40 protein-coding genes and 2 pseudogenes are annotated in these 55,872 nt (G+C 59.5%); 12 read left to right on the top strand and 30 right to left on the bottom strand.

The annotated features are described in order from the left end of the window. The first annotated feature begins 79 nt into the window (after positions 1–79). The gene (locus QCM77_RS34685) at positions 80–697 is read left to right on the top strand and encodes an MFS transporter (RefSeq protein ID WP_280095977.1); all 618 of its coding nucleotides are present in this window, start codon (positions 80–82) and stop codon (positions 695–697) included. Between the two features lie 729 nt (positions 698–1,426). On the opposite strand, the gene QCM77_RS34680 is transcribed toward QCM77_RS34685, so the two are convergent. Next, positions 1,427–2,065, bottom strand: coding sequence for a TetR/AcrR family transcriptional regulator (locus tag QCM77_RS34680; protein ID WP_280095976.1), 639 nt, complete (start codon positions 2,063–2,065; stop codon positions 1,427–1,429). Positions 2,066–2,267: 202 nt separating this feature from the next. On the opposite strand from QCM77_RS34680, the gene QCM77_RS34675 reads away from it, so the two are divergent. The 4 genes from QCM77_RS34675 to QCM77_RS34660 all read left to right on the top strand — a co-directional run bounded on the left by QCM77_RS34675 (position 2,268) and on the right by QCM77_RS34660 (position 8,566). Next, positions 2,268–3,827 carry an efflux transporter outer membrane subunit gene (locus QCM77_RS34675; protein WP_280095975.1) on the top strand — a complete coding sequence of 520 codons (1,560 nt, stop codon included), beginning with the start codon at positions 2,268–2,270 and terminating at the stop codon, positions 3,825–3,827. Positions 3,828–3,843: 16 nt separating this feature from the next. After that, positions 3,844–4,968, top strand: coding sequence for an efflux RND transporter periplasmic adaptor subunit (locus QCM77_RS34670; RefSeq protein ID WP_280095974.1), 1,125 nt, complete (start codon positions 3,844–3,846; stop codon positions 4,966–4,968). 10 nt (positions 4,969–4,978) lie between these two features. Beyond that, the gene (locus QCM77_RS34665; RefSeq protein WP_280095973.1) at positions 4,979–8,119 is read left to right on the top strand and encodes an efflux RND transporter permease subunit; all 3,141 of its coding nucleotides are present in this window, start codon (positions 4,979–4,981) and stop codon (positions 8,117–8,119) included. A 255-nt stretch (positions 8,120–8,374) separates the two neighbouring features. Beyond that, positions 8,375–8,566, top strand: a complete 192-nt coding sequence (locus tag QCM77_RS34660) for a hypothetical protein (protein WP_280095972.1) — start codon at positions 8,375–8,377, stop codon at positions 8,564–8,566. A 350-nt stretch (positions 8,567–8,916) separates the two neighbouring features. Here QCM77_RS34660 and QCM77_RS34655 read toward each other — a convergent pair whose 3' ends face one another. The 14 genes from QCM77_RS34655 to QCM77_RS34590 form a co-directional block, all read right to left on the bottom strand. Beyond that, on the bottom strand, positions 8,917–9,990 hold the full coding sequence (locus tag QCM77_RS34655; RefSeq protein WP_280095971.1) for a phosphotransferase: 1,074 nt from the start codon (positions 9,988–9,990) through the stop codon (positions 8,917–8,919). Positions 9,991–10,083: 93 nt separating this feature from the next. Further along, positions 10,084–11,607, bottom strand: a complete 1,524-nt coding sequence (locus tag QCM77_RS34650; RefSeq protein ID WP_280095970.1) for an ATP-binding protein — start codon at positions 11,605–11,607, stop codon at positions 10,084–10,086. Positions 11,608–11,730: 123 nt separating this feature from the next. Further along, positions 11,731–14,517, bottom strand: coding sequence for an ATP-binding protein (locus tag QCM77_RS34645; RefSeq protein WP_280095969.1), 2,787 nt, complete (start codon positions 14,515–14,517; stop codon positions 11,731–11,733). A gap of 319 nt (positions 14,518–14,836) precedes the next feature. Beyond that, complete coding sequence (locus QCM77_RS34640; protein ID WP_280095968.1) at positions 14,837–15,772, bottom strand: helix-turn-helix domain-containing protein; 936 nt, start codon at positions 15,770–15,772, stop codon at positions 14,837–14,839. 262 nt (positions 15,773–16,034) lie between these two features. Further along, entirely contained in the window at positions 16,035–17,045 is a 1,011-nt protein-coding gene (cydB, locus tag QCM77_RS34635; protein WP_280095967.1) for a cytochrome d ubiquinol oxidase subunit II, read from the bottom strand. Then, the gene (locus QCM77_RS34630; RefSeq protein ID WP_280095966.1) at positions 17,042–18,451 is read right to left on the bottom strand and encodes a cytochrome ubiquinol oxidase subunit I; all 1,410 of its coding nucleotides are present in this window, start codon (positions 18,449–18,451) and stop codon (positions 17,042–17,044) included. The genes cydB and QCM77_RS34630 overlap by 4 nt, the downstream gene beginning before the upstream one ends. 296 nt (positions 18,452–18,747) lie before the next feature. Continuing rightward, on the bottom strand, positions 18,748–19,194 hold the full coding sequence (locus QCM77_RS34625; protein WP_280095965.1) for a hypothetical protein: 447 nt from the start codon (positions 19,192–19,194) through the stop codon (positions 18,748–18,750). A 15-nt stretch (positions 19,195–19,209) separates the two neighbouring features. Then, the gene (locus tag QCM77_RS34620; RefSeq protein ID WP_280095964.1) at positions 19,210–20,547 is read right to left on the bottom strand and encodes an NAD(P)/FAD-dependent oxidoreductase; all 1,338 of its coding nucleotides are present in this window, start codon (positions 20,545–20,547) and stop codon (positions 19,210–19,212) included. Between the two features lie 69 nt (positions 20,548–20,616). Then, positions 20,617–21,591 (bottom strand): 3-hydroxyacyl-CoA dehydrogenase NAD-binding domain-containing protein, encoded by a 975-nt coding sequence (locus QCM77_RS34615; protein ID WP_280095963.1) that lies wholly within the window; start codon positions 21,589–21,591, stop codon positions 20,617–20,619. A 453-nt stretch (positions 21,592–22,044) separates the two neighbouring features. Next, positions 22,045–22,977 (bottom strand): NHL repeat-containing protein, encoded by a 933-nt coding sequence (locus QCM77_RS34610; RefSeq protein ID WP_280095962.1) that lies wholly within the window; start codon positions 22,975–22,977, stop codon positions 22,045–22,047. 167 nt (positions 22,978–23,144) lie between these two features. Next, positions 23,145–24,317 (bottom strand): ABC transporter permease, encoded by a 1,173-nt coding sequence (locus QCM77_RS34605; protein ID WP_280095961.1) that lies wholly within the window; start codon positions 24,315–24,317, stop codon positions 23,145–23,147. Then, entirely contained in the window at positions 24,314–25,537 is a 1,224-nt protein-coding gene (locus QCM77_RS34600; protein WP_280095960.1) for an ABC transporter permease, read from the bottom strand. The genes QCM77_RS34605 and QCM77_RS34600 overlap by 4 nt, the downstream gene beginning before the upstream one ends. 1 nt (position 25,538) lies before the next feature. Beyond that, positions 25,539–26,519, bottom strand: coding sequence for an HlyD family secretion protein (locus QCM77_RS34595; protein ID WP_280095959.1), 981 nt, complete (start codon positions 26,517–26,519; stop codon positions 25,539–25,541). Between the two features lie 93 nt (positions 26,520–26,612). After that, positions 26,613–28,406: an adenylate/guanylate cyclase domain-containing protein gene (locus QCM77_RS34590; RefSeq protein ID WP_280095958.1), complete on the bottom strand. Its 1,794-nt coding sequence runs from the start codon at positions 28,404–28,406 to the stop codon at positions 26,613–26,615. 340 nt (positions 28,407–28,746) lie between these two features. On the opposite strand from QCM77_RS34590, the gene QCM77_RS34585 reads away from it, so the two are divergent. Together QCM77_RS34585 and QCM77_RS34580 are read left to right on the top strand one after the other, a co-directional pair. After that, a complete protein-coding gene (locus QCM77_RS34585) occupies positions 28,747–30,207 on the top strand; it encodes a CoA transferase (protein WP_280095957.1) in 1,461 nt (486 codons plus the stop codon). A 242-nt stretch (positions 30,208–30,449) separates the two neighbouring features. Further along, a complete protein-coding gene (locus QCM77_RS34580; protein ID WP_511337222.1) occupies positions 30,450–31,085 on the top strand; it encodes a PepSY domain-containing protein in 636 nt (211 codons plus the stop codon). A gap of 563 nt (positions 31,086–31,648) precedes the next feature. On the opposite strand, the gene QCM77_RS34575 is transcribed toward QCM77_RS34580, so the two are convergent. The 14 genes from QCM77_RS34575 to QCM77_RS34510 form a co-directional block, all read right to left on the bottom strand. Next, positions 31,649–32,809 (bottom strand): LPD7 domain-containing protein, encoded by a 1,161-nt coding sequence (locus QCM77_RS34575; protein ID WP_280095955.1) that lies wholly within the window; start codon positions 32,807–32,809, stop codon positions 31,649–31,651. Next, positions 32,793–34,739 carry a type IV secretory system conjugative DNA transfer family protein gene (locus QCM77_RS34570; RefSeq protein ID WP_280095978.1) on the bottom strand — a complete coding sequence of 649 codons (1,947 nt, stop codon included), beginning with the start codon at positions 34,737–34,739 and terminating at the stop codon, positions 32,793–32,795. Before QCM77_RS34570 ends, QCM77_RS34575 begins: the two co-directional genes overlap by 17 nt. Next, positions 34,705–35,736 (bottom strand): P-type DNA transfer ATPase VirB11, encoded by a 1,032-nt coding sequence (gene virB11, locus QCM77_RS34565; protein ID WP_280095954.1) that lies wholly within the window; start codon positions 35,734–35,736, stop codon positions 34,705–34,707. Before virB11 ends, QCM77_RS34570 begins: the two co-directional genes overlap by 35 nt. Beyond that, complete coding sequence (virB10, locus tag QCM77_RS34560; RefSeq protein WP_280095953.1) at positions 35,733–36,878, bottom strand: type IV secretion system protein VirB10; 1,146 nt, start codon at positions 36,876–36,878, stop codon at positions 35,733–35,735. Before virB10 ends, virB11 begins: the two co-directional genes overlap by 4 nt. Before the next feature lie 11 nt (positions 36,879–36,889). Further along, positions 36,890–37,741 carry a P-type conjugative transfer protein VirB9 gene (gene virB9 / locus QCM77_RS34555; RefSeq protein ID WP_280095952.1) on the bottom strand — a complete coding sequence of 284 codons (852 nt, stop codon included), beginning with the start codon at positions 37,739–37,741 and terminating at the stop codon, positions 36,890–36,892. After that, positions 37,738–38,409, bottom strand: coding sequence for a VirB8 family type IV secretion system protein (locus QCM77_RS34550; protein WP_280095951.1), 672 nt, complete (start codon positions 38,407–38,409; stop codon positions 37,738–37,740). Before QCM77_RS34550 ends, virB9 begins: the two co-directional genes overlap by 4 nt. A gap of 350 nt (positions 38,410–38,759) precedes the next feature. Beyond that, on the bottom strand, positions 38,760–39,746 hold the full coding sequence (locus tag QCM77_RS34545; RefSeq protein ID WP_280095950.1) for a TrbL/VirB6 family protein: 987 nt from the start codon (positions 39,744–39,746) through the stop codon (positions 38,760–38,762). A gap of 11 nt (positions 39,747–39,757) precedes the next feature. Then, complete coding sequence (locus QCM77_RS34540; RefSeq protein WP_280095949.1) at positions 39,758–40,003, bottom strand: EexN family lipoprotein; 246 nt, start codon at positions 40,001–40,003, stop codon at positions 39,758–39,760. Beyond that, the gene (locus QCM77_RS34535; protein WP_511337221.1) at positions 40,000–40,722 is read right to left on the bottom strand and encodes a TrbJ/VirB5 family protein; all 723 of its coding nucleotides are present in this window, start codon (positions 40,720–40,722) and stop codon (positions 40,000–40,002) included. The genes QCM77_RS34540 and QCM77_RS34535 overlap by 4 nt, the downstream gene beginning before the upstream one ends. Continuing rightward, on the bottom strand, positions 40,719–43,085 hold the full coding sequence (locus QCM77_RS34530) for a VirB4 family type IV secretion/conjugal transfer ATPase (protein WP_280095947.1): 2,367 nt from the start codon (positions 43,083–43,085) through the stop codon (positions 40,719–40,721). Before QCM77_RS34530 ends, QCM77_RS34535 begins: the two co-directional genes overlap by 4 nt. Next, on the bottom strand, positions 43,078–43,416 hold the full coding sequence (locus QCM77_RS34525; protein ID WP_280095946.1) for a VirB3 family type IV secretion system protein: 339 nt from the start codon (positions 43,414–43,416) through the stop codon (positions 43,078–43,080). Before QCM77_RS34525 ends, QCM77_RS34530 begins: the two co-directional genes overlap by 8 nt. Beyond that, a complete protein-coding gene (locus tag QCM77_RS34520; protein WP_280095945.1) occupies positions 43,416–43,712 on the bottom strand; it encodes a TrbC/VirB2 family protein in 297 nt (98 codons plus the stop codon). The genes QCM77_RS34525 and QCM77_RS34520 overlap by 1 nt, the downstream gene beginning before the upstream one ends. A gap of 77 nt (positions 43,713–43,789) precedes the next feature. Next, entirely contained in the window at positions 43,790–44,308 is a 519-nt protein-coding gene (locus tag QCM77_RS34515; RefSeq protein ID WP_280095944.1) for a lysozyme family protein, read from the bottom strand. A 90-nt stretch (positions 44,309–44,398) separates the two neighbouring features. Then, on the bottom strand, positions 44,399–45,034 hold the full coding sequence (locus tag QCM77_RS34510; RefSeq protein WP_280095943.1) for an acyl-homoserine-lactone synthase: 636 nt from the start codon (positions 45,032–45,034) through the stop codon (positions 44,399–44,401). Between the two features lie 207 nt (positions 45,035–45,241). Here QCM77_RS34510 and QCM77_RS34505 point away from each other — a divergent pair, with 207 nt between their 5' ends. The 5 genes and pseudogenes from QCM77_RS34505 to QCM77_RS34485 all read left to right on the top strand — a co-directional run bounded on the left by QCM77_RS34505 (position 45,242) and on the right by QCM77_RS34485 (position 54,818). Continuing rightward, the gene (locus QCM77_RS34505; protein WP_280095942.1) at positions 45,242–45,970 is read left to right on the top strand and encodes an autoinducer binding domain-containing protein; all 729 of its coding nucleotides are present in this window, start codon (positions 45,242–45,244) and stop codon (positions 45,968–45,970) included. A gap of 1,034 nt (positions 45,971–47,004) precedes the next feature. Then, positions 47,005–48,010, top strand: a pseudogene (locus tag QCM77_RS34500) (IS630 family transposase). Positions 48,011–48,738: 728 nt separating this feature from the next. Then, positions 48,739–49,698: an AraC family transcriptional regulator gene (locus tag QCM77_RS34495; RefSeq protein ID WP_279668786.1), complete on the top strand. Its 960-nt coding sequence runs from the start codon at positions 48,739–48,741 to the stop codon at positions 49,696–49,698. Between the two features lie 156 nt (positions 49,699–49,854). Then, positions 49,855–50,841: an AraC family transcriptional regulator gene (locus QCM77_RS34490; RefSeq protein WP_279668787.1), complete on the top strand. Its 987-nt coding sequence runs from the start codon at positions 49,855–49,857 to the stop codon at positions 50,839–50,841. A 236-nt stretch (positions 50,842–51,077) separates the two neighbouring features. Next, positions 51,078–54,818, top strand: a complete 3,741-nt coding sequence (locus QCM77_RS34485) for an autotransporter domain-containing protein (protein ID WP_280095941.1) — start codon at positions 51,078–51,080, stop codon at positions 54,816–54,818. A gap of 65 nt (positions 54,819–54,883) precedes the next feature. Here the strand turns inward: QCM77_RS34485 and QCM77_RS34480 are convergent. After that, a pseudogene (locus tag QCM77_RS34480) lies at positions 54,884–55,760 on the bottom strand (IS3 family transposase); the annotation flags it as partial. Positions 55,761–55,872: the final 112 nt, after the last annotated feature.

The raw sequence follows: 55,872 nt of genomic DNA, 5'->3' as shown, positions 1-55,872 counted from the left end.
TCCACCACCAGCATCCCAACCTCGGCTTCCATGACTCGATGGAAGCCACTGTGGACCCTTATCCCGGGGTCCCGATTGGATGCCGATCACCCCGAAAACGGGGTCCTTATTCCATGCCGAAACACATTCGGCCTCGTTGGCATTGACCTCCTCTCCGGCGGTCGCCGCGATCGCTCTCACTTTGGGGGCAGGATGGGTTGTTGGCTGGTCCGGATTTAACATCAGTGTCCAATGGGCAAGCCCGCGGTGGATCGTCGGCCGAACGATTTCGATCTACTATGCCTTGACGTATGGGGGCATAGCGGCCGGGAGTTGGTTGTGGGGAGCGATTGCGCAGGGCTATTCATTGGCGGCCGCGTTGGTGCTCTCGGCCGGAGCCTTCTTGCTTGTTGCAGGGATCGGATTCTTTTTGCCGATCCAAGAATGCGCCGAAACCGACAACGCGCCTTCTGAAGCCGCCGAATCTCCCGAAGTCGCTCTCGATCTGCAACCACGGAGCGGTCCGATCATGATCAAGATCGAATACAAAATCTTGCCGGAAAACGTCGACGCGTTTTCTCGGTCTCATGCGCGATCGCCGCCGCGTTCAAACTCGTGTCGGCGCGCGTCAATGGACGCTATTGCGCGACCTCCAAGCCCCTTTTCGGTGGACCTAAACATTTCGTACCCCAACTTGGGGAGATTATCTGCGATTTAAACCATCGGCTAACGGCTACGGACAAGCAACTCGAGGATCGCGTCGCCCAACTGCACAGGGGAGCGAGTCCACCATCAGTGGATATAGATTCCGTGTCCTCTCGTCACGCCGCTCGCTCCTTGTGGCAATCAGTTCGGTGTTGGTGAGTGCGCGCAAATCCAAACCTAGAGAAAGGGTACGTGGAGGCGAGTGGCAGGGCGCCGTCGTTGGCCACGCGAGAACTCGAGTTGTTATCCAACGCAAGGCTCGTCGCGAGCCGCCAAGGACATGCAGAACCTTCGTTTTGTGCCAATTGCCGCGTGATTGGTCGTCGCTGGCGACTTCCCCTCTCAGCCGCCACGCTGGCGGGGGAGCTCAAACGCGTAGCGAGCAGGGACGGCCGAGAGGGTGCCGATAGATAAGCCGCCGCCCCCGGGGACGGATGCGCGTTTAGTCGAGGAAAGCGGGCCTGGTCGTGTCCGTTGCGAATTCGAACGCCGCCTCAACCTCAGGCTCAATGGTCCTGCCTCCCATAGACTAGGCAGCTGACCTTTTGGCGAAAACATCGCCTCGCTCGTTTGCGATGTCGGTTGCACCAGATGGTCTGGGCCCGTCGCAAAGAAAGAACAGCGTGTAAAAGTCACGAATGTCAGGCGAATACGAGGCATAGTAGAAGACTGAAGAGGTGCGCATATGCAATTTACGAGCGGGTTGGCACCGGCCCTTGCTTTCATTACACTTGCGTACCCTTCAGGCACGAGGCTGACCTGCTTTCAGGAAGAATTTCAGCCCGGCCTCGATTTCCTGTTCGATCTCTTGCTCGGTGACATCGCTAAGGCCCAAGACGATTCGCAGTGGCAGTTCGCCGCGCACCAGTGACAGAAACTGCTTGGCCGCCTCCAATGGATCGTCAAACTCCAACAGTTTTTTGGCCCTAGCTTCGTCGAGAAATATGGAAAGCCGCCGGGTCGTCGCCTCGGGTCCGCTCTCATAGAAAAGTCGGGCGAGCACGGGAAACCGTCCACTCTCGTTGGCGATGATACGGACGAAAGCGACATCTTTTCGATGGATGAAGCTGTTGAGGTATTGCTTGGCAAACTCCCGCAGCGCCTCGGGCAGTCCGGCGGACAGTTTCGGGACCGGCAAATCGTCTTGCAGGCTCTCGCACTCCGCAACGATCAAGGACGCAAACAGGGCCTCCTTACTCGGGAAATAGGCGTAGAGCGTGGCCTTGGAAACGCCGGCGGCCTTCGCGATGGCGTCCATGCTGGTTGCAGAAAATCCCTGGTCGAGGAAGAGCTCCCACGCCGCACGGCTGACGAGGTCGACCTTGCGGCCAGCGTGAGAGCCCTCTTTTTCGCGAGCTGGGTTCTCGGTGGTTTCAATCAAAGGCGGATCTCCTTGCCTCACAGCGCGCTTCCCAGGGAAACCCACAACATCTCGCACTGTCATCAACTGAAACAAAAGAACAGACGGCGGCGGTGAGAATCATCTCTCTTTTTCGATAACAAAAAACTGAACGGTTCAGTACTATTGACAATCCATGCTGTTCCCGTCAAGTACTGGACCGTTCAGTTCCAAGCGGGCGAAGATGATTTATCGAAGATGGTTCAAAAGCGGTGTTTTATTGCCCCTTGCGCATGCCCTTGCCCTCGGAGGTTGCGCGGTCGGTCCCGATTTCGTTCCTGCGGACGCACCGGGGGTTAGCGGGTACACCGCGGGCCGATTGTCCGGGGCAACTGGCGCGGATGGGTCCGGCGGCACTGCGCAAAAATTCGTCGCAGGCACCGATGTGCCGGGAATCTGGTGGAAGGTGTTTCGCTCGCGACGGATCGAAGCCTTCGTCCGGGAAGCGATCGATAACCACCCCGACATCACGGCAGCGCAGGCGGCGCTGCGCCAGGCCCGCGAAGTGGCCGCGGCCGACATGAGCGCGCTGCTGCCCTCCGTGTCCGCAAGCGACAGCGTAACCCGCAGTCAGACACCCCTGGCGGAATCCGGACGGACCGGACCGTCGTCCTTATTCACTCTCTACAAGACGTCCGTCCCCATCTCTTTCACGCCCGACATCTTCGGCGGCAAGGCGCGCGGGATCGAGGCCGATCTTGCCTATGCCGACTACCAGCGCTTCCAGCTCGAGGCGACCTATCTGACCTTGACGGCGAATGTCGTGACGACTGCGATCAGTGACGCCTCCTACGCCGATCAGATTCGGGTCACCGAGGAACAGATCGAAGGCCAGCGCCAGCTGGTCGCGTTGCTCGAACAGCAGTTCGCACTCGGTGCCGTTTCAAACGCCGACGTTCTGACCCAGAAGGCCCAGCTTGCGCAGACGGTCGCGACCTTGCCGCCATTGCAGAAATCGCGCGCGCAGAATCGCAACCAGCTGATGGCCTATCTCGGCCGGCTGTCGAGCCAGGATCGGGGCGAAGCGGTCCCGCTGTCGAACTTGCGCCTGCCGCGCGACCTGCCGATCAGCGTCCCGTCCTTGCTGGTGCGTCAGCGTCCGGATATCCAGGCCGCCGAAAGCCAGGTGCACCAGGCCAGCGCAAACGTCGGAGTGGCCGTTGCCAACATGCTTCCGAACGTCACGCTGTCGGCCTCCGGTGGCAGCTCCGCACTCGCACTGTCGGGTCTTTACGGCCCGCAATCGGCGGCCTGGAGCGTGGCCGCCAGCGTCACCGGACCGATTTTCGATGCCGGAAGCCTGTTTCACACCAAGGAATCCAAAGTCGCGGCATTGGAGCAGTCCGGCGCGAAATATCGTTCGACGGTCATCACGGCATTCCAGAATGTCGCCGACGCACTCCGCGCGATTCAATCGGATGCCGATCTCCTGAAAGCCCAGGTCGAAGCGGAAAAAACCGCGGCCGAAAGCCTCAAGATGTCCCAGGCCCAGTTCAAGGCCGGTTCGACCACGTTCATCTCCGTCATCAACGCCGAACAGACGCTGCTGACGGCACGGATCAATCGCGTAAAGGCGCAAGCTTCGCGCTATGCGGACACCGTTGCGCTGTACCAGGCGCTCGGTGGCGGCTGGTGGAACCGCATCGATGTATCTCCCGCCGCCGAGGTGAAGCCCGCCGGCGTTGCCGCGATATTCGTACCCGCGGGCGCATTGCCGCCGCAGCCGGCTCCGTCAGCCAACTAAAGCGAAAGCCCGACGCATGTTCAAACGCATGATCATCATGTTGTGTGTCATCGGAGCGGTATTTGCCGCCCTTGCCTGGTTCGTCAACTTCCGCGCCGGCATGATCAAGCAGGCAATGGCCTCGCTGGCGGATCCTCCGCAGACGGTGTCGACGACCACGGCGCAGTCGAGCGACTGGCAATCCACGCTGACGGCGATCGGCACCTTCCGTGCCGTGAACGGCGCGGATCTCTCGCTGCAGCAGCCCGGCATCGTCGACAGCATTCATTTCGAATCCGGCAAGGAAGTCGCCGCAGGCGACGTGCTGCTCGATCTGCGCAAAGAGGACGATGTCGCCAAGCTACAGTCGTTGCAGGCCACCGCCGATGGCTACGGCATCACGTTGCGGCGCGATCAGGGGCAGCTGAAGATCAATGCAGTCAGCCAGGCGACGGTCGACAGCGATGCCGTCAACGAGCGCAACGCTCTCGCATTGGTGGCCCAGCAGCGAGCGCTGGTGGATCAAAAGACGCTGCGGGCGCCGTTTGCAGGGCGTCTCGGTGTACGTCAGGTCGACGTCGGCCAATATCTGACGGCCGGCACCACCATCGTCACGCTGCAGGCTCTCGACCGTCTCTTCGTCGACTTCACGTTGCCCCAGCAGGCAATCGATCAGGTCACCGTCGGGCAACAGGTTCTGGCGCGCGTCGATGCGTTTCCGGACCGCAGTTTCAAGGGCACCGTGCAGGCGTTCAATTCCAAGGTCGATCAAACCAGCCGCAACGTTCAGGTCCGCGCGCTTTTCGACAATGCGGACCGCAAGCTCCTGCCCGGCATGTTCGCGCGAATCGACCTGCGGGTCGGGCGTCCCACCAGCTACCTCACGCTGCCGCAGACCGCGATCGTCTACAACACGTACGGTGAGTCCGTCTTTCTCGCGGTCAAGAGCGATGCGCCGGGCAAGGAGGGATTGGTCGCCCGCCAGACCTTCATCAAGACCGGCGCCACCCGCGGCGATCAGGTGGCGGTGGTCTCGGGCCTCGATCAGAACGCAACCGTCGTCACGGCGGGCCAGATCAAGCTGCGGAACGGCACCCTGCTGAAGGTCGATAATTCCGTCACCTTACCAAACGATCCAAATCCGTCACCCGTCGATCAGTGAGATAGAAAACGTGTCCTTTACCGACATCTTCATTCGTCGGCCGGTGCTTGCGATCGTCGTCAGCCTGATGATCCTGGTGCTGGGTCTGAAGTCGATGACGTCACTGCCGATCCTGCAATATCCGCGCACACAGAACGCGATCGTCACGGTGACGACGACGTATTACGGCGCGGATTCTGCGATCGTCGCCGGCTTCATCACCACGCCGCTGGAAAACGCCATCGCTCAGGCCAATGGCATCGACTACATGACGTCGAGCAGCCAGTCCGGCACATCGACCATCACCGTCAACCTCAGACTGAATTTCGATTCCGGAAAGGCGCTCACCGAGATCAACACCAAGGTCAATTCGGTCCTCAACCAGCTTCCGAGCGGCGTCCAGCAGCCGGTCCTGACCGTCAAAGTCGGCCAGACCATCGATGCCATGTATCTCGGCTTCAGCAGCGACGTGCTGGCGCCGAACCAGATCACCGACTATCTGATCCGTGTGGTGCAGCCCAAGCTGCAGGCAGTGACGGGCGTGCAGACCGCGGAGCTGCTCGGCAACAAGACCTTCGCGCTGCGTGCCTGGCTCGATCCGATCAAGCTTGCGGCCTACGGGCTGACCGCCTCCGACGTATCGACCGCGCTGTCGAGCAACGACTACATTGCCGGCCTCGGCACCACCAAAGGCCAGATGGTGCAGGTCAACCTGACCGCCGCCACGAACCTGAAATCTCTTCAGGAGTTTCGCGACCTCGTCGTCAAGCAGGCGGGCTCCTCCAACGTCAAATTGTCCGACGTGGCGAACGTCACTCTGGGCTCGGAGGATTACGACTCCTCCGTCGGCTTCAACGGAAAGCGCGCGGTCTACATCGGCATCCAGGTTGCGCCAAACGCCAACCTCCTCGACGTCATCAAAGGCGTCCGCGCCGTCTATCCCGACATCAAGGCGCAGCAGCCTGAGGGAATGAATTCCGAAATCATCTATGACTCCACCGACTTCGTGAACAGCTCGATCGACGAGGTGATCCATACCCTGGTCGAAGCGCTTCTGATCGTCACCGTGGTGGTCTTCCTGTTCCTCGGCTCGTGGCGGTCGGTCCTGATCCCCGTGATCGCGATTCCGCTGTCGCTGATCGGCACCTTCACCCTGCTGCTGGCGCTCGGCTTCTCGATCAACCTGCTGACGCTGCTTGCATTGGTGCTGGCAATCGGTCTCGTGGTCGACGACGCCATCATCGTCGTCGAGAACGTCAACCGGCATCTGGCCGAGGGCACGAAGCCGTTGCAGGCGGCGATCATGGCCGCGCGGGAACTATCGGGCCCGATTCTGGCCATGACGGTCGTGCTGATCGCGGTCTACGTGCCGATCGGATTCCAGGGCGGCTTGACCGGCGCGCTCTTCACCGAGTTCGCTTTCACACTCGCCGGCGCAGTCGCCGTATCGGCCATCGTCGCGTTGACGCTCACACCGATGTGCTGCGCGTTCATTCTCAAGCCGCCGAACACCGGCAAGCCGACGCTGAACGATCGAATCGTCGGGTTCATCGACGCCCGCATGGAGTGGTTGCAACACCGCTACCGGCGGCTGCTCGAATCGAGCCTGACGACGATCCCGGTCACGGTCGTGTTCGCGGCCTTGATCTTGAGCAGCATCTACTGGCTCTACACGAATTCCAAGAATGAGCTGGCGCCGGAGGAAGATCAGGGCGCGATCCTGATGCAATCCACGCTCGCTCCGAACGCCACACTTCAGCAGAAGCTGTTATATTCCGCCGAGGTCTACCGGCGCATTTCGGCCCACGCTGAAACCGCGGCGGTGTTCCAGCTCGATCTCGTCGGGAGCTCGATCGCGGGCTGGGTGCTCAAGCCCTGGGACAAGCGCGACAAGACCGCAGCCGAGTTGCAGCCAGCGCTCCAGCAGGAGATGGCGGGGGTGGCCGGAGCCAAGATTGTCGCGTTCCAGCTGCCGCCACTGCCGGGGGCGAGCGGGCTTCCGATCCAGTTCGTGATCCAGACCACCGACCCGTTCGATCGGCTGGATGGAATCGCGAAAGCATTCACCGCCGAGGCGTTGAAAAGCGGCAAGTTCATCTTCCTCGACAATGACCTGAAGGTGGACCAGCCGCAGACTTCGGTGCTGATCGACCGCGAAAAGACCGCGCAGCTCGGACTGAAGCTCAGCGATGTCGGCGGTGCGCTCGGCGCCATGCTGGGCGGCGGCTATGTCAATTATTTCGGCCTGGACGGCCGTTCCTACAAGGTCATTCCCCAGGTCGCGCAGCGCGAGCGGCTGAACGCCGATCAGGTGCTGAACTATTACATCAAGACCTCCGACGGCACGTCCGTTCCGCTGTCGACGGTGGCGTCGTTGAAAACGACCACGGTTCCGCAATCGTTGAACCATTTCCAGCAGGTCAATGCCGCCACTATCTCCGGCGTGGCCATGCCCGGTGTGATCACCGGCGAAGCGCTCGCGACGCTGAAGGAGATCGCGGACCGGACCCTGCCCAAGGGCTACACCATCGACTATGGCGGACAGTCGCGGCAGTTCATTCAGGAATCATCCGGTTTCGCGGTCACCTTCGGATTTGCCCTGATCATCATCTTCCTGGCGCTGTCGGCGCAGTTCGAAAGTTTCCGTGATCCGCTGATCATCCTGGTCTCGGTGCCGATGTCGATCGCGGGCGCCCTGATCTTCATCATGCTGGGCATCAAGGGCGCGAGCCTCAACATCTACACCGAGGTCGGCCTCGTGACCCTGATGGGGCTGATCAGCAAGCACGGCATTCTCATCGTCGAGTTCGCCAATGAACTGCAGCATGCCGGCCGCTCCAAGCGCGATGCGGTCATCGAAGCGACAGCGATCCGGCTGCGCCCGATCCTGATGACCACAGCGGCCATGGTGATCGGCGTGATGCCATTGATCACCGCGTCCGGCGCGGGCGCAGCCTCGCGCTTCAACATGGGGCTGGTGATCGCCTCCGGACTTTCGATTGGAACGTTGTTCACCCTGTTCGTGGTGCCGGCGTTCTACATCCTGCTTGCGGCCGACCATTCCGCGGCGACTGGCGATGACGCGGTGAAACTCGATACGTCCGGACTCGGAACGAGCGGCGCACCGCCGCTTGACGCAGCGATGAAGCCAGTGAATATCACCAGGCAATAAACAAGTCGGCGTTCCTCTGGGCCGCGTAGGCTCTTGGGAGCTCAATCGGATTGTGGCCGAAGGCGGTCTGCTAGGAAGTAGACACTGGGCGTCGTGGATCGGCGGGTCCTGAGCATTCCGCAATAGGACCGAATCGCGGCTTCTCGATCGATCGCGGCCAAGGAAGGCTTTGGTGACGCCCTCTACCGCGAAGTCACTAGGCAGCGTTCACCACCGCGCGGCCAAGGTAATCTGCAGCCTGCGCGGTTCGGCCGGATGCACCTGACGGTCCGCTACGCCGCCGGGACAGAGAATAATACTCAACTATTAGTTGGTCTGAGTATTGAACTGTTTGCGCTGGGCGAGCCGCCAGAAGTAGCCATTCGAGAATGGAAGGGCTTCAACGGGTATCAGGTGGTATCCCTTTTCTGCACCTTAGCTTGGTTTTCCGAAGTTGGTGTCCGTTGACTTAGCCTAACCTGGGCTTGCCCATGCCTTGGTCGATAATGCTCTCGATACGAATGGGGAGGCTGCGAACTCGTTTGCCAATCGCGTGATAAACCGCGTTCGCGATGGCAGCCTCGCCGCGCTTTGTCGGTGCCTAGGCCTGCAATGATCGGACAGTCGTTTCGGCGGCCATCTCGTGTGAACGATTGCGCACGACGGGACGCGCGATCGCGCGGAACGAAATGGGCGCAGTCATCTGCTCGGTGGAGCGCATGCAAAGGACCAAGAGATTTGCACGTCCCAGCCTAAAGCGTTTTGCGACGGAGGCGGCGTTGCGCACAAAAGAGAACGTGATCACCCAATGAAACCGACTAAGGCTTTAAGAACTCGAAGGCCTTCCAGTCGTTAATTGCTAAAACGCACCGATCCGTCATCGCCTGAGCCAACGCAACGCCGCGTTCGTTGGCGAGGTCGCCGAGACCGCCACCTATAACCGGATAGCAGAAGCAAAACATGAGCGTCCAACGATAATCATCGATGCAATCAGCAAACGTGTAACCTCTCACTCCATGTTCGAACAGACGGTCATGATATGCACGTAGAAGATCTAATTCTATGTCGCGCCGGATTGACGGAGCCACGCTTTGACTGAGAAACATTCCGACGTCGTACGTGCCCACGCATTGGCTAACGATTTGCCAATCCACAACTCTGATCGGCTCATGGTCTGGCCGTGTGCCAAAGAACAGATTGGCGAGCCTGTAATCGCCATGACAAAGCGTACGTGGTCGATCGCGAAAGCGATCGAGCATGGCCGCGATCTGATCAGATAGGCGTTCACCAATTCGCAGCATCTCATCAGAAAGGGCCGCGCCACACCGCTGAAGAAAGAGCGGCCAAGCAACAGGATAGAGTGCCATGGCACCCTTATTTACTTCGCTCTCGCCTAGCGGCACCCAGTCGATTGTCTTCAGTTTGGGACTTTCCCACCATTCCGCGTGAAGATCCGCGAGTTGGCGAACCGCCACGAATGCATCCTCCGCAGAGCATCCCTCTAGTTGATCACCAAGCCGATGGTCGCCAAGATCCTCCAGGAGCAGGACGAAGTCATCGCTCGTAGCATCGTACGACTCGTAAAAGCATTGTGGGCTAGGTAAGGAGCCGCCTTTGCCAAGATGCCTGTAAAACTTGACCTCTCGTTCGTAGAACTTCAACTGTTGTGCAAGACCGCGGATTTGCTCGATCGCCGATGGGAATTTTGCGATCACAGATCTTGGGCCTGCCGCTCCAACTCGATAAACAAGCCTGATACGCGCCAGTTGACCGTAAATACCGATACCTTGCCCAACGACCTCGGTCTCGATCGATGAGACGGATGCGGGATCAATCCCGAGCGCCAGGCTCAGGCCAGCGACGGTGAGGTCAGCAGGACTTCGCGGATACATACTTAACTCCCACTTGCACATCCCCTTGAACGAGCATTTGAAGGCTACGGTCGCTATCGGAAAGAAGCCATTGCGCCGCCTCGAACCCGCAAGTTACGCCGCTGGCGCGAGATCGAGAGGCGCTAGGAGTTTCTCACCGCGGGCGCAAGCCAGACAATTGATCTCGTCACTCTCCCTCAATTTTTCCAAAGCATACGCTCTCGTTGTCTCAAGTAGTCGGTATACGGGCTCGCTACCGGCGATGTCCGCCAAAATAAGCGATTTGGTGACGAGATTGGCAACGCTGTCTGAAACTGCGGAGGCTTCCATATCTTCGGTTGAAGCCGCAGCAGTCGCTTGTTCAAGAGTGAATTCGCCCTTCACGGCCGAAAGCCGGCGCAAGACCATGCGCTCCTGCTCGGGAAGCCAATCGTAACTCCAATCCAGCATCGACCGTAGTGTGTGGTGTCGCGCCGTAGCCGTGCGGTAGCCCCCTGTCAGGCCGTGCAGACCGCCCTCGAGGCGTCTTAGCAGGCAACGAACCCCGATCGTGTCGATCAGGCTTGCCGCGAATTCGATCGCCAAAGGAATGCCGTCCAACTTGCGGCACAAACTGGCGACAAAGGGTACATCTTCATCCGTCAGCTCAAATTTTGCCAACTTGGCCGTAACGCACTGCGCAAACAATTCTACCGCCGAAAATCGGAGCATATCAGTGGCTTTAAGAGATTTCGATACCGATGGCAGCCCCAAGGGCGGTAGTCGATATATTTGCTCTCCTTCTGCGCGCAAGGGCTCACGGCTGGTTGCGAGAATTCGCACGTCGGGTGCGCCACGCAAAAACGCGGCTGCGATTGATGCAGCGGCGTCTACCAGATGTTCGCAATTGTCGAACACAAACAACATCCGCTTGTTGCGAAGATGCTCGACAAGAGCGTTTACGGTGTTTCCCCCAGCCGCATCAAGCCGTAAAGCGCAAGCGATAGCGCTCGGAATCAGACTGGCGTTGCCTAAGCAAGCGAGATCGATATGCCAAACGCCATCTTCAAACTTTTGGAAAACCTGTTCTGCCGCGGCGAGCGCAACGACCGTCTTGCCGACGCCGCCCGGGCCCACAAGGGTCAGCAGGCGGTCCTGGCCGAGCCGCCCAGTCAATATATTCAAGGTTTCGTTACGGCCAACCAAACCCACGAGTTGGGCAGGCAGATTGTTCATGCAGGGTGTAGTGACTGGTCTCGCTGACAAGGTCTCCTTGGGCGTGAGAGACACGGACGAAACGAATCGATAGCCTCGTCCAGGAATATTGATCAGGTAACGATTACCGTTTTTCCCATCGCCTAGCAGCCGTCGCAATGCCGCAATGTGGACTGTCAGATTAGCGGGCTCCACGTGCAGGTTCGGCCAGACTTTGGCCATGAGTTCCTCTTTGCTGATTAACTGACCTGGTCGCTCCACCATCGCGATGAGGATTTCGAGAGCACGGCTACCGATACGGACGGCCGCATTCGCTTCGAGTAGTAGCCGCTCTCCTGGAAATAGCCTGAAAGGCCCGAAACAGATCTCGTCGGTCCGAATTTCCCTATCCGCCCCGTCAGGCGATCCATCCTGGAGTAAGGTACCTCGCCCCGATGATAGCATTCGCGCACTCCCTATAGGCCGCAAGATAAGTGCTGGAAACCTATATGGGCCGGAACGAGGAGCCGAGTGAAGTCCGGTAAAGAATCGTAAAGCGAGCCTGGGAAAGGGCGGCTGCGGGGCGACTTACTCCAAACTCAGTCCGTCAAGAAGTTGTTTTGCGACCCTTAGGTCGACTGTTTCGTGTCCCTCAGAGTAGCGCTGATACACGGGCAACAAAATCGAACTGGCTTTCTGCGGATCCCAACTACGATAAAGCAGGGCCAGACTAGTCGCGGCTCGCAATTCCCAGGCGAGGGCAGATTGCTCGCGAGCAAGCTGGATCGCATGTTGATAGGTAGCCACCGCCTCGCCTTCGAACCTGCCGCCTCTGGCCGCCAAGATATCGCCCTCAAGACGAAGGAATTCAGGGAGATACAGTAACTGCCCTTTTTCCTTCATTTCAACGACCAGCTCGTCGAGCAAATCTTTGGCATCCGTATCAAGACCTTCACGAGTTAGCGCCTCGATCACTGCGATACTATGGTAAGCCGGATTATAGCGGGATGATCGGACAGCCTCAAAGCTATCCATGAGGATCAAAAAGCGGTTTGTGGTGTCCGACGCCTTCGTACGGAACGAGAGCTCGGCCTCTAACGAAGCGGCCAAGACAGGAAACGGCGCAACTGCGTGTTCCCGTGCGACCGTGCCTAACTGCGCGATAAGCTCGCTCGCCCAACTCCAATTGCCGCATTGCATGGCAACAATTGAAGCAGCGTATCCCGCACTAACTCCTGCAATTGGATCGCCGAGGCGCCCGGAGAGTTCCATGAGCTTGTGCACAGACGCCTCAGCCTGTTTGGGACGACCGACGAGCCAAAGGATGCCGGCTTCGCTTGCCAATGCACGAACCCTTTGATCGTTACCAAACCTGATTGTATTTATCTTGCGTTCAAGTGGCGCCTTCTGGAAGGCAGATCGGCAGCAAGCTTCGGCTTTCTCCTGATCTCCAGCGTAATAATAAGAGCGGCTTAGCATCGCATCGGCCATTGCGATGGCGTCAGGATCCTTTGTTTGCTTCGCCACATCTCTTGCACGGAGGGCGATGCGCATCGCCGCTCTGTTATCTCCGCTTCTGCTCAGAAACATGTGATAACCGCCGAGCACTCGAATTTGTAGATCGTGATCTTCAAGGGAGGTAGCGAGTTCTATGGATCTAAGCACGGCGCGGTTCCCATCGTTGAAGCTTCCGCGCGTGATCGCCATCGAATACGCGTAAGCATATTGGAGCATCATTTCATGCCGGGTGTTTCGATGAATATCATCCAAGTTCTGAAGCGCGCGCCCGACCCAGTCTCGCGCTTCCGTCATCAAACCAAGTTCGACAAAATATAAGCCGGCGCCCGCGGCGAGTTTTACGGCCAGAGCGGCATTGCCGGACGGTGAGAATATCCATTGGAGCGCTGCGCGCACGTTGCCGAGTTGATCACCGATGCTGGCATACCCTCCTTCTTCGAACAGCCGAATCTTCTCGGACCAGGCGCGATCCAAAAGCTCCGCGAAGTAAGTGGCGTGACGCATGGCCGCTCGATCCAGTTCAGCCCCGTCGCGCAGCTTTTCCAACGCGTACGCGCGCGTGGTTTCGAGCAGCCTGTAACGCGCAACGACACCTCCGACATCAGCGGAAACGAGAGATTTCGCGATAAGGCTTGCGACGTGATCGACGACCACCGACGGCTCTATGCCGTCTCCTGCGGCAACCACGCTCGCCGCTTCCATCGTAAAGCTTCCGGTGAAACAAGCGAGCCGACGCAGAATTGATTGCTCAGATTTATCAAGAAGAGCATAGCTCCAATCGTGAGTTGCGAGCATCGTCTGGTGACGTTCGATGACCGCATTGCGTCGCGGCGAGAGGAGACGCAAGCGATCATTGAGACGCAATTCGACTCCACGCAATCCGAGCGTTCCAACATAAGCCGCGGCAAACTCGATTGCCAGCGGGATACCGTCGAGCCTGGCGCAAATCTCTGCGACGATTGGTGCTTCTGCGTCTCCGATCGCGAATTCAGCCAAATTGTCCGAAGCACGCTCGATAAATAATTGCACGGCCGAATAGTTTTGCATCTCAAGCGCGGTCATGCCTTCCGACGAAACCGGACAATCAAGCGAGGGCAGATGATATAGGTGCTCACTTTCAACGCGCAATGGTTCCCGACTCGTCGCCAGGATTCGCACACGCGGCGCATTTCGCATCAATTCGGCGATCACGCGGGCTGCCTCCCGAACAAGGTGCTCGCAATTATCCAGCACGATCAGCAAATGCTTATCGCGAAGAACATTGATAAGACTTGGCAGCAGATCGTCGTCGCGTGTATCGAGGCCGAGGACTCTCGCCAGAGCATGCGGCACGAGAGTGGCGTCAGCAACCGAGGCAAGGTCTACCAGCCAGACACCATTCTCGAAGATCGAAATAGATTGCTCCGCAACGGCGAGAGCGACTGAAGTCTTCCCAATCCCACCCGCGCCGACAATTGTGATAATGCGATGACGCTCGATCTGCTGACCGAGCCGGTCGACCGCGGCCGCACGTCCGATCAACCGTGTCAGTTGCGCCGGCAGATTGTGAGTTCGCTTGTTCTGAACCGCCGGTTCTGTTTTCTCATCGTTAGATTCGAAAGTAATCGGAGCGACAAAGGCATAACCGCGCCCCGAAGCTGAAACAATATAGCGCTTACCGGCGCTGCCATCCCCCATCGCCCGGCGCAGCGCCGATACATGAACCTTAAGGTTATCTTCCTCAACAAACGTGTTGGGCCAGACCAGCTTCAAAAGTTCGCTTTTGCTGACCACCTCGCCATGGCGTTGCACAAGTGCGATCAGGATATCAAGCGCGCGACCGCCGACACGTAGTGGCTTGCCGCCCTCCGTCAGCATTCTTCGCGCCGGAGTTAGACGGAATGAGTCAAAGCAAACGACGTGTTCTGATGATGAGGGACTTAACAAGAATCCTCCGTAAAGCCCGATGGGCTTCGCGCCAGTGCCGGAAGTCGGGGCGGTGCCTGAGAACTATAGCGTCTTGCCAGGCTCCTCGCGTAGCTGAAAGGCACCCCCGCGTCTTTTACGATCCAGACTGATTTTGTTCGATATTCGCAAATTTGATCATTTCTTATGCAGCAATGAAGCCGCCGATCGAATTTGGACAGCGATAGAGGCCACCGCACAGGGGAGTTTGGTCCTCACCCGGTAACTGCGACTAATTCCTTTGCAAGCGCCGCCAAGCCGCGGGGCTCAACCCGACAATCCGGGAGAAGGTTCGGGTAAAGTGGCTCTGGTCGGCGAAGCCGCAGGCCAACGCAATTTCGGCCAAATCGTCGTTCGTCGATTTCAGCATCAACTTGGAAAGCGCGACCCTGCGCTCTATAAACCATCTATAAGGAGAGGTACCGGTGCTTCTTTTAAACAAACGCGCAAACTGCGGTGGAGAGAGATCACACAGATTGGCCAGGTCCGCCAAGGACACATTGGACCGTATGTTGGCAGCAAGAAAGTCCTTCGTCGTTTTCGCTTGCCACGGGGTCAAACCGCCTCGTACCGAAACCAACGGTTGTTGAGCGGTGTGTTTTGAAATCAAGTAAGTACATGCAGCAAGGAATACTTGATCGATGAAGAGGCGGTTAGCCTTTGCCGATTCTTTAAACGCCGGCACCAGCGCCAAGCCAAGATGAAGTAACGTTTCATCAGGGCTCCCATAATCCAACGCATCGCGCAACAGATCCATTCCCCGATATCCGGCATCCGGTTGCAACTCTCCCAGGAAAGCCGAAGAGAAGACCAAATTTAGTGAATAGACCGGATACTTTGCCGACGAGTAGGTATTCCGAAGGTCGTGTAGCCCCGTTGATCCTCTAATGGACCGAGGAATTTGGATGGCTTTCTTGTTCCTGTTCAGCGTGAATTCTTGCATTTCGTTAAGAATAATTACCGACAGGAACCCATCTAACTGCGGATTAGGGCTCATGACCTCGTTGTCTCGACCGTCGCTCCTGTAAAGTACCATCATACTATGGGGATCGGATGCCGCTCCCATCTTGATCAGGGAAAGCTCGTCGGAACTTGGGTCAGTCAGGAATTCGTTGCCACTCAGGGAGAGACGCCGGATGCGACCGGGCTTGACCATAATGGTGCTCACCGAGTAACCGCCCTCGACCGCTCCATGACGTCATTAGCGCGGGGCAGATATCATAACCGAAAAGCGCACTAAGCTGCGCTCCTGATCCCCTCTAGCTCAACAGCCACTAATGTCAATACACGCTTGCGGTGATCTTATCTCGGCGCTATCCAGAGCCGTAAAACGAGCGAAATCAGGGCCACAGACCCGACGCCGCCGAGCCAAAGCGCTCCAAACCATACAAGGCGCTGCTTGAAGGAGTGACGACCTTGCTGAGCAATCATCAATGAAACCCGCTCGTGGCGTTCACCTTGCCGCGAAAAACCCAATAAGCCCATGCCGTATAGCCGAGAATGAGCGGGATCAGCACAGCCACTCCGAACAACATGAACGACTGGCTATTCTCCGGCGAGGCAGCCTGCCAGATCGTGATACTCTGCGGTACGATATACGGATACATGCTGATCCCAAGGCCGGCGTATGACAGCGCGAACAAGGTCAAAGAAAGCAGGAACGGTTGATAGTCATATTTCCTGGCGAGGCTGCGAAGCAGCAGAGCACTGATGCCAGCGACGGCGATCGGCACCGGCGCAGTTAGAATTACGTTCGGCCAGGAAAACCAGCGCTGGGTATATTGCACGTGAAGAAAGGGTGTCACGATGCTGACTAGGCCGATCGCCCCTAACATCGCGATCAGAAACATCCAGCTTAAATGATAGGCGCGCTCGCGCAAATCTCCTTCAGTCTTCATCACAAGCCAGGTCGCACCCAATAGAGCGTAGCCGATCACAAGCGCGACGCCAGTCAGAATGCTGAATGGCGTCAGCCAGTCCCACCAGCCGCCGCCATAGTGGCGTCCTTCCACATGCACGCCCTGCAGGATGGCACCGAGCGCAACGCCTTGCGCCAGCGCGGCCAAGAGCGAACCGCCGGCGAAGGCGATGTCCCAGAGATTGCGCTCGCGTCGCGTCCGCCAGCGAAATTCGAAGGCGACACCGCGGAATACCAATCCAAGCAGCATCGTGATGACGGGCGTGTACAGTGCCGGCATTAGAACGGCATAGGCTAAGGGAAACGCCGCCATCATGCCGCCGCCACCGAGCACAAGCCATGTTTCATTGCCGTCCCACACCGGCGCGACGCTATTCATGATGACGTCTCGATCAGTCTTCGCGGGAAACAGCGGAAAAAGGATGCCCAGACCGAGGTCGAAGCCGTCCATCACGATATAAACAAACACAGCAAATGCGATGATGAATGCCCAGATCGTCGCGAGGTCGAGGGATACGCTCATACGCCGGCCCCTTCGACTGCAACTCCCGCCGCCGGCGTAATGCCGGCTGCGCGCACGGGGACATCGCTGCGCGGCCCTTGTTCGCTCGGGTGAGGCGGCACCGCCATCAGGCGCAATATGTAGATCACGCCGGCGATGAAGAGCACGAAATAAGCTATCACAAAGGCGATCAAAGACGAGGCGACCGCGGGGGCCGCCAATGGCGAGACCGATTCAACCGTCCGCAGCAATCCAAAGACGGTGAACGGCTGGCGCCCGGTCTCGGTCGTGACCCAGCCCGCCAGCACGGCGATGAATCCTGCCGGACCCATCGCCATCGCGATCCCGTGGAACAGGCGCGACTGGTAGAGTTCTCCGCGCCAGCGTAGCCACAGGCTGAGCAGGCCGAGCCCCAGGATCAAGCATCCCAGGCCGACCATGACCCGGAACGACCAGAAGGTGATCGGGACCGGCGGCCAATCCTTCCTTGGTACCGTATCGAGCCCAGCGAGCGGTGCCTCCGGCGAATGCTTTAAAATCAACGACGACATTTTTGGGACTTCGATCGCGTACCTCACTTTGGCTTCAGCCTGATCTGGCAGTCCGAACAGTATTAGCGGCGCACCGTTTGGGTGGCTCTGGTAATGGCCTTCCATGGCCATCACCTTGGCGGGCTGATGTTTCAACGTGTTGAGCCCGTGCTGGTCGCCAGCGAGCATCTGGATCGGTGCCACCAAACTGACCATCCACATGGCCATCGAGAACATCATGCGCGGACCAGCCAGATGCCGGTCCCGCATCAGGTGGTAAGCGCCGACCGCGCCGACCACCAGCGCCGTGGTGAGATAGGCGGCCAGCACCATGTGAACGAGACGATAGGGGAATGAGGGATTGAAGATCACCTCAAGCCAATTGGCGGCGACAAATTGCCCCTCAGGATTGATCGCGTAGCCGGCCGGCGTCTGCATCCACGAATTGGCGGATAGGATCCAGAACGTCGAGATCAACGTACCAGTCGTAACCATCAAGGTCGCCAAAAAATGCAGTCTCGGCCCCACCCGTTTGAGGCCAAATAGCATGACCCCAAGGAAGCCCGCTTCCAGAAAAAATGCGGTAAGCACTTCGTAGGCCATCATCGGGCCGATGATCGGGCCGGTCTTGTCTGCAAATGCCGACCAGTTGGTACCGAACTGGTAGGACATCACGATTCCCGAAACGACGCCCATGCCGAAGGCGACCGCAAAAATCTTTAGCCAGTAATTGAACAGGCTGATGAACACTTCACGCCCGGTCCAGAGCCAAAGCCCTTCGAGAACCGCGAGATAGCTGGCAAGCCCGATGGAGAAGGACGGAAATATAATGTGGAACGACATCGTGAAAGCAAATTGCGCCCGAGCCAAGACTATGGCGTCCAAACCTTCGAACATCGCGCTACCCCTGACTTTCTAATCATCGGCGCATAGATAGGTTCGTACACCGAGAGCCGTTCGTGATTGAATCAAGGCTGACAAATCTTTGCAAACCTTCGCGAGATATCGATACGAATACTGCTATTGCGCATCGCCAATGCGATTCAGGCTTCGAGACCCTTCATGCCGGCCTCTCCTCATAGACTGCACGAATTTCTCTTCATTCGTTGAGAGCGCGTCGAACTTCAACAGGCGATGGATGGCATCTCACGTCGAATGAAGGCATGACGCTGACGACTTGTCTTTTGCGCGACCTAGCTTTCCCCGAGGCCGCTCAGTTCGTTTCGACAGGCCTCGCTGAACTCTCGCAAAGGATCCATGGTGTGACTTCCTATCAGCTCCCGCAGTTCCGGAAATGACCTGTTCGGGGCGAAATAGGTGTCGACGATCATACGCGTTACGGCTTCTGCCTTCTCGATGACCGCGTCACTGGACACAATCCGCATTCGTCCGATCATTGCGTACATGCTGACAAGAACCGATACTTCGGAGCTATCGTGCACCAGTGCATCGGCATATAGCTTGGACGCCTCTTCGATGAAGTTCTTGTACAGCTTTTGTCTTCCGGTTTTGTCTCGCGCGAACCGCTTTACAGCGTCCTTGCGGCGCTGCGTGAACCAAGTGGCCGCAAACGTGGTCAAACCGCCAAAGGCCGATCCTCCGAACGCCGCAAGAGCCGGAATATAGCCGGATCCGATCATGTTGCTGCCGCTCGTTCAGATGCCAAGTCCTCGATGTTGAGCTTCAGACATAAGCCGTGAGCTACGTTGCCCGGTAAAGTAGGACCATAGCCATTGAATGCGGACCCGCATGCGGTTTTGCCGTTGCGGAAGCGCAACCATGTGAACGAATGCCCAGGCCAGCCACGCCAGAAACCCGCTCATGCGAATCCGACCTGTTTCCAGAATTGCGAAATTCTTACCAATTACAGCCATGCTTCCCTTATCGAAGTAGCGGAACGGGAGCGGCCGCGACTTTCCCCCAATTTCGGCTGCGATGTACCGCGCAACGTATCGGCCTTGCTGGATAGCAGCTTGGGCTACTCCCGGCACCGGACGGTCGTCCTGGATCACCGACGAAGAATCCCCAACCACGAAAATCCCGTCGGCATCCGCGAGGTTCATAAAACTCCCAACGCATGCCCTTCCGGCGCGATCAGTCTTTCCGCCAAGCATTTTGACAATCGGAGAAGGAGCAACTCCCGCCGTCCAGAAAACCGTCGCACTTTCGATCAATTGTCCGGCGACCGTCACGCCGTGTTCGTCCACCTTTTCCACAATTGCGCTTGTCATCACTTTCACGCCAAGTCGATTGAGCCTGGTGGTCGCTTTCTTCGACAATGACTCGGCGTAGCTTGGCAGCACACGCTTTCCCCCTTCAATCAGCAAGATAGAAGTCTTCCCCGGATCAATCTTCCGGAAATTCGAGCGCAGGGTCACTGTAGCCAATTGTGCCATGGAGGCTGCCAGTTCCACGCCCGATGGCCCGGCGCCGACCAGAACGAATGTCATTTGCCGCGCGCGCTCGCCGGGGTTGTCTGTCAGCTCCGCCATCTCGAAGGCCATCAGAAGTCTGGTACGAATGAGCTCGGCATCAGAGATGGTCTTGAGGGTGGGCGCATGCCGGGCGAATTCGTCATGGCCGAAATAGCTGGGCTGGACGCCGGTTGCAACGACCAGATAATCGAACGAAATTGTCCTCAGATGCGCGTCGTGGCAATCGACGTCGATGGTGCGAGATTCAACGTCAACAACCTTGACCTCGGCCCACATCACCGAGAGGTTTTTTTGCTTCCGCGTCAACTCCCGTATCGGCGCGGCGATTTCGGAAGGGGCGAGTACCGCCGTCGCTACCTGGTACAACAGAGGCTGAAAGATATGGTGGTTCCGTCTATCGATCAGGATAACCTCTGCGTCGCATTTCCGAAGCGCCTGTGCCGCAGCGAGGCCGGCAAAGCCGGCTCCGACGATCACGATCCGCTTCTTCGTACCTTCGGGCGCGACAGGTACAGGCCGTCGTTCTCGCTCGCGAGCTATTTCCAGTACATCGCCCATGTTTACCTCTTGAAATGCGGATCGGGACGAACCGCCTCCGGAACTGGATCTCTCGACCCGGGCACAGTATCAGCCAGCACCGACCACTTTTCCCGGCACAACCGAGGGTGCGTCGAATTTGGCGCGGAGCTCGAGAAGCCCAAGCAAGATCGCGTCTCGTTGCGCGCTCATTTCGTCGACCGTGCGCGATCCGACTTCAGCATGAAGCCCCTCGATGAGTTTCTGACGAACTTCGGTTGTCAATTCCACCGAGCCCAAGACCTTCCACCAGGCCGTCAGCGGGGCCGTAAACTGATCGAAAAAGTGCTCGATGCCGCCCTGGCCGCCGCCGAGATGATTGAGCAAGACCTGCCCCATGACACCCCATCGCAGGCCGGGACCCCAACACACCGCCGTGTCGATATCGGCGACGCTGACGACCCCTTCAGCAACCAGGTAATAGACTTCCCTGCCCAAAGCCGCCTGCAGTCGATTGGCGACATGTCCGGGCAATTCCTTGTGAAGGCGAATCGTTCGCTTGCCCAACGAGGTATAAAATTCCGCAGCGCGACGAATCGTGTCTTCGGAAGTCTTCGCACCACCGACAATCTCGACCAGCGGGATCAGGTGCGGAGGATTGAATGGATGGCCGATAACGCAGCGCTCGGGATGGGCCACAGCTCCTAACTGAATCTCACTCATGGTAAGGCCGGATGAACTGGACGCGACAATGACGTCCGCCGGCAGCAAGTCGTCGATTTCGCCATATAGCTTTCGCTTGAACTCGATCCGTTCGGGTCCATTCTCCTGAACAAAGTCCGCATCTCTGAGGGCTGTTGGGAGGTCAGACGTAAACTTCAGATTAGCTTGTGACGCGCCAGGCGCGAGGCCCAGCCGTTTCAACGCAGGCCACGCTTCCTCGATAAAGCGTCTCAACGACGCTTCCGCGTTCGGCGCAACATCGGTCGCGACAACTTCCAGGCCCTTTGCCAGAAACAGTGCGGCCCAGCTCGCGCCGATGACGCCGGTGCCGATGATCGCGACGCGATTGATGATCCTTGTCATTGCAACGTCCTGTGCTTGCGATGTTGAATTGAATGTTGCTACGACGTGGTACCGAGTGGATCGAGTGAAGCGCACCAAATCCCGGCAAATCCTTCCGAATGTCGGTCACAGCCCGTCGGCAGCCGATCTGCGGATCAAGCGGGATTTTGACGTTCATCGAACGCCAAGAGCGTGAACGCTCAACGAGCCGCGCGGTAATTCGGCAAGGGGGAGAATTGCAGCCGTCGTTCGAAATCTGGCCCCGCGCCCACCCGGAGCGAGGCGCCGAACTGGAAGTCACTAATCACCAGAGGCCTCAGGATGACCCGGCTTGACCTACGCGGAACTAGTTCGAAGCGGCCGGCCTTGAGGCAGATTCCAGCGCGAGAACGAAGGCGGCGCTGGCGATGCCTATCGCGAACTCGCAGCCGGCGGCCTCCAGAACCAGGAGAAACAGGAGTTTCGCCGTGCGATTTATCGCTTGAGGCTCACCGGAAGCTCCGCATACGCGATCCCCGTGAGGTTACCCTCGGCGGCGAGCAGCATTTTCTTGCCCGATCCATCGAGGTTCGCGCTATACACGGAGCCGCCAAGATCGGTCAGGAACATACGACCACCCTTGACATCCAGCGAAAGGCCGATCGCTTCCATCAGATGGGTGAAGACAATCTCAGGGTCTTTGCGCCTTCCCGATTCCCCATCCATCGGCGCCCGGTTCACGGTGTTACCACGCGGCGGGTCGCCTCGATCTGTCCAATAGATCATTCGGTTCGTCAGGTCGAGATCGAGGTCGATGGGTTCGGGTAGCCCGTCAAAGAGCAGCTCAATGTCCTTCCGATTCGCTGGATTCTGGCCCTTCGGGATGTCCAGATTCGTTCGAAATATCCGGCCCTCGCCCGCGTTGTCTTCCCCTTTTTGAGTCCAATAGACCTTTCCGCCCTCGACATCGACAGCGATACCCACACACCACTTCTTGGCGTCACGTCGATCGATCTCGCCATAACCTGTTTGGACCAGAGTCTCGATGTCGGAACCATCGAGATTTGAACGCATGATCCGCATGCCTTCCCGATCCGACCAATAGAGCTTGCCGTTCTGTTTATCGAGCTGAAGCTGCTTTGGGGTAAACGTGCCACCTTCAGGGATAATGCTTTTGAGATTGCCGCCGTCAAGATCGGCCCGTTCGATGTTGCCGTCATTGGCGTTGGGATTGCCCATATTTGTCCAGTAAATATGGCCCGCGGCGACATCGACGACGACGCCATCCGGATGCCGTCGTCCTTCGCTCACGATGGTTTTCATATCGGATCCATCGGGATTCAGAGAGAGCACCCGGCCGCCGCTGAGATCCAAAACGAACAGGCGGCCTGACGTTACATTGGACGTTGACTTGGCAACTCTCTCCATGGAACTCTCCTGTTTTGAAGTGCGTCAATCGAAACGGCGCATAGTCGGGCCATCACTCGACAATTGGTGATCGACTGTCACCCAGCGCACTCAGACGTTCGAGTTAATCCAGCCAAAGCGCCGCAAATCTTTGCGAAACAGTTCGCCCGCGATTTCCCGACAAAGCATCAGGTTGCCGGCGACGCCTGTGCAGCGTTATCGATTGGCACCGCATCACGCATGGCTAACCCAAGCGCGACCAGATTGTAGAAAACCGCGAGGCCCCAGAGTGTCAGAAACTCGGAGCTTGCCGCCGAAAGCGGAGCGCCGAGCTGAGACAATTTCACAAAGCCATCGATCGCAGCAGAGCTCGGCACAGCGTGCGACAGCAGCTTGATCGCGGGAGGTATTGCCTCACGCGGCCATGAGAAGCCGGCTACCATGAACAGGGGAAGGCCAGCCGAGGCGAGAATAAGCTGCACGCGGATCGGCCTGCGAAAGACACCAGCGACGACAAAACCGAGGCCTGCAACCGAGAGCACAAACGGAATGGCGAAAATAAGCAGCGGCAAGAGGCTACCCAGTCGAGGCAAGCCGTACAAATAAGGTAGCACGACAAGATAAAACGGCAAGACAACGGCCTGGAGTGCGAGATAGGCAAGCAGTTTGCCAAGAATGGTCGCGAGCGGCGAGCGGCGTTCACGGCTTGCGAGTCCCCGATCCGCCTCAGGCATGGAGCTGAGCAGTCCGACGCCCATTAGAAGTATCTGCTGCAGAAGCAGGACGAAGGCGGCGGGAAGGATGTAGGTCGCGTAGCCCCCTTCGGGGTTGAACAGGGGTACCGTGGTTAGGGGCATTGGAGTGGATGCCGCGACCGCGATCGCCGGATCTACGCCGACGGCGACCAGACGCGCAGCCTCAACTTCGGCGCCAACGGTTTGCGCCACCGCGGAGACCGCTCCGGCCACACGCTGGTAGATCAGGAAATAGCTTGCATCGGCGTAGAGGGCGACCGGCGATGGCCGCCCATGCAGAAGCTCCCGCTCGAAGTATTCCGGGATCACGAGGATTCCGTCGACGCGGCGCGCGTGAACTTCCCGCTCGGCGCTTGCGAGGTCCGGCAGCACCTCCAGAATAGCAACGTCGGACGTGGCGTCGACACGACGGGCAAAGTCCCGGCTGGCCTGCGTTCCATCACGATCGACGACTGCGATCGGAACATGACGAAGCGCCTCGTTGAGGTACGGCTGCGGGTAATACAGCGCATAAATCGCAACGCCGGTGATGAGTACCGAGAAAACCGGTTTGACCGTGAAAATGCGGTGCAGCTCGTTCCGGAACGCCACGAAAATGCCGGTCATACATATGCCTCGCCAGGGCCGGCCGACGCAATTGGACCGCCTGTTCGCTGGGCGGCCGAACGGGCACTGTCCAGCCGCCATGCCAGCATTCCACCGAGACCGACGGTAAAAGCGAGCAGCACCAATAGCGGCTTCCAGGACAGATCGACCGGCGTGCCACGCACAGTCTGATCGACACGCGCGATCAGATACCAAGTGCCGGGCAACAGGGCGCCCCAATCATAGGCAAAGGTGTTCATACCCAGACGTGGAAAACCTATTCCCATGAACCCGAACGCAGGCGCTGCCAGCAGCGCGCCGATGCTGACGCCGCTCGCCGTTGATTTCAGAGATACCGCCAACAATGCGCCGAGCAGCAGGCATGACGAAACGAACAGCAGCCCGGCGATGATCAGCAGCCAGCTATGCCCATGCAGCGGCAGCTCAAATACGGTGATCAGCACCGTGTCGGAGATTCCGAGCACCAGCATAAACAGACCCACGTAGGGTAAGATCTTGCCCGCCATTGCGGGCCACAGACCGCCGCCAAGCACACGAAGGATCCGAAGCCGATGGGGCGTCTCGACATCGAGGCCGACCGAATAGGCCCCGGTCGTTACCATGACGACCTGCAACACGGCCGGTATGAGTGCCGTCAACAGAAAGTAGACGTAGTTGAGCGTCGGATTAAACAGCGCGTGGGTCTGAACAGGGATCGGCTGCAGGTCGGCCTTGGCGATTTCCAACGGTTCTCCCTGCTCCGACCGCAGCGATAACTGGATCCCCGCGGCTGCCGCGGGAACTGCGGCATTCACGCCACGAACGGTAAGATTGCCGGTCGTCATGGTTTGTGTGTTGTAGAAGAAGACGACCTCGGGACGGCGACCGGCGAACACGTCTCGCTGAAGATTTCGAGGCAGCATCAGCAGGCCGTGGACTTTTTCCGACAGGATCATCCCGCGTCCTTCCGCAAGATCACCTACGCGCACGGCCACCGCGGTATCAGGCGTGGAATTGACCATGCGAATGATCGTGCGCGACAGATCCGATCCGTCCGGATCGAGCACGGCAATCGGCAACCGCGTTGCCAACCCCGCGCTGAAGATCGCAACCAGAAAGGCCATCTGAACCAGCGGAACGATCGTCGTCAAACCCAACAAAAAAGGTCGCCGTCGCAGCCAGCCGACTTCTCTCCAGAAAACCAGCCAGAAGCCGTGCCGAATAGTCCGACGTGACAGCATATCACCGCCCTCGATTGGCCCAGGCAACGATTGCGCTCATTCCCGGTCGCAGACCGTCGACGGGACCTTCGGGCCTGGCGCGCACTTCAAAGGTGCGGAGATCGAAATCGCCCGTCGCGCGCGTCGCGCGCCACGCGGCATATTGGCCCTGAACGTTGATCATGGTCACGTGCACCGAAACGACCTGGGACTTCAACGCGGGCACGACAACGTCGAACTTGTCGCCAATCTTCAGGCCGCCAAGCAAATCCTCACGCAGGTTGAACGTGAACCACAGATTGTTCATGTCGATCAGCGAGAAAAGCGGTGCGCCTGGACTGAAGTTCTCGCCGAGAGCTGCGATGCGTGTCGTCACCTGACCGGAGATCGGCGCGCGGATAACAAATTCGGCCACGTCGACGTCACGCTGATTTAGCGTGGCGCCGGCCTGTTCGACCTGGGCCGCCGCGAGCGCACGCTCCTCTTTGCTGGCGCCCTGCGCCGCAAGTTGCTGTGCCGCGTCTGCCGCCTGACGCTTTTGGGTGGCCATCGACAGATTTCGGGTCGCTTCATCGACACGAGCCAGCGGCACGTTTCCGGTCTTGGCTAGTTCGATCTGACGGTTGTAGGTCTCCTGGGCGAGTATTTCATCGGCCTTCGCCGCATCGAGATCGGCCTGACGCTGAGCGACCGTTTCGGGACGGATGCTGTTGATACGCCCCAGGTCTGCCTTGGCGACCGCCAGCGCGGCCCGGGCGGCGAGCCGGGCCGCGACTAATTGCGGGCTCTCCAATTCGGCCATGACGGCGCCGCGTTCCACGGTGTCGCCAACATCAGATTTAAGCGTGACGATCCGTGCCGAGATCCGCGGGCTGATGTCGACGCGATCTGCCGAAACTTCACCCTGAACAGTCAGCGGCGGCGGCCTGGTCGCAAACCAGATCATCGCACCGAACGCCGCGACGACCACCAACCCAACCAGCCCCCGAACCATCTTTCTCATCGTAGTATCCTTCAAAGGGGTTCAGGCGTCGAAATCCGAAAACCGCATCCCGTAATATTTCGCATATTGAAGTCGATCGCAGGTATCGGGCGGCTAATCTGGTAACCCAGCTATTCGCAAGCCCTCGAGGAAGCGCTCTCGGTCTGTCTGACGGCGGAATGGCCGCGTCAGTCGCGGGTCGGCCAGAGTGAGACCCGGCAACAGCCGCATTAAACCGTCGAGCCCGGTGCGCGCCTCTGCCATACGCCCGAGATGCGCAGCAGCCGCGGTTAACGTGGCATGCGAATCGGGGAAGGATGGATTAAAGTCGACGGCCTGTCTGGCGCAGTCCACCGCTTCCGCAAAGCGCTCTGCATGTAAATGCGACCACGCACAACAAGTATGCCAAATTACCGTCAAGTAATCGCGCGGACTTAACCGCATGGACTCCTGCAAGGCCTCAAGTGAAAGATCTGGCGTGCCATTGAAGCTGTAAGCGGCGCCGAGGTAACCGCGCGCGAAGCTCGAATTCGGATCGAGTTCGATCGCACGATGAAGGCGCCTGATTGCATCATCGTGCTGATCGTTGAAGAGCTCATGAACAGCGAGCGCGGTCTGCGCGGCCGCGTCCCGATCGTCGGCGGCGACCGCGCGGCGCGCCGCTTCACCCATCCGGTCCACGGCGACCGCGAACGGCCCTTTCGTCCAACCAAAAAGACCGCCCATATGCCAGTTGTAGGCGAGATCGGCGAGCGCCATTGCATTGGCTGGATCGAACTGCAGTACCTCGTCGATCAGCCGGATCGCTTCGTTGCAATCTGCGGGGGTGAAACGTTGGACGTGCCAATGGGCGCGCATCACCCGCTCCCATTGGCCAAGCTTGGCGACTTCTTTCCCCTGCGAGCGCTGAATCTCAGCCGCTACAATTCCTGGCGCGATTGCCCCGATGATGTTACGCGTGATCTCATCTTGGACCGCGAAAATATCTTCGAGCGCTCGATCGAACCGCTCCGCCCAGAGGTGGTGACCGCTGTTGGCTTCGATCAATTGGGCCGTTATGCGAACACGGTTGCCGGCTTTCCGGACGCTGCCTTCGAGCACGTAACGCACACCAAGTTCTCGTCCTACCTGACGTATATCGGTAGATTTTCCTTTATAGGTAAACGAGGAATTCCGGGCGATGACGAACAGCCACCTCGCTTTGGATAGTGCCGTGATGATGTCTTCTGCGATACCATCGGCGAAAAATTCCTGGTCGATGTCGCCGCTCATATTCTGGAAAGCAAGGACTGCGATCGAGGGCTTCTCGGGAAGCGAAAGGGAAACCGACGTCTCCTGGTGGGGCCCGGGCTCGCTCTGCGGTGGCAGCCGGGGCTCCGCAGCGAGCCCGACCTGAAGCGAATATACGCGGATTGGATCGATGATGTTCTTCAATCGGGTAGCGCCGAGGTCGCTGACCGCCAGATCGAGCCGTGCCTTGACTTGGCGATAGGCATCTTCAGAAAGGCAAATGCCGCCGGGCAGAGCTATTCCCTCGAGACGGGCCGCGATATTGACACCGTCGCCCATCAGGTCGCCGTCGCGCTCCTCAACGACATCGCCGAGGTGAATGCCGATGCGAAAGTCGATACGCCGCTCGGGCGGTAGACCCGCATTACGCTCGACCATTCCGTTTTGTATTTCGATTGCGCAGAGCACCGCGTTGACGACGCTGCGAAACTCGACCAGCAGCCCGTCGCCAGTCCGTTTAACAACACGTCCATTGTGAACGGCGATCGTCGGATCGACCAAATCGCTCTGGAGCGTCCGCAGCCGAGCCAGCGTACGATCTTCGTCGGCGCCCGTGAGCCGGCTATATCCGACAATGTCGGCCGCCAGTATCGCCGTGATTTTTCGTGTGTCGCCCATGCTGGAGCGGACTTTTGCTCGGGGCGACATCCGCAGGCCAGTTAAGTCGTGCAAATAGTTAGTAATGTCCCGCTCTTGATTGATGCACCGAGGCCGCACATCGATCGGCACCCGCCGTCAAATTTGCAGCCGCTGTGGCACCCTGAACGTCACAATTTCGGAGATCCTGGTTTCGAACAGAGATCGTACCGTTTCTCGCCGAAGCAATTAGCAGCTTTTTGGAAGGCTTTACTGGCGCATCCGAGGTCGAGCGACCTAAAGAATTCAGAGGATTGCCGGCCCGACGGGTCACATGTCGACGGTTACGGCCGGGCAGCGTCTACATTTTCGGAGAAGTGCTATGCTCAATTATCCAATCGTCAACGATCATGATGACTTGACCAAGGTCGTGGACTTGATCCTCAGTGAGGCGGGGCTGGATCGCAAAGACCAGGGAGGAACGCTGACATTCGCAGGAATGGATCCCATCCGCCCGACGCACATCAAGGTCGGCTGCGTTTCTGCTGCTGTGACGGCAGCGAACGCAATCGCCAGCGCAATCCTCTGGCGCAAGCGCACCGGACAGGGTCAGGACATCCATGTCGATCTGCGAAAGGCCTATGTTACACAGAGCGCATGGCAGGATACCCTGGCGGATTGCACATTGATCAACGGCGTACCGCAGATGTTCGGCGGAAATGTTGGACAGTTGGGCACCAATATCCTGCCGACGCGCGACGGGCGTTGGGTCGTGCTTACCTCACTCTATGCCTCCAATACTGAGCGGATCTGCGCTTTGCTCGACTGCGGGATACTCCCCTTGCAACTCGAACGCGCCACCAGAAAGTGGGACGCGGAAGATCTTGAAAGGGCGGCACAGGACACCGGTGTACCTTTGGCGATTTGTCGCACACGCGCGGAATATCATCGCACAGAACAGTACGTTCAGAACGTGGCTAGTCCCCTCATCCATATCGAAAAGATCGGCGATAGCGCGCCTGAAGCTTTGCCCAACGGACCCCGCCCACTTTCTGGACTACGGGTACTCGGCATGGTTCATGTTGTAGCCGGGCCGGCGACGATGCGCCAATTGGCCGCCCAGGGGGCTGATTGCCTTAACCTGAATACGCTAGACTGGATTGAAGAGCCAACCATATATCTTCAGTGCGATGCTGGTCTTCGCCAGACCTATCTGGACGCGCGTATCGATCGCAACAAGAAGCCGATTTACGAACTCGCAAAGCAGGCCGACGTTTTCGTCGAGAATCTACGCCCACATCTAGCTGGCCGGCAGGGATTTTCGGCCGAAACACTCGCGCAGCATCGCCCAGGAATCATCTACGTCGAGATGAAGCTCAATTCACGAAAGGGCCCGTGGGCAGACTGGGCGGGCTACGACTTCACGGCAGCGGGGCTGACCGGCATGTTCTGCGACATTGGATCGGCGGATCAGCCTCAGTTGCCGCATGGGGTCAATGTCATCTGCGACTTTCTAACCGGTTATCTGGGTGCGATTGGCGTGCAGGCCGCGCTGCTTCGTCGCGCCACCGAGGGAGGCAGCTACCGTGTTTCTGTTAATCTTGCGCAGACCGTGATGCTCGAGCAAGCCATTGGGCTTGTCGACAATGCGACTCTGCTGAAGCTGGACAGTCTCGGGCCCGATCACAAACCTATCAAACCAAATCTTCAGACCGGGCAAACATCCTTCGGCGAGTTCACACGATTGGGCTCGCAAGTCGAATTGTCGAAGACACCCGAGTTCTGGGCAGATCCGATTATCAGTCCGATTGGCTCCAGTCGACCGGTGTGGCTACCTCGCTAATTCCGGGTGGCACAAGCAGGCAGCTTTCTGACTTCAGACAGACTGCTGTCACTGAAAGCTGACTGAAACGACGCCGGGATGGCAGCGCGCCAGCCCGGCCGCCCACGCCGAGATGGTACGGCTATCGTTGCTTTATCCCCCATAGCATCTTCTTCGAGCCACTAACCTACTCGATCGGCGATGGCGCAAGATCATCCGCACGTGGGCCACATGCAGTACGTTCGCTCCAGGCAATTAACGATATGGAACGCCGGCCGTTGATATGTGAAATCTTGACATTGCGTCCCGTCGCCGCATTCCTTCTGCTCCTGACATGCGTTCCCTCGTATGCCCACGCTCGGCGGGAGCTGATCGCGACCTCGACAGAGGGACAGGAAGACAGCGAGGTAAAAAAGAAGGATACTCTTGGTCGCGAGCTCGAACTCTTCCGTACCGTCAAAGTATCAATGCGGGCAGCTCTGGCAGCAGCGAAGAGCCTTCACGCAGGCTCAAGGGTCGTAGACGTCAGCTTTGATGGCACATCAGGCACTCCCGTTTATCGCGTGAAAACTTATCGCGGAAATCAGGTCTGGGACGATGCAATCGATGCCAATAGTGGGACGACCGTTGGTGGGACGATTATGTCCTTGGTGACCGATCTGACATGGGAGGATCAAACTAACCTCACCTCTCTGAACGATGTCAGGCAAGAGATTGCCGACGGGATCGTTGTTGCCGAGAGAAACGCGCAAGGAAGGGCGATAAGCGGCGGTCTAATGAAAGCAGATGGAAAGCTGAATTTCGTGATTGTGGTGGTTGCCGGCAACGATCTTAAGCAGTTCATCCTTGAGCCGCCGCATGCAGCTAGCCGGGACTCGCGTCTGCGCAGCCGGCGGTGATCATGCCAACTAAGCAGTTTGAGCACCTTGCACGAATGATGCGTAACGTCGACCTTGCGCCAAGGGTGTTCTTAACCGCTCATTCTGCGGATTGACCTCCGCCGACGGCTGGCCTCGCACATTTTTTGTTGATACGAGAACTGCAGCTGAGCTTTCAAATTCGACTGAGCCCAAGCAGCAAAGGGTGAAAACGACGGGGCGCGATATACGCATCCTCCATCGCCCTCGATAAACGAGAAAGAACGCCGCCTGTGTTCGAAGGAGCACAATCGCGCGGATTGGCGTAGTACGCTGCACTACCCGCGAGTGATCGGGTGCACACCAACTGCGACATCACTCGCCTGCGTACGCCCAGCACCGGTTCGGTACAGCATTTGGTACAGCATGGCGAAAGGCGGCGGCGCTTAAGTGCTGATCGTGCCTCGCTTTTCGAGATGTCCCGGTCCAATCCATCATCGGAGAAATCGAGTTCACCGGTTGTGGTAAGCGCAAGCCGTGTCGCAGGGCAACGCGGCTAGACGACCAGCCTACGCTGCGGTAGCCCTACATCTGGAACGGAAAAGTCAGCGTTCTTGTTCCTTCATTCTTATCCGCCCTTCATCACGTGTCTCGCCTTTCTGGGGTCCGGGTCGGTGACGGTCCTGAACAGGGTCTAGAACGGTCGCGCGAGTAAACGAATGACCGTTTTCGAGATGGTGCGCGATCCGCTCCTTGGCGAAGGCCATAATGCTCTGGCGAGCAATCTCATCGTTTGGCAGAGCGCGTTCGACAAGCTTGTTGACGACGACAATCTGGGATTGGGCCGCGAGCAGGTCGGAATCATGCGCGGCCGCCGGTCGCTCTGCACGGCGTGCCTCCACCGTCACGCTCCACCTGTTGCGCCACATCTGGCGCCGTTCAGTGTTAGCGTTTCCTGTGGCGGCGTCTATGAACTTGATCGCCCTGATGACGGGTTCGACGCCTTCCCTACGCATAAGGATGCGGTCGCCAGGCTTGCCGCCACTGTCTGCGACGTCCTTTTCAAGGCCGACGCCCCACACCTGATGGCGCCGGCCATCGTCCAGTTCGATGGCTACATAGGTTGATGGCTCCGCGTCGGGGCGGTTGCGGTAGGCGCCATAACCGACCTCCATCAGACGTCCGGAAACACCCTTGTCGTAGTCGAGCCTATCCGCCTGCAGCGGCCTGTCCGAGGCCGAGCGAGCCTCTACATCGTTGGTCCGGCCGTGGGCTCGATCCCATGCGGCTCGTCGATCAGCGAGCGCCTGGCCATCAAGCTCACTTGGCTGATAGCCCTTCACATCCATGAAGCGCGCGCGTGCCTCGAGCCAGGCCTCGCGGCGGAATTCGACAGAACCATGGACGTGAAGGGCCTCCCACTGGCGATGTTGTGCGACGCTGACCATGTCCCGGATCACTTCGGCAGCAGCTATACGGGTGAGAAGGCGATCGTCAGTGGTCTTGAACGCGAGGTACTCTCTCCGCTCATCAGCATAGAGCCGCGCCTCGCGGTCAGATCCATCCTTTCCGGATTCACTGGCGACCACGTAATATTTCCGACGGATACGGTCCGGAAACCCACTATCGGTGACCTCCGCGGATGAAGGCTTGTTGGGGGCTGTTGCTATGGACTCGTCTTCCTCCTTTTCTCGGGCGGAAGCGCGCCCGGAACGACGTTGCCGCTCCAGGCTGAATTCCTCGCTAGCGTTATGCCTGTCGTTCATGCTGCTCACCCTTCCGCTTGCGGCCGGTCCGCCGCGTCGGCGGAATGACCTGAGCGTCGATGTAGTTTAGGGTCCAGGCTTTCAGGTCGTCTTCGGAGAGGCCTTCAAGGTCGATATCCACGTCCCCGAAATCGAAACTGGCACCGGCAGGAATGGTGGAGGGGTCGGCCACCTCCTCGTCGGTCATCGGTCGCGACCGAAATACCATGCGGAGCTCAGCGACTTCAGACCGAAGCTCTTTGATCTCTGCCTCAATCAGCGCATTCGAGCGGCCTTTGGGCATCTCCGGGGTGAGCGCCGGCAGTAGACGCCGCAGGAAGGCGTTGTCTTCGTAATATACGATCTTGTCGGCGATGACGGGCGGCAGGCCGGAGGCTAGGATGAAGGCCTTGGATCTCGGCAAGAGTTTTAGTTCCTGTGGCAGCATCAGGGCGCGACGATGCTCAGAGACCGTCTCGCTCATCGAGCGCGTCGCAAGCCCTCTTGGTCCGCTCCGGCTGCGCGCCTTCACCGTGTCGTAGCCGATGCGCTCTGAGAGCTCATTGGCCACGTCCTGCTCCTTCGGGGCGAAGACGACCTCGACGGCGTGGTTCGTTATGAAGTTGCGGGCGGCATCGATGCCGTAGATCGCGCGCAGTTGCGCTGGGCTCTGTATCACGGTGAGAAGGCGGATGCCGTATCCGGCGATGAACGCGACCGATTTCGCAAGCACATTGACATTGCCCAGCGCTGGAAACTCATCGAGCAAGAGCAGCACCTTGCGATTGAGTTTGGAATTCTGCTCCGGCAGTTCGCGGGTATTGAGATCGACCACCTGCTGGAAAAACAGGTTGAGAAGCGGCCCCATACGGTCGAGATTGTCTGGCGTGACCCCGAGATAGATCGACATCGGCCGTTGCCGCAGCTGACGCAAATCAAAATCGTTGGTCGATGTCGCGGCATCAATGCGCGGGTTGAGCCAGAGACCGAGCCTTGCCGTAACGGTCTTGCGCACCGAGTTCATGGTGTTTTCGGAAGCCGCGAGGAAGTCGTTCAAGGCGCTGATGCAGTGTCGCGACAGTGGTGAAGGGCCGCTTTTGCGAGCGGCAATGAGTTTCTCAAAATGCGACTTGAGGTCGCTCGCTGCCGAGAGCTGGTGCAGGATTTCCCCAATCGTCAAGGGCAAGCCAGGCGTTTCCGCGACATAGCCCCCGACAGCCACAAAGGCCGACCGTGCCGCCTCGAACCAGAATGGGTCGCCCCGGCTTTCGGCCGGAAACAGCATCACCGCGATGCGCTGCAGATCATCATAGAGATCGCCGGGATCGCTGCGCACATAACCTAGCGGATTATAGCGTGCCGTGCGGCCGCTCTCCTCGAGAGGGTCGAACAGATGGACCTCCTGCCCATGCGCTGCACGAAAGCCCGCCGAGCGATCCCAGTTCTCCTTCTTCACATCCAGCACGACAACTGAATCCGGCCAATTGAGCAGGTTCGGAATGACATAGCCGACGCCCTTGCCCGCGCGAGTTGGGGCGTAGACCAGGACATGCTCCGATCCGCCAAAGCAGAGCAGTTTGCCGTCCTTGCGGCCGAGCAGCAGGCCCTCCTTGGATCGCAGGCCGGCGGCCTTGATCTCGCGCTCCGAGGCGAAACGGGCGCTGCCATGAAGCGGCAGAGGTCGCTGCCGGAGGATAGCGCCGAGCAGGCCAAAGACGACGATCACCCCTGCTAGAGTTGAGAGTGTCAGCCAGCGGTCAAAGCGTGGTTCCGTGCCGTATCGGGGCCAGCCCGTGGCGATCTCGGACCAGTGGATGCCTCCATCGTGATGCCTGAGCCCGAGCAGCAGAACATTTGAGGCGACCAGCAGAAACACCCCAATGGCGCCGACCGCAAGCGCAGTACCGAGCGCGAATCTAGTGGGCGTGGTCGCGTTTGCGAACGGGGTCATAATAGATTTCCGAGATGCGGTAGCGGCCATCTCGCTTCTGCATCTGGACGACGACGTCGACCAGAAGCAGCAGGAGCGAGCGGATATCGTCGCGATGAAGGTCACGGCCTTCCGCGCTTTCCTTCACCAGCAAGGTGAGTTGCTCGAAGGCCAGCCGGGCGCTGTCGGCATGGACCGTCGTGATCGACCCCGGATGGCCCGAGTTCACGTTCCTCAGATAGAAGAATGCCGTTCCATCCCGCAGCTCCTGCAGCAGGATGCGATCCGGGCGCATCCGCAGACAGGACTCGAGCAGTTCGCGCGGTCCAATTTTGGCGACGCCCTGCCCGTCCTTGGCATAGAGCAGCCGGACGCAATTCTGATGGGGGATGACAAGCTCGGTGGTATCCTCAATCGTGATGAGCCGCTCCTGCGCCGGAATCGCCGCGATCAACGCCTTGGACAAGGTGGTCTTGCCGGAACCGGTTGCGCCAGAAATGAGAATGTTGCGGCGGGTCCGTACCGCAAGCTCGAGAAACTCGCGCCAAGCGCCGGCTTCTTTCAAGGCAAGCAAGCGATGCTCGTCAGGGCGGAGCTCATTCCCCGTGACACGGACCTCGTCGAACAGTCTTGCCTGCTGGAAGGCGTCAAGCGTCATGGTCAAGGTCGATGGCTTGCGGATTGTCAGGCTGATTGTCCCGGCCGGGACAGCCGGGGGGATCACGATCTGACAGCGCTCGTCGCCGATCAAACTGGTTGACACCACCGGATGTTCTGGACCGACGTCCTGACGAGTGTGACCGGCGGCGGCAGTTGCCAGATGGGAGAGGTAGGCATGCGTCAAAGCTGGCGCCTCATGCCGGGTCCAACCGCCCGGCCCTTCCACGAAGATCTCGCCCGGGCGGTTGACGACGATTTCGGTCAGGGTCTTGTCCGCCAGGTATGGTGCCAGCGGCTCCAGATAGCGCTCCAGGACCAGGCGGCCACCGTCGCGTTCGCTCGATGCACCCGCGCTCATTTCGTCACCACAGCCGGGGCCACGATGTTCCCGGGAATGGTGCGGTCGAGAATCTGGGTCCGGGTCTCGATTCGCCGAAGTTGATAGACGGATGAGAAATCGACGTCGCGTGCGACAAAGATATTGACGAGTTCGCCCTGGTTCTTGTTCAGGGTCGGCGGGATGTTGATCGACTGCTCAACAGCGATAGCGGCGGCCGTATTGGTGGCGCCCGCGGTGTTGTTGATCTGGATGGAGCCGTCCTGCATCTGCTGACGACCGATGGATGAGGCATCGCTGACAATCGAGAGCAGGAGCGCCGAGCCAAACCGCTCAAAGAAGTGGGTGTCAATGTCGCCGTCGAAGCCGGCACGGCCCAGCGCATCGGTAGCCGGCGAGGAGAGTGCTGCAATCACCCCAGTTGGCGTTTTGGCGCGGGTCCACAGCACGAACAGGCGTTTTGAACCGCGCCGCACATTGCCGCGATATTCGCCAACCACCTGCGTGCCTTTTTCCATCAGGACCACGTTGCCGGAGTCCGACATCACATCTCGGATGACGACGCAGGAGACGAAGCCGGCCACGTCCGAGGACATTGCCGTTTCCAGTACGCACGGAATTGAAGTGCCCTGAGTAACCAGCAGATTACGGTTTGGAAGCCGCGCGGCGCGTACGCCCTCGATTGGCGTGGGCTTCAGTTTGTCGGCAAGATCGTTGCGCGGCTCGCCCCGTCCAAACTCATAGGGCTCGGTCAGGACGCTTCCGGTGGCGCTATCGCGGGCGGGGCGCCCGGAAGAAACCGGCCTATTATAGGCCAGGACTGGGGCGCGCCGAGCGCTCTCCAGCAGCTGGTCGGAGGCGGGCGCCGGCGCCGCTGGCGCAGCTGCGACCGGCGTGGCTGTAATTGAACCCGTGATGATTGGTGCAGACGGCGGTTCCGGTGCGGGCTCGAACGCCGCCGCCGGCCGGATCATGAGCTTGCGGGCGGAATCGCTCACTGGCTTATCGCTCTTCCAGGTGCTCCAGATGATCAGAAAGGCAAAAGCGGTCAGCGCCAGCGCGCCGAAGCCGCGCTTGAGCATCGCCGCTCGACCATTGTCCCCGCCTCCCACAGGGGTAATGCCGCGGTCGCCGGCAATCGTCTCATCGTGATGCTCGGTCATGTCGCGCCCACCTATCGTGACTTCAGGGATGGAGGTGATTTCTTCGCCCGCCGCTCAATCGAGGGGCTGGTGGTATTGGTGCCGGGGTTGATTCCCACCGCGTCGAACGCCTCGTTGAAAATGCAGAGCACGTTGCCTCCTTTGCGCAGACGAAACTCGCGGGCCGTGGCGTGGACCACCACGAGCTCGCCACGGACATCCTTGGGCACCAGACTTTCAGATCCATCCGAGTTGATCAGGTAGATTGCCGGGATCTCGCGATTGCCGGCGAAGCGAAATGTGGTTTCTTTGCCGTCGTCGAAGACGGCTTCGGGCTCGAGGTCGATCGAGCCCTGGGCGGAAAAACGCCAGTTGCGCGCGCCATAGGCATGATGCAGGTCAAACGTCTGATCGATCAGCGCGCCTTCCCGCTCCGCACCCCGGGCAGCCGCCTCGACGCGCCGCCGCTCGATCTCGTCGCCTGGGTAGGCGAAGCGGACGACGAAGTAGCTGTCGGCCAACGTCGTCTCGGCGATCGACAACTCGAACTGATAGGAGCGCTTGCGTCCGTCGGGCCGGGTGGTGACAACCTGAAGATTGGTCGATGGGTGTTTTTCGCGCGGCTTGAGGAACAATATCGAACCCGCGGGTGCGACCTCCCATGCAATTGCGTCGCCGATGGCGACATGGGCGATCTCCTCGTCATCGGCAAAGACGACCTGAGTCGATGCGCGAATGACGCCGTTGAGGCGAACCACATTGGCTGAGTCATAGGTCACCGTGCGCACGCGCGCATCGTGTTGACCCGGCACCGGTTGCTGAAGTGCCAGCACGGGTCCGGCAAATCCGAGGGCCAAAGTGATCAGAAGCGCGAGACGTTTCATGGCACGACCTCCGGATCGGCGCGATATTCCGAAACCAGAAAGCCGAGTGGATTGATCAAACGGTCGGCGGACGACATCGGTGCGTTGGCGTAGGTGAACGTCAGGGTCGAGACCCAGTGGGTGATGTGGGTTTCCTCGCCCTTGCGGGTCTCTTTCATGAAGCGCACGGACGCCACGTTGTCGGCCAGCAGCGAGATCGCCTTGATCCGCGCTGTCGCGACCCCGAATCGGCCTTGAACGACCTGTGGGCTTTCGGGATTGGAGCCGCGATACCAGGCCGCGAAGCGGGCCTGCTCGCTCTGCCCCGAAAGCAGCGAAATCGTGCGGAAATTGGTTTCGGCTTCCGGATAACTGAACCCTTCGCGCGCGCGGACGTAGCGTCCAAGAAAATACTTGGTCACGGCTTCGTCGTAGCGTGCCGGCGTCGAATTGAGGGCGGAAACGGTGTCGACAATACCAGTCGCGTTATCGACCCGGATGACGAACGGCTCGACCGTTTTCAGCGGCGCCAGCGCCGCGACCGCCCCGACTGAGGCCACCGCCAAGGCGCATGCGCCCGCGGCGATCACCCATGCCGTTCGGCGCGAACGATGGGCCGACAGCAACAGATCCTGTTCCCACCGGCGCGCGTTGTCGAAATAGGTCTTCAGATCATCCTGCCGGACCATCTCACGCCTCCTTGCCGCAGGCGCGGTAAGAGGCTGCAATGTCCAACCGAGAGCTCGAATTGGCGGTATGGCTGGATGGCGCGGATGGGCTGGCGTCGCCTTTGCGGATGATGGGTGCTGGCCCGGACGGCGGAATTGGCGCCTCGGGCGCCGCCAGCGGCGTGCCGTTCTCCCAATCCCACAGCGAGCGATTGAGCGGCCGCCGCGTCAGGCCATCACAGGATGGCGGCCCCTTTGACCAGTTTGCGCAGCCGCCAAGCTGCCATGCGATGACGCAAATAATGAATAGTCGACGCCACATCGTTCTGATGCCCCTGTCTTTCTTGTCGCCTGATGCCGGCGATCTTTGCTTACGCTGTCGTAGTGCTCTGGGATCGAACCCGCCGCATACTGCCGCCCTGCCGGCTGGCTCTGACTGCAGCAAGACCCCGGCTTGCCGACCAGCGTGCGCCGGCATACGCGCCGCCCGCAGCCGCCGTGGCATTGGCAATCAAGGGACTTGTGACCAGCCGGCTTGCGAGCGATGCCCCTCCCCCGGCGAGACCGCCGGCGATGATCGGCAGTTGCAGCGAGATGTAACCCGACAGGCCGAGCACCGCGCTGATGGCGACCGCGGCCACCACCATCTCGCCGGCTGTCCCCGCATTGGCTGCGAACCTGTCGATGAAGCCGCTGACGGTCGTTAGCATCAGCCCGACCAGCGCGACCACCAGCACCAACAAGATCACGAAATTCGCGACCTGCCGAAGCCAGGCCTCTGTGAACGGCCGCGTGGCCTCGAATAGCCCCAGGGCAATGAAGATAGGGCCGAGCGCGATCACGACGCCAAGACCAACCTTGGCGTAGAGCAGGATGGCAAATTGCAGGAAGGAACCAACCGCCACGAAGACCAGGAGAATGGCGGCGATCAGCGCCGGCGCGATGTTGGTCAGACCGGCTTGTTCGTAAATCCTGTTGGCGACGTCGATACCTTTTGAGAGAAGCTGATCGAAAGGCGCTCCGGAATTGGTGTTCAGTCCGGAGCCCGCCAGTGCATTGCCGATTTCCTTCGGCAAGGAGTCAAAAAATAGACCCGTGACATATTGCTGGAACGCGCTCGAATTCGTCGCGAGCAGAACCACGACGACGATCCGCATCGCCCGCCAGGCGAATTCCATGATCGGCTCAGAGATCGCGCCGCGCATCACAGCAAAACCGTAGAGGACGACGTAGAGCATCACGGCGACGCGTAGCGGGCCGTCGATGTACGACGCGAGATTCGAAACCGATGTCGACACGAATGCCGTAATCGGTTGCTCGAATTCTTTCAGGAAAGTGTCAAAGACGTTTATGGCCATCGCGGCGGTCCTTACTTCAGGGCGTCTTTCATCTCCTGGATGGTGAGCTTGTTACGCGCTTCATTCGCGTTGATGCAGTCGGGCGTGTTCCCGCGTTCGCCTGGGTTATTGCGGCACGCCTTGAGGGTTGCTTGAAGCTCGTCCCGGTGCTCGAAAAACCAACTGACGGTCTTCGTCTGCTGGCTCCTGTCGGATACGTTACAACCCGTAAGAGCAGCGGCAACAGCGACCACCAGAACGGATGCTTTGATCGTCATTGCAGGGCCGCCTTCATTTCATCGACCAGTTGACGCTGTTTTTCGCGTTCCCGCTGCCCGTCCATGTCCGTACGGGCCTGCTGGATCATCGCGAGGCCTTGCATCCGGAGCACATCGTTCTGGAGCAGCGCCTGTTCGGCCTGCAGCCGGGCTGACAAGTCAAGGGTCTCCTTGACGTCTGTCGCACTGCTGATGCGAGTTCTGAGTTCCTCCAGCGCATCGATGCGCTGCGAGGCAGTGTCGTAGACCGCCTGGCCCATGGAGTGCTTGGCGCCGGTCTGCCGCGCGATCCGGTCGAGCTCGCTCTGGTAATACGAATTGCCGCTGTTGCCAGCATATGCGCGGTTCTGCGACAGATAATGGTCGATCGCGTCGGCGAAGTTGGCGCCACCCTGCCCCGCGACGAGACGTTCGATATCAGAGAACTGTTGGGGCAGAGTTTTTCGGAACTGCGGTGTGTTCAAGAGCGACCCGATCTCGTTGGCGTTGGTCCGCTTGTTGAAGCTGTCATAGAGCTGCTTGGCCTGGTTCAATTGGTCCTGCGCCACCTTGAGCTGCGACGTCAGGGTATCGACCTGCTTCTTCAGCTCCGTCAGTTGCTCGAATTGCCGCGCGAAGACGTTGGGGTCGAACACAATCTCGGCTCCTGCCGGAGACGCGATCAGGAGGGCCGCGACTGACGCGGAGGCAAGCATCGCCGCCATGCGCTGAACCATCATCGGACTTTCCTCCGCTCCGCGTGAAATACCGGCAGCCATTGGGCCGGATCGTCGCCGACCTCGCTGCGAATGCGATCGAGCAGCTCGACCGTTTCCGTCCGTCCCGACAGCACGGTGAGTGCGTCGTCGAAACCGCCGAGATCAAGTTCGGCCACCACCGAATTGTGGCCTTGCTTGACCAGGAACCGCCGGCTTTCGGGCGCGAGCTCCTCCTTGATCAGGCGGAATTCAGTGTCCGTCAGATGGAAGCCGTCGACGTAGTCCGAGCGCGTCCCACGCGCGTTCGGCAGGAAGATCTGCGTCGGGCATTGCTCGACAATGGTGTGCGCGATCGGCGAGGCCAGCGCATCCCGTGGCGACTGCGTGCCGAACACCATGACGCCGTTCTGCTTGCGGATGGTTTTCAGTTTGTTGTTGGCGAGATCCCGAAATGCCTCGTCGCCGAGCGCCTTCCAGAATTCGTCGATATCGATGATCAGGCGCCGACCGTCGATCAGCCGCTCGACCCGATGGAAGAGATACATCATCAAGGGCGTGCGAACGGTCGGATGATCCAGGAGATCGGTCATGTCGAAGCCGATGAATCGGGCCTCCAACCCGATGGCATCCTGCTCGCCGTCGAGCACCCAGCCGAAAGGCGCGCCGCGGCACCATCGCTCCAACCGGGCGCCAATGCCTTCCCGATCCTGCTGGCCGAGAAAGGCCCGCAGCGCCCCGAACGATCGTTCAGCCTGCCGCAGTTGACCAAGAGCTCTCAATCCGGAATCGATCCGCTCCTCCTCGGTCACCGTCAGCGGCCGGTTTTCCGGTGTGACGAGTTTCCGGATAAGTGCGCCGAGGAAGGACAGGTTCGCTGGCGTCAGGTCCAGCGCCTTGAGCGGTGCGCAGCCGGTCGCAAGGCCGTTGTGGAGCGTCAGATAGGTCCCGCCGGCAGCGCGGACGAAAAGTTCGGCGCCACGGTCCTTGTCGAAGAAGACGTAAGTGGCGCCAAGCCGCTCGGCCTGGGACAGCAGGAAGTTCTGCACGACGGTCTTGCCGGACCCGGACGGGCCGCAGATGAAGGTGTTGCCGAGGTCGCTGTGATGGAACGAGAAGTAGAACGGCGAGCCTGACGCGGTCTTGAGCATCGCAACCGCCGGCCCCCAATGGTTGTCGGCGGCCCTTCCGACGGGGTAGGTGTGAAACGGGGAGAACGCCGCGAAATTGCGGGAGCTGATCGCCCCAGTTCGTGCCCGATATTTGAACAGGCCAGGCAGCTGCGCCCAATACGCCGCTTCAAGTCCAAGATCTTCGCGCGCGACCACGCTACCGGCATCCGCCAGTGCTCGCCGCGCCACGCTCATATGTTCCTGTAGCTGGGAAGGCGTCTCCGCGTAAATCAGCAGCGAGAGGTGATGATCGCCGAGCGCGAATCTATTGGATTCGAGATCGTCGAGCGCGTCAGCGAGTTCGTCGATTTGCGAGGCCGCCGGATCCTGAGCCGAGACCAGCTGGTTCTGCTTGCGCGTCAGGACCGTCTTGGCGTCGGCCTTTGACAAAAACGCGAAGGATTGCGTGAGGATGATCTCGAATGGCGCGGAAAGCAGCGCGTTCAACAGCCCAGGTCTGGTGGACGCCGGATATTCCTTGATCCCGAACATGCCAGCGAAGCGCGATCCGCCGGCACCCCGGATTTCGATGGCTTCGCGGCCGAAGATGACACGGTTCGAATAGAGCGCGGGGCCGATCGGCCCTTGCGGCAACGCGACCGGCAGCCACTCCCCGCTTGTGATGGCGTGGAGCAGTTCCATGGGTTCTGAAAAGACGACGCCGTTGCGCTCAACCAATCCCATGGTGTGGGCACCGTAACGATCCAGTGCCGCGACCATGTCGCGCCTGGCATCCTCAAGCCGCTTCAAGGCGTCGCTGTCGACTTCGGTGAATTGGGCAGCGCGTCGGCCAAGCTGCTTGAAGAACGCCGTGGCGACGTCCGTGGTGGCGCGGCCGGGATGCCAGACCAGCGTCAGATAAAGATCGTTGCGAAAGAGCGCCTCGTTACGAAGCCGGTCGCGATACTGTGCATCAAGCGCGGTCGCAAATGCCGAGCGGAACGCACCGGCCGGATAGTCTGACGTCCGGCGGCGCACCAGATGGGTCCATAGCGCCAGCCGTGGATCCGCCACGTTGCGCAGCGTGAGGTTCAGCTTGGCGTGAAGGTCGTTCAGATCCGCCGTCTCGGCGGTCTCGAACGAGGTGCCGTCAAGCCTGATCACCGTGATTAGCGCTCGTGTCGTGAGACTGATCACCGTATCCGTGACATGCCGGCCGAACGGCAGGTAGACGTCAGGCCCGATCTCTCGGGTCTTAAGCGTTGCGCTACGCATAACCGAGGTCTCTTGTTCGATATCGCCGAACGAGCTTGAGCGGCGTACAGGACGATCCGCCCCAGAACGACGCGTTGCGCGTGCGCCCGCGCGTCTCGATCCAGGCAAGCAGAATCCGAAACATGTTGGGGTCGTGCCGGCAGATGATGCGGCAAAGACCATGGATCGGAATCGCGACCAAGCCGTAGAGAATGCTGCCAGCCACCAGAAACATGATGCAGGAAAACATCACATTGAGCCCCATGGCTTCCATGGTGACGCCGGCAATCATGGCCGGGCGCGTGCAGGCCAGGAACAAGGTGTCCTCCGTGAGACGCGCGGCCTCGGTCATCAATGCCCCCCAGTCAATGTCGAAACCACCTCGGAGGCGCCGAAGGTGATGGCGACACCGAGCACGACATAGGCGGCCTTGCGCAGATCGAGGTAACCGAACATCCAGGCGATGCCGACGATGATGACAGCCAGCGTCGCCAGCAGGCGGGCGACGTTGCCGGTCAGCATATTGACGATGTTTTGCAGCACGCCTTCGATGTTCGCTGTCTGCGCAAACGCAGGCTCGACCAGCGCGATGCTGAGAACGACGCCCATGCAAAGGAGGGCAGCGGAGTGTTTAAGAGAAGAAGTCATGGCACGGCTCCGATTGGCACCGCAGCCGGACCCCAGCCCCGACCGCGGTATTGAGTTGAGATGAAAAACGGCGCTTCTCATCGTTCATAGACGAAGGCTGACGTGCCCAGTCCCGAGCGATAGACGTCCCAGGGCCGGCGCTCGCTGGCAGAGGCTGGGGATGGATTGATTGTCGTATCGCCGGTGGGGCCATCGCGACTGTTGGTTGCCATCGGCTGGGCGCGAGGCTCCGAGACTTGACCGGAAGCCTTGGGCGCGAAGCTCGCGACAACCTCGGCAATCGCCTGATCGCGGTCTGCGCGTTTTAGGCTCGCCGCTTGCAGTCGTGCGTCGAACAATCTGCCAAGGCCGGCAATGTGCTGGCACGCATCGAAGGTGGTACTAGCCGTCAGTCCGGCCTTCCTTGTTTCCTCAGCATCAAGTTGAGCGAGCCCCGTTCGGACCTTCTGACCGGAGGCGATGGCCTCGGTCGCGAGCTGGATGGCTTCGTTGAGATCGCTCGCCTGGATCGGGATCGGCTTGCGCCCCTCAATCGTGATCAGCAACGGCTCGAACGAGCTCGCCTGCCGGACGATTGCCGTCAGCGGCCGAACCATTGCCGTGGGGGCGCATCGTTCGACCAGAGCCGCGAATGCAGCTGGATCCATGGTTGAAAGCCTTCCTGTCAGCAGCTGAGATGTTCGATGCTAGGCCGCGATCGCGAGGCTTGACGGCGCGTTAATTGCACATCTTGAGATCTGCCCGGTCGCTCGGATCGCGCCGAGAGCCTTCTCGGTAATCGGCAACAATCCAGCCACGGCTTTGGTCGCCCCGATTTGGCGAGGGGTGCCGAGGCGATTGAGATGCCATCCGGCCCGGCGCAGGATGCGTTCCATGCGCAGATCAGTGACGGTTGCGATGGCCTGAAGATTGCGCTGCTGACCCCATTCGATCATTGCTGCAAACAACAGGAATGTCGCTTTGCGCAGACCATTCTCTGCTGTTGCCGTGACGGTCTTTGTGTCAACGCAAAAGCGTGAGCTCTCCCAAATCGTGGTCGCCTTCGGCGCCGGGTTGCCATCCAGCAACACCGGGAACGTGTCCGCGAGCATGTTGCGCCCTGTGGTGGGCAGCAGGCGAACACAACCAACAACGTCGTTCTGCTGGAGTACCAGGAGACAAGTCGGGTTAAATGTGTCGTAGTGATCGATCTCCAATCCGTCGGAGAAAGAGACGTCCCAGTCGAGCCGTTCCTTGAACACGCGCCCTCGCAGGCGGTGCATTCCCATTGCCAGTTCAGAATCCTGCAGCAGCGCCGCACGCGTGCGAACAATGACCCTCATTCTTAACCTCAAACTTACGAATCACAGCTTCGAGATCAAGAAAGCAGTCGCGGTCACAGCCTTGCGCTGTCAGTTCTGACAGGGCGCTTTGGAATCCCTTCTGCCCCAAAGTTGCCGCAACCCCGCAATACACGCCCCACACGCAGCGCGAGAAGGTCTTGCGGCTGTCGCGTTGGAGAAGTCAGAATAGTTCTAAAAAGGGGCGCAATGAAAAATGTTGAAAGAGCGTGCAATGAGTTTGTCGATTGTCTTCACTCCGCCCTCACCGAAGATGATTTTCGGCGCGTTGCGGAACGAACCGCGCACTCATTGGGGTTCCGGTGGTTTGCCTATTTTGGCCGCCGCGCGAACGGACCCAATCTGATCTCCTCCTACCCGAAAAGCTGGACCAGCCACTACTTCGACGAAGGATACCAAGACATCGATCCCGTTCTGCAGAAATCACGGGGCTCAAGCGGGATGTTTCTGTGGGATGGACGTGATGCGCGGAGCGCTAAGTCGGCGAAAGAGCGCCGCTTGTTTGACGATGCGCTCAGCTTCAAGATCAGAACTGGCCTCACAGTTCGCATTCCTGCGGGTCAAAACCAATTCGCGGCATTCACACTGGCGGTGGACGACCGCAGCTTCGGACTCGACCGCTTTATCGAGACCTCTGAGGATGTCTTAAAGACTGTAAGTCTCAACTTCCATGCGCATGTAAGTGCCAGGATTGGACGGGCAGCCCCGAACAGCCAGGAGGGGCGTTTGCTGACTCAGCGTGAACGGCAGTGTCTTGCGTGGATATCTGACGGCAAGACGATGCAGGACATTGCCGACCTTCTCGGAGTTACCCCTCGTGGCGTGAAGTTTCATCTGGACAATGCGAGACGAAATCTCGGAGCGTTGACCCTGTCTCACGCCGTGGCGCTCGCGCTTCGCCAGGGATTGCTCCTGTGACGACACGCAGAGCGACTGCCAAAGGTATTTGAACTGCGCTAAGGCCGCCCGAGGTCGAAGAAACTGTCGACTTCGTCGACGAGCAAGGTGGCCCGTGAAAAGATGTGCAGATCGGGGCATGCGCACGTACAGTCTAACTGACGTAGAAACCGGAACTCTCGGTCCAATCCGTCTTGGGCAAGTTTGAGCTGGCTCCAGCAACCGATGTCCAATTCGATCCTAAAGAGATAGTGTCATCCGACAATGACTAAACAGACGGCCGCCCTTCCCCGCCTGCCCGCGACCGATCACATGGCCGCAGGTTCAAATCGTCGAGGCACCGTGGCTTTCTCGACCGATTCGTGGTTTCTTCACCGATTGGGATTCGACGGGTGATATTCACAAGTTCACTCGGGGGTTGGCTGAGGCTTGCAAAAAGCGCGGCGCGCTCTTCAATCAAGAGGCCGACGTCAGCGCTCAGCAGTCCAAGCTGCAGCAAGGGAGCGTCGCTGCAAAGCTATCTCGAATTCGTCTCAACCTTGCCGTCTCCTGCGGACGGAGTTGCCAGCGATCACTTTTCCGGGCGACATCTGCTGAGCTTCGCTTCCGCGTTACAGCCACAGGATAACCATTGCTGGGATAAGTTCTGGCCAACTCCTTGCGGATATCGCGACCGACCGAGAATTCCGATGTCCAACCAAGATCATCCAAGCTGACCCAGCGTGCGAAGCTGCTCTGCTCGAGGGCCATGATGTCCTCTTGGCGAACACGACCCCCGAAAGCCGAGATCGTACGCTATGAGAATTGTGACCATAGGGTGCCATGCCGAAGGCGCGTTCGAGCAGCGCTTTTTCGAAAACGTCGAGAAGTTGTTGCAAAAGATGACGTCGCAATAGCTACGGACTGCCGCCGAAGTACGGCGGCCCCTCCTATCTCAAGATAAGCTGTGGATGCGACAGAACAGACGAGAATGCTGGCAGTGGAGCTAAATTCCTAATGAACAAGATCACTAGTACGCACTTTTCTTGGATCGTGAGTCGTGATTCAAGGTCTGGATGATACCCGAAGCAAGAGAAGTCCACTTTTCGGGGAAAGATCGCAAGGTGCTTGAGGCGTGTTGTCGCTCACCGGTGACATTGCAGCGTGATTTGAAGCGGGCGCGGATCGTTCTGTTAGCGGCGGACGGGCGCAGCACCCGATCGATCGCGAAGGAAGTTGGGGTCCAGCCGCGGATTGTGAGCCTTTGGCGACGTCGCTATGCCGGCCATGGCTTTGAAGGGCTGCAAGACAAGCCGCGGCCTGGCAAACAACCGATTTATACGTAGACGACCGATAAGCGGATTCTGAAACTGCTGGGTAAGGCAGCCCCGCAGGGTTTGCACGCTGGACGGGCCCTCTGCTGGCCGAGGCACTGGGCGATGTTGACGTCCAAGATGTCTGGCGGTTCCTGCGCAGCCATGGTGCGAGAGCAACGACCCAAACTTTACCGCCAAAGCCGCCGATGTTGTCGGCGTCTACGTCGCCACGCTCGCGAATGCCATCGTGCTATGCGTGGACGAGAAGCCCTCGATCCAGGCCTTGGAGCGAGCGCAGGGCTATCTGAAACTGCCTCATGGCCGCGCTTTGACCGGCCAGAGCCACGATTAAAAGCGGCATGGCACGACAACGCTGCTCGCGGCGTCGCAACGCATTCAAAACGCCGTCGCCGTGTCGAGTTTCTCGACTTCATGAACAGCGTCATCGCGGCCTTTCCGGGCCGAAAGCTTCACGTCATCCTCGACAACCTCAACACTTATAAGAAAGATCGAGCCCTGGCTCAAAGCTCATCCCGACGTACATTTCACGCCGACAAGTGCGTCCTGGCTCAATCAGGTCGAGGTATGGTTTTCGATCTTGCAGGGTCAGTCACCCAGCGGCACCTCCTTCACAAGCCTCAACCAGCTTCAGGAACGCATCGATGCCTACGTCAACGCGTACAACGACAAAGCCAAGCCTTTCGTCTGGACCAAGAAAAAGGTCCGCCAACGCCGTTTCAAAGCCCGCCGTATCACTCAGCTCTGATTCCGGGTACTAGCTGGGACTCAGGGCGTCGTCCCTGCGGGGCCGGGCTGTTCCGAGGCAAAAATCGACGTAGTCGCGTCATCGATGTCACGGATGTGCGCGCCACAGGCCTCATTGACGTAGATCGGGAAACCGCCTGCCCAGCGCCGCATCCAGTGCGAGGGGCCACCATAGAGGTGCTTCCGGGGGCCTATTGCCGTCAACATCTCAAAGCCGGGCCTGAGAACAGCGCTACCTTCAATGTAGTGTTGCATGCGCCCGGTACAAAACGGTCTGCATAAACTTCTAGAATTCGGACCAGAACGGCCCTTGCCTGCAACCTTGGCTAGCTGTGGCGCCACTATTTCAGTCTAAGAAATTATAAAGCGATTTCAATCACATATAAGGTCGCTGTTCTGTTCTGAATGGCGCGCCACTTCCATACAAAACCATGAACGCCCCTGCCGCGAAGCTCAGCCAGCGACCGCCTGTATGAAGGTCGCTTTGTCGCCGATGATGCGTATGGCGTCATCGGCTACTTCAATACGGTCCACAAATGCCTGAGCACCCGCAGCGTGTACGCGAGTTATTCATCGTTGTGTACAGAATCGAGGCGACGATATAACTGAAAAGAAGTCGTCTCGGATCGTGCTTGGGTCGCAGCAGATCCGTCCGACGATTTCCCTGCTGCGGGATCAGCGGCAAGCTATTTGCTTATTGATCGCTGGAACGCCTCTTTGGGGATCGGGATGGACACTCTTCGAATTGCCACCGGTGTATTGCCGGCGGCGCAGCGGCTCGAGGCATTTCGCGAAATCTTCGGGCGAAAGCTTCTCAAGATCGAGATCGAGCCCGAACGTGGTACCGAATTCGATGTCGACATGACATTGCAGGCATTGCCGGGGCTCGGCACTGCATCCGGTTCTCTCTCTCCCATGCGCAATCGGCTCACCCGAGAATTGATCGACAACGATGATCTAGTTTTCGTTATTCTGCAGGAGGGCGTCGGTACGGCCGGGCAACTTGGCAGACAAGCGACTATCAGCAATGGCCAAGCGATCTTGACGGCGAACGACGAGCCAGGAAGCTTTGCCGGACATACGCCTACGCAACTCATCAACCTTCGTTTCGAGCGAAAGAGGCTCGCTCCGCAGCTTGCGGATGCTGACGCTTTCCTCCTGCGGCCGATGTCGGTGAACAATCCGGCATTGCGGCTGCTGACGTCTTACCTGCGGATTGTCGGCAGCGAACTGACGCGATCGTCCCCCATTCTGCAGCGGAGCGCGGCCGACCATATCCATGACCTCGCAGCTCTTGCCCTAGGCGCCACCCGGGACGCTGCCGAGACCGCGACCGGTCGCGGGGTACGAATTGCGCGTCTGCATGCAATCAAGGCGGACGCAGTCGCCAACGCTGCCTCAAGCTGGCTTTCGCTTGACGCGATCGCCGCGCGCCACGGCCTTTCTCCGCGCTATATCCGTTCGCTCTTTCAGAGCGAGGAAACGACCTTCACAGATTTCGTGCTGAGCCAAAGGCTGGCCCGCGCCCATGCACTCCTGGTCGATCCACGATACGGCGATCGTCTGATTAGTGCGATTGCGTTCGAAGCTGGTTTTGGCGATCTTTCCTATTTCAATCACCGCTTTCGCCGACGCTATGGAGCGACCCCATCCGACGTACGGGCCGCGGCCCGGCGCAACGACGGATAGCAGAACGCCGCCGACCAAACCAGCCACAGGCTGATGCAGTTGAGTTCGGCTGTTCCTCACAGCCCAAGACGATATGTCCATTCAGCCCAAGCGGCCGTCTGCTTCTTCTCGGTACCTTGCCTCGATGTCGCTAAAGACGCGGCCGGAGGGGCTGCTGTGCAAGAGGGTGCGGGATTTTTCCGCTTTTCGACCGACGAGTTGCCAGAGCGTGACCGGCTTTCGGTGTGGCGGGAAGTTTTTGGGCGCACCGTCGTCAAGATGGAAATGGAGTCGATCGGCAGCGGGCCGTTTCGAAGCGAAGCCCAGATCTATGCAATGCCGAACCTGACGGTCGCATCGGTGTCCAGTTCTCCTAACCGGATTGCCCGGACACGGGCCCTCGCCGCCGACGGTAGCGACGACCTTGTGCTCGGCATTCTTCTCAACGGACAAGCCGTTACGCATCAAGGAAACCGAGAAGTTTCGTTTCAGAAGTCGGAAGCTGTTTTGTGGTCGAACGCTGTGCCCGGAGGCGCGCTTTACAACTCGTCGATCGATTTTCTCACGATTGCCATGTCGCGAACCGTCCTCACGCAGGTCGTTGCAAATATAGACGATGTCCTGATGCAGCTGATCTCGCGTGACAACCAGGCGCTTCGGCTTTTGACCGACTACGTCAGGTTACTGCAACACGAGTTTAGTTGCATGTCGTTGGAGTTGCAGGCGGCGACAAGTTCGCACGTGCAGGATCTTGTGGCGCTGGCACTTGGAGCAACACGGGACGCCACCGAAGTTGCCAAGGGGCGCGGCGTTCGCGTCGCGCGGCTGCTCGCGGTCAAAGCTGATATCCTTGCCAATCTCACCCGGCACGATCTGTCGATCGAAGCCCTTGCCGCGCGGCACGGTATATCGCCGCGCTACATCAGGACGCTCTTCCAGAGCGAGGAGACGACGTTCACCGATTTCGTGCTCGGTCAGCGCCTCGCCAGGGTCCATCGTTGCCTCGTTGATCCGCGCTTTGCCGGCTACATGATCAGCACCATCGCCTTCGAAGCGGGGTTCGGGGATCTGTCCTATTTCAATCATGCGTTTCGGCGGCGTTACCGTGTGACCCCATCCGATATACGCGCTGCGGCCCGCCGGCCTGACGATGCCGCGGGCTGAGAGCGCTCTCGAAGCCTGGTCGTTAGGTGTCCGCCACCTGGCGCGGGTCGGATTGACCAGGTCAGTACAGTTGCCGATCGGCAACATCGGCTCGGCGATGGCCTTCTTTGCCGCCTAGCCCAACTCATCACGTCATTCAGACCAAGCGCTGTGCCGAGTCGGCCCGCTAGTCTTTTCCCGTCTGCTGCTCGCGACGCGACCGGGGCTCGGCTCATCGTTCTCCGCCAGAATAAATCTTGGAAATCATTGCTATGACGAAGACAAGATATCGCCGCTCGCCATCGGTTCGAGCGGCGAGAATCCCTGCGCTGCTGCTCGCCGGCACGGCCCTCGCAGGAATGCCGCTGTTTTCGTCGGCGCAAGCCGAGACATGGACCGGAGCGAGTTCCACCGATTGGTTTACGACCGGCAACTGGAGCCCGAGCACGATACCAACAGGGGCGTCTACCGTTGTCATCGATACGGTCACGCCAAATGCCACGGTCATCAACACCGTCTCCGCCACCAGCGGCTTCCTGACTGTTGGTCAGTCCGGCACGGGCGCGCTGACCATTTCCGGCGGCGGGGCCCTCAGCAGCGTCAGTGTCACTGCCGGCGATCTTGCCGGCTCGACCGGCACGATGACCGTGACGGGATCCGGTTCGACCATGACCACGACGGGCGTTGGCAATCAGGTCATCATCGGAAATTACGGAGCCGGCACGCTCCTGGTTTCGAGCGGCGGGGCGGTCAGCGATGCAGGCGGAATCGTCGGCCAGAATGCCGGCGGCACCGGCACGGCGACCGTGGATGGTCTGGGATCGACCTGGACGAATACGTCGACCCTGACCGTCGGCACCCAGGGTACCGGCACGTTGACTCTTTCGAATCAAGGCCAGGCGACGACCGCCGGCGTCCTCATTGGCGTTGCCGGCGGCACCGGCACCGTGAGCCTCACCGGTCATTCTGGAGTATCGACAACGGGTGCGGTCAACGTCGGCTTTACCGGCACCGGCACGTTGACCGTCGCGAGCAATTCGTTTGTCGTCAGCAGCGGCGGTGCGATCGGCGACCTCGCCGGTGCCCACGGCGCGGTCACGGTGACGGGCGCCGGTTCAGCCTGGTCCTTCGGCGCTTTCGATTTGACCATTGGTGCAAACGGCACCGGCTCGCTTCTGGTTTCGAATGGCGGCCAGATCAGCAGCAGCAATGGCGGTGGCACCCTGGGCCAGGCCGCGGGATCGAGTGGCACCGTTACGGTCGACGGCGCGGGGTCGTCGTGGACGACTCCCGCTTTCCTGTTCGTCGGCGTCGGCGGCGCCGGCACCATGACGATTTCGAACGGGGGTGTCGTCATCACGAACGACGGTACTTTAGGTGTTGCGGCTGGCGGGACTGGTGTGGTGACGGTGACCGGCGCCAGTTCGACTTGGGCGACCACCGGCGGCATCAATGTCGCCAACGCTGGCAGCGGCTCGCTCGCCATCTCGAATGGCGGCGCGGTCAGCAGCGTCGGTGGCACGGTTGGTGCCCTTGCCAACTCCACCGGCACCGTCACCGTGACCGGGATCGGTTCGAGTTGGTCTACCGGCGCCGGCAACCTGATTATAGGTCAGTACGGCACGGGCTCACTTCTTGTTTCGAACGGAGGTGCTGTCAACGACATGAACGGTGATCTCGGCCAGTTCGCGGGCGCAAGCGGGAGCGCGACCGTGAACGGCACGGGCTCCATTTGGACCAACAATTTTCTCGGCATCGGCGACGCGGGAAACGGTACGCTGACGATTTCCAATGCGGGCAAGATCACCAATACTATCGGGGTTATTGGCGCTGTTGCGGGCAGCGTTGGCCATGTAACCGTCGACGGTGTCGGTTCGACCTGGACCAACAGTCTCAATCTTGTCGTCGGTGGCGTGGGTACGGGATCGTTGGCGATCTCCAACGGCGCAACCGCACTTGGGGGCAGCGGCATCGCCCAGATCGGCGCAGGCGTCGGTGGAATCGGTGCGGTGATCGTGGATGGATCTGGATCAAGCCTGAGCAACGGAGGCGGCATTTATGTCGGCGACGCCGGAACCGGATCGTTGTCGATCTCGAACGGCGGCAATGTGACAGCACTCTCCGGTCTGTTCATCGCAACGCAAGCCGGGTCGGTCGGTACGTTCAACATCGGAGCCGACGCGGCAAGCGCCGCCGCCGCGCCAGGAACACTCAACGCGCCATCTATCGCTTTCGGTCTTGGCGCAGGGTCTATCACCTTCAACCACACCAGCGCCAACTACGCCTTCGCACCCGCCATCAGCGGCGTGGGCACGATCAATCAGATCGCCGGCACCACGATCCTCACCGCCGATTCCAGCGGCTTCACCGGTGCCACCAACGTCACGGGCGGCCGGCTGGCCGTGAACGGTTCGCTCGCCGGTTCTGCGGTGATGGTGTCGGGCAGTGGTGTCCTCGGCGGCACCGGCACAGTCGGCAGCACCACCGTCAATGGTGGCACGCTGTCGCCTGGCAATTCGATCGGCACACTGACGGTGCAGGGCAACCTCGCGTTCGCTTCGGCTGCACACTACCTCGTGGAGGTCTCGCCGACCGCGGCCGACCTCACCAATGTAACGGGCACCGCGACGCTCGGCGGCGCCACGGTGAATGCGTCGTTCGCTCCGGGTAGTTACGTCGTTAAACAGTACACGATCTTGAACGCTACCAGCGGCGTCAGCGGCACGTTCGGTTCGGTGGTGGTCAACACCAACCTGCCATCCGGTTTCAGGTCGAGCTTGAGCTACGACGCAAACAACGCCTATCTCAATCTGGACCTCGCATTGCAATATAGCGGTCTGAGCATCAATCAGCAGAATGTCGCCAATTCGCTGACAAATTTCTTCAATACGACCGGCGGCATTCCGGCGGTGTTCGGGTCGCTGACGCCAGCCGGCCTGACGCAGGTCTCCGGCGAACTGGCCACCGGCTCGCAGCAGACGACATTTGACGCGATGGGTCTGTTTCTGGGGGCAATGACCGATCCTACTATGAGTAGAGGCGGCGAAGCAGTTGGGCCATCGGCGCCCTTGCAATTCGCTGACGAAACCGGTGCGTCCAGTGCTTCGCCGACCTTTGCTATGATGCCCGGCAAAGCGCCGCCGGCGGCCAGCTTCGATCGGCGTTGGAGCGTCTGGGGTGCTGGTTTCGGCGGCTCCCGAACTACCAATGGCGATACCGCGCTCGGCTCGAGCGGCGCGACCGGCCGTGTTTACGGCATGGCTGCAGGTGCCGACTATCTGCTCTTGCCGTCGACGCTGGCAGGCTTTGCCTTAGCCGGCGGTGGCACCAATTTCAGCGTCTCGAATGGGGGCACGGGTCATTCCGATCTGTTCCAAGCCGGCTTATTCGTTCGCCACACGCTGGGTCCGGCTTACATGGTCGCTGCCCTGGCCTATGGCTGGCAGAATGTCACAACTGACCGAACTGTCTCCGTTGCCGGCGCCGATCAGTTGCGCGCGAAGTTTAACGCCAACGCGTTCTCCGGCCGTTTGGAAGGCGGCTATCGCTTTGCAACGTCATCGATCGGGATCACGCCCTATGCCGGCGGACAATTCACCACTTACGCATTGCCCGCTTATGCCGAGCAGGCCGTCAGCGGCACCAACACATTCGCGTTGACCTACGGCGCGAAAACCGCGACCGCCCCCCGCAGCGAACTTGGTATTCGCGCCGACAAATCGTATGTGCTGACCGATGCCATCCTGACGCTGCGCGGCCGCGTCGCATGGGCACACGACTTCACCACCGGTCGCGCCATCGGCGCGACGTTTCAAACGCTGCCCGGTGCGTCGTTCGTCGTCAATGGCGCCGGACAGGCCGGCGAGGCAGCGCTGGCCACCGCGTCCGCCGAAATAAAATGGATCGGCGGCCTTTCGCTTGCCGCCACTTTCGAAGGCGAATTCTCCGGTGTCTCCCAAAGCTATACCAGCAAGGGCGTCGCACGGTATGCGTGGTGAGCGGAGAGCTGGTTCCGGTTTTCTGAACAGGGTTTCCGCGTCGATAGGTGGAGCCTCTGCCGGGGTTAGGCTGCCATGCGGAGTGACAGCGGGGTGAAGTAGGCTTGATCCGGCGTGCCGCCGTCAAGACTCGAATGGGGACGCCTGCTGTTATAGAAGTCGAGATATCGGCCGATCGAGCTGCGTGCCTCGGTGACGCTGTCGTAGGCCCGCAGGTACACCTCCTCGTATTTGATGCTGCGCCAGAGCCGTTCAACAAACACGTTGTCCCGCCATGCGCCCTTGCCGTCCATGCTGATCGCGATGCCGTTGCCGGCCAGCACGCCGGTAAAAGCCTGCCCGGTGAACTGCGAACCTTGATCGGTGTTGAAGATGTCCGGCTTGCCGTGACGAAACAAGGCATCCTCCAGCGCCTCGACGCAAGGCTGCTTCCATCGTGATCGACAACCGCCACGAGAGAACCCGACGGGTCGCCCAATCGAGAACGACCGCGAGGTAGACAAAACCGCGCTCCATCGGGATGTAGGTGATATCCATCGCCCAGACCTGGTTCGGTCGCGTGATCTCCATGCCGCGCAGCAGGTATGGATGGATCTTGTGGCCGGGTTCGGGCTTTGTTGTGCGCGGACGGCGATAGAGCGCCTCTATCCCCATCCGCCGCATCAGCGTCTTCACATGCCGGCGGCCGATCTTGCACCCCTCGGCAGCCAGCAGGCCTCTCAACATTCGCGAACCGGCGAAGGGAAACTCCAGATGCAGCCGATCGAGACATCGCATGATCGCAAGATCGGAGTCCGGCACCGGCCGCGGCAGGTAATAAACGCTGCCGCGGCTGATCTGCAGAACTTCCGCCTGCCTGGTGATCGACAGATCATGCTCGCGGTCGATCATCGCTTTGCGCTCAGCAATCCCGCCTTGGTGAGCGCTCCTTCTAAAAAACTGATCTCGGCGCTGCACGCCCCCTGTGGGATAGAAACGAATTGGCGATAGACTGCGTTCGGAAGGGAGCGGCCGATACGATTTTGGTGGCATTTTAACCCCGTCAAAAAACCTG

Source organism: Bradyrhizobium nivariense (assembly GCF_029846695.2).
Lineage (GTDB): Bacteria > Pseudomonadota > Alphaproteobacteria > Rhizobiales > Xanthobacteraceae > Bradyrhizobium.
This window is presented reverse-complemented; position numbering and strand designations above follow the sequence as displayed.

Excerpts from the sequence above, each read along its gene's own strand:
- QCM77_RS34685 (WP_280095977.1), top strand. The coding sequence starts at position 80 with ATGCCGATCACCCCGAAAACGGGGTCCTTATTCCATGCCGAAACACAT.
- QCM77_RS34675 (WP_280095975.1), top strand. The coding sequence starts at position 2,268 with ATGATTTATCGAAGATGGTTCAAAAGCGGTGTTTTATTGCCCCTTGCG.
- QCM77_RS34670 (WP_280095974.1), top strand. The coding sequence starts at position 3,844 with ATGTTCAAACGCATGATCATCATGTTGTGTGTCATCGGAGCGGTATTT.
- QCM77_RS34660 (WP_280095972.1), top strand. The coding sequence starts at position 8,375 with ATGCACCTGACGGTCCGCTACGCCGCCGGGACAGAGAATAATACTCAA.
- QCM77_RS34655 (WP_280095971.1), bottom strand. The coding sequence starts at position 9,990 with ATGTATCCGCGAAGTCCTGCTGACCTCACCGTCGCTGGCCTGAGCCTG.
- QCM77_RS34650 (WP_280095970.1), bottom strand. The coding sequence starts at position 11,607 with ATGCTATCATCGGGGCGAGGTACCTTACTCCAGGATGGATCGCCTGAC.
- QCM77_RS34645 (WP_280095969.1), bottom strand. The coding sequence starts at position 14,517 with ATGCTGACGGAGGGCGGCAAGCCACTACGTGTCGGCGGTCGCGCGCTT.
- cydB (WP_280095967.1), bottom strand. The coding sequence starts at position 17,045 with ATGAGCGTATCCCTCGACCTCGCGACGATCTGGGCATTCATCATCGCA.
- QCM77_RS34630 (WP_280095966.1), bottom strand. The coding sequence starts at position 18,451 with ATGTTCGAAGGTTTGGACGCCATAGTCTTGGCTCGGGCGCAATTTGCT.
- QCM77_RS34625 (WP_280095965.1), bottom strand. The coding sequence starts at position 19,194 with ATGATCGGATCCGGCTATATTCCGGCTCTTGCGGCGTTCGGAGGATCG.
- QCM77_RS34620 (WP_280095964.1), bottom strand. The coding sequence starts at position 20,547 with ATGGGCGATGTACTGGAAATAGCTCGCGAGCGAGAACGACGGCCTGTA.
- QCM77_RS34615 (WP_280095963.1), bottom strand. The coding sequence starts at position 21,591 with ATGACAAGGATCATCAATCGCGTCGCGATCATCGGCACCGGCGTCATC.
- QCM77_RS34610 (WP_280095962.1), bottom strand. The coding sequence starts at position 22,977 with ATGGAGAGAGTTGCCAAGTCAACGTCCAATGTAACGTCAGGCCGCCTG.
- QCM77_RS34605 (WP_280095961.1), bottom strand. The coding sequence starts at position 24,317 with ATGACCGGCATTTTCGTGGCGTTCCGGAACGAGCTGCACCGCATTTTC.
- QCM77_RS34600 (WP_280095960.1), bottom strand. The coding sequence starts at position 25,537 with ATGCTGTCACGTCGGACTATTCGGCACGGCTTCTGGCTGGTTTTCTGG.
- QCM77_RS34595 (WP_280095959.1), bottom strand. The coding sequence starts at position 26,519 with ATGAGAAAGATGGTTCGGGGGCTGGTTGGGTTGGTGGTCGTCGCGGCG.
- QCM77_RS34590 (WP_280095958.1), bottom strand. The coding sequence starts at position 28,406 with ATGGGCGACACACGAAAAATCACGGCGATACTGGCGGCCGACATTGTC.
- QCM77_RS34585 (WP_280095957.1), top strand. The coding sequence starts at position 28,747 with ATGCTCAATTATCCAATCGTCAACGATCATGATGACTTGACCAAGGTC.
- QCM77_RS34580 (WP_511337222.1), top strand. The coding sequence starts at position 30,450 with ATGGAACGCCGGCCGTTGATATGTGAAATCTTGACATTGCGTCCCGTC.
- QCM77_RS34575 (WP_280095955.1), bottom strand. The coding sequence starts at position 32,809 with ATGAACGACAGGCATAACGCTAGCGAGGAATTCAGCCTGGAGCGGCAA.
- QCM77_RS34570 (WP_280095978.1), bottom strand. The coding sequence starts at position 34,739 with ATGACCCCGTTCGCAAACGCGACCACGCCCACTAGATTCGCGCTCGGT.
- virB11 (WP_280095954.1), bottom strand. The coding sequence starts at position 35,736 with ATGAGCGCGGGTGCATCGAGCGAACGCGACGGTGGCCGCCTGGTCCTG.
- virB10 (WP_280095953.1), bottom strand. The coding sequence starts at position 36,878 with ATGACCGAGCATCACGATGAGACGATTGCCGGCGACCGCGGCATTACC.
- virB9 (WP_280095952.1), bottom strand. The coding sequence starts at position 37,741 with ATGAAACGTCTCGCGCTTCTGATCACTTTGGCCCTCGGATTTGCCGGA.
- QCM77_RS34550 (WP_280095951.1), bottom strand. The coding sequence starts at position 38,409 with ATGGTCCGGCAGGATGATCTGAAGACCTATTTCGACAACGCGCGCCGG.
- QCM77_RS34545 (WP_280095950.1), bottom strand. The coding sequence starts at position 39,746 with ATGGCCATAAACGTCTTTGACACTTTCCTGAAAGAATTCGAGCAACCG.
- QCM77_RS34540 (WP_280095949.1), bottom strand. The coding sequence starts at position 40,003 with ATGACGATCAAAGCATCCGTTCTGGTGGTCGCTGTTGCCGCTGCTCTT.
- QCM77_RS34535 (WP_511337221.1), bottom strand. The coding sequence starts at position 40,722 with ATGATGGTTCAGCGCATGGCGGCGATGCTTGCCTCCGCGTCAGTCGCG.
- QCM77_RS34530 (WP_280095947.1), bottom strand. The coding sequence starts at position 43,085 with ATGCGTAGCGCAACGCTTAAGACCCGAGAGATCGGGCCTGACGTCTAC.
- QCM77_RS34525 (WP_280095946.1), bottom strand. The coding sequence starts at position 43,416 with ATGACCGAGGCCGCGCGTCTCACGGAGGACACCTTGTTCCTGGCCTGC.
- QCM77_RS34520 (WP_280095945.1), bottom strand. The coding sequence starts at position 43,712 with ATGACTTCTTCTCTTAAACACTCCGCTGCCCTCCTTTGCATGGGCGTC.
- QCM77_RS34515 (WP_280095944.1), bottom strand. The coding sequence starts at position 44,308 with ATGGTTCGGCCGCTGACGGCAATCGTCCGGCAGGCGAGCTCGTTCGAG.
- QCM77_RS34510 (WP_280095943.1), bottom strand. The coding sequence starts at position 45,034 with ATGAGGGTCATTGTTCGCACGCGTGCGGCGCTGCTGCAGGATTCTGAA.
- QCM77_RS34505 (WP_280095942.1), top strand. The coding sequence starts at position 45,242 with ATGAAAAATGTTGAAAGAGCGTGCAATGAGTTTGTCGATTGTCTTCAC.
- QCM77_RS34495 (WP_279668786.1), top strand. The coding sequence starts at position 48,739 with ATGGACACTCTTCGAATTGCCACCGGTGTATTGCCGGCGGCGCAGCGG.